Here is a 55,712-nt window from a genome sequence, read left to right on the forward strand (position 1 = left end):
GGCGAGATCGTTCATCCGGACGATTATCCAGGTGCCCGGTGTGCGCCGTACCGGCCCCGGCCGGGCAACTGCGGGCCCTGCGATACGCGTCTCATCAGGAGGTGAGCCTCACGACACCGTTCTCCACTCGCGTAGTCTGACGTCTCAACTCGCCCGTGCCGCCGGTTCGACCCGGGGCTTTTTCGTGCCCCGGTCCGCGGCCGCGAGTGCCTGACAGGGAGGTACGTGCATGACCGGGACGAGCCCGTCCGGCACGGGACGGACGGCCGGCGTTCCCCGGCTCCCCGGCGGGGGCGCGAACCGCTGGACCGTGCTCATCGTGCTCTGCGTCAGCCTGCTGTTCGTCGCGCTGGACACCACGATCCTGTACGTGGCCGTGCCCTCCGTGACCGAGGATCTGCGTCCCGGGCCGGTGGAGCTGCTGTGGATCGTCGACGTCTATCCGCTGATCGCGGCGTCGCTGCTGATCCTCTTCGGCACGCTCGGCGACCGGGTGGGACGGCGCCGGATCCTGCTGCTGGGCTACGGCCTGTTCGGCGCGGCGTCGGCGCTGGCGGCGCTGGCGCCCGATCCGCAGGTGCTGATGACGGCGCGGGCGCTGCTCGGTATCGGCGGCGCCATGATCATGCCGGCCACGCTGTCGATCCTGCGGCAGGTCTTCCCCGACCGCCGGGAGCGGGCCGTCGCCATCGGGGTGTGGAGCGCGGTCGCCGCGGTGGGCGCGGCCGTCGGGCCGGTGCTCGGCGGCTTCCTCGTCGAGAACTTCTGGTGGGGTTCGGTCTTCCTCATCAACATCCCGATGATGCTGATCATGCTGCTGATCGGCCGCTGGCTGCTGCCCGAGTCGCGGGGTGAGCGCAACGGCCCCTGGGACGTGGTCGGCGCGGTGATCGCGGCGCTCGGCGTGCTCGGCGTCGTCCTGGGCGTCAAGCGGATCGGCGGCGGCACCGCCGTGCTCGGCGTGACGACCCTCGGCCCGATCGTGCTGGGCGCCGCGCTGCTGGTCCTCTTCGTCCGGCGCCAGCGCCGCCGGGAGCACCCGCTGATCGACATGCGGCTCTTCGCCCGGTCGGCGTTCGGCACCTCCGTCGGCTGCATCGTGCTGGCGATGCTGGCGCTGGTCGGTCTCCAGTTGATAGCCGTGCAGTACCTCCAGCTCGTCCTCGGACTCTCGCCGCTGCAGACCGGGCTGCGGATGCTGCCGCTGGTCTTCGCGGCGATGGCGGCGGGCCTCACCGGCTCCCGGATCCTCCAGGTCATCGGCCCGCGCACGATGGTCTCCTGTGGCTTCGTGCTCACCGCCGGCGCGGTGCTCTGCCTGACCGCGATGAACGCCACCGACCGTTTCTGGCTGCTCTGCGCCGGTTTCGTCCTCCTCGGCTTCGGCTTCCAGTCGACGCTCTTCGGCGCGTACGAGTCGATGCTCAGCGAGGCGCCCCCGGAGCAGGCGGGCGGCGCGGCGGCGATCGGCGAGACGTCCTACCAGCTCGGTGCGGGGATCGGTGTGGCGCTCCTGGGCAGTGTCATGAACGCCGCCTACGCCCCCGGGATCGGCCATGTCGCCGGGGTGTCCGCGCGGGAGTCGGCCGCCGCGTCGCACTCGCTCGGCGAGGCGTACAAGGTGGCGGCCTCGCTCGACGGTCCGGCCGGGGCGGCGCTGCGGGTGGTGGCCCGCGACGCCTTCGTGCGCGGACTGCACATCACGCTCGTCGCCAGTGCGGTGCTGCTGCTGGCCGGTGCGGCGATCGCGCTGCGGCTGCCGCGCCGGGCGGCGGACTCCGCCGAGCGCGCCGAGGGGGACAACGCCCCCGGTCTGGACAGCGAACCGGCCGCCGCGCGGACCCACGGCTGACGGCCCGCGCTTCTGCCCTTTCCTCCGCCCCACCCCGCCGCGTCGGCTCTTGCCCGCGCGGCGGGGTGCGCCGTACCGTCGGACCGCGCTGTAACTACCACTGCTAGTTTTTCGCCGATCTGCCGGAGGCCCCGCCATGCCCGCCACGCCCTCCTCGCCGCTCCCGCCGTTCGACGCGGCTGACCCGCTGGGCCTCGACGACCTCCTCACCGACGAGGACCGCGCGGTACGCGACACCGTCCGCCGCTGGGCCGCCGACCGCGTCCTGCCGCACATCGCCGACTGGTACGAACGCGGCGAACTCCCCGGCATCCGCGACCTCGCCCGCGAACTGGGCTCCCTCGGCGCCCTCGGCATGTCCCTGACCGGCTACGGCTGCGCCGGCGCCTCCGCCGTCCAGTACGGTCTGGCCTGCCTGGAGCTGGAGGCCGCCGACTCCGGCATCCGCTCCCTCGTCTCCGTCCAGGGCTCGCTCGCCATGTACGCGATCCACCGCTTCGGCTCCGAGGAGCAGAAGCAGCACTGGCTGCCGCGGATGGCGTCCGGCGAGGCCATCGGCTGCTTCGCCCTCACCGAACCGGACCACGGCTCCGACCCCGCCGGGATGCGCACCCACGCCCGGCGCGACGGCTCCGACTGGATCCTCAACGGCCGCAAGATGTGGATCACCAACGGGTCGGTCGCGTCGGTCGCGGTCGTCTGGGCCGCCACCGACGACGGCGTCCGCGGCTTCGTGGTCCCCACCGACGCCCCCGGCTTCGCCGCCCCCGAGATCCGTCACAAGTGGTCGCTGCGTGCCTCGGTCACCAGCGAACTCGTCCTGGACGACGTCCGGCTCCCGGCCGACGCGGTGTTGCCCGAGGTCCGCGGACTGCGCGGTCCGCTGAGCTGTCTCAGCCACGCCCGCTACGGCATCGTCTGGGGCTCCATGGGCGCGGCGCGCGCCAGTTTCGAGGCGGCGCTGGAGTACGCGCGCACCCGTGAGCAGTTCGGCCGGCCCATCGGCGGTTTCCAGCTCACCCAGGCCAAGCTCGCCGACATGGCCGTCGAGCTGCACAAGGGCGTCCTGCTCGCCCACCACCTCGGGCGGCGGATGGACGCCGGGCGGCTCCGCCCCGAGCAGGTCAGCTTCGGCAAGCTCAACAACGTCCGCGAGGCCATCGAGATCTGCCGCACCTCCCGCACGATCCTGGGCGCCAACGGCATCTCCCTGGAGTACCCGGTCATGCGGCACGCCACCAATCTGGAGTCGGTGCTGACCTACGAGGGCACCGTCGAGATGCACCAACTGGTGCTGGGCAAGGCGCTCACCGGGCTCGACGCGTTCCGCTGACGGGGAGCGGGCGGCGGACGGAGAACCTGTCCGCCGCCCGTGTCCGGACAGCGAAAAGCGGAGGGTGGGGCGGTGTGTGCCGCCTTCCCCTCCGCCGGACGGAACCGGGCCCGCGCCCGGTCAGCTCTGGTTGAAGAAGCCGCCGTTGCGGTCGCGCGGCTCCCCGCTGACGACGCGGTAGTCGGCCGGGGTGAGCAGGAAGACCCGGGTGGCGACGCGCTCGATCGAGCCCCGCAGGCCGAAGGCGAGACCGGCGGCGAAGTCCACCACGCGCTTGGCGTCGGCCGATTCCATCGCCGTGAGGTTGACGATCACCGGGACGCCGCCGCGGAACAGCTCACCGATGCCGCGGGCGTCCCCGAATCCGTCCGGGGTGACCGTGGCGATGCGGGTGCTCTGGTCCTCGGCCGGGCTCTCGGCCACCCGCAGACCCGGGTCGGTCACCCAGGAGCCGGTCCCCTGGGCCCCGTGCTCAGGTCCCTCGGCATAGTCGTCGTCGTAGTAACGCTCGTCATCGTTGTCGTCGACGAGGCCAAGCCAGGCACTCGCCTTGCGCACCGATCCCATGGACGCCTCCTCTCACCCGCGGTGTCTGTATGTCCGCCCCCCTATGGTCCTTCATGAGGCGGAGGGTGTGCCAAGTGGATAGCCGCCGCACGGGGGGTTCGTGACAGTTCTGGTGCAGAGCGGGTGGCAGCTTGTCAGATTCCGTGGGCGGTACGGGAACTGACGTGGTGACGGAAATCACGATAGGGGTGGGTGGTGCGCGGTGTCGACATACGGGCCACCGGAAGCCTTTTCGACCACCGGGTAGGTTCCGGTGGGGGACCAGGGCATCTGTCCGACGTCCGGGAAAACGTCCCGGGGCGGTACGGCCGGCGGGCCGCCCCGGGAGGGGCGGGCGGCGGCGCGGGGCACGGGCCGTGCGGGGGCGGGCGGTCCGTGCCCCGGGGCGTCAGCGGACTTCCGGCGGGCTGATCCGCGAGGCGGGCAGCGCCGAGCCCGTGGTGGCCCACTTCTTGAGGACGGTGCGGTAATCCCCGCTCTTGATCAGGTGGTTGACGGCGGCGCGGAAGGCGGGCGCCAGCGGGCTGCCCTTCTTGAAGGCGAAGCCGACGTCGAGCCGGTGGTAGGTGTTGAGGTACCGCAGCCCGGGCTGGCGGCTGACGGCGTACCGCAGTCCGTTGACGGTGCTCATCACCACATCGGTGCGGCCCTGCTGGAGCGAGGCGTAGAGCGCGGACTGCTCGGCGTACGTCTTGACGTCGTACGGCTTCTTCCCGGCGGCGGCGCAGCGCGGGCGTTCCCGCTCCAAGGACGCCTCGAAGGTGGTCCCGGCGCCGCTGGCGACGGTCAGACCGCACAACTGGGTCAGCGTGGTGACCTTCTTCAGGGGGCTGTCCGCGCGGACGGCGAAGCCCTGGCCGTCGTTGATGTAGGTGACGAAGTCGATGGTCTTGCGGCGTTCGTCGGTGACGCCGAAGTTGCCGGTGCCGACGTCGTACCGGCCGCTGCCGAGGGCGGGCAGGATCGCCTCGAAGCTGGCGGGCTCCCGCTTCAGCCGCAGGCCCAGGACCTTGCCGACGGCGTCCGCGAGGTCGATGTCCTGACCGGCGACGGTCTTGCCGTCCGGCAAGTAGAAGGCGGCGGGCGGCGAACCGATGCTGGAGGCGAGCGCGAGGGTGCCGCGGGCGCGTACCTCGGCGGGGAGCAGCGCGGCGGCGGCCGGGTCCTTCGCGATGCCGGAGACGACGTCGGCGGTGGGCAGGGCGGTGCCGTGGCCGCCCGGTGTGTCCTTGCCGGTGTCCGCGGGCTCGGCGCACCCGGCGAGGGTCAGCGCGGCGGCGGCGAGGAGGGCGGCGGCGCGTACCGCGGTCCGGGCGGGGGAGGTGGGTCTGCTCATGGCCGGCGGTTCTCCAGGGACTTCTCGAACGGCAGTGAGCCGATCGACTCCGGTGGTGCGGTCAGGTCGAAGAGCGGGCGGTAGCCCGTCGCGAGGTAGAGGCCCCTGGCCTCGGGCTGGCGGGACCCCGTCGTCAGGTAGAGGCGGGTGTAGCCGTGGGCGGCGGCCTCCGCCTCCAGCGCTCGGAGGACCTGGCGGGCCAGCCCCCGGCGGCGGTGCGCGGAGTGCGTCCAGATGCGTTTCAGCTCCGCGGTGCGGGCGTCGTGGCGGCGGTAGGCGCCCCCGGCGACCGGTTCGCCGTCCTGCAGGAGCAGCAGGAACGCGCCGTGCGGCGGGGCGAACGCGGACGGCGGGTACTCCTGGGAGAGGTCGGCGGGGTGCCCGTAGCGGACGGTGTACTCGTGGGTCAGCTCGTCGAGCAGCGGGCGGGCGAGCGGGTCGGTGACGGTGGTGTGCAGCACGGTGGGGCCGCCGGCGCGGCGGACGGCGGTCACCGGACCGGCTCCGCGACGGCCGCGTCCGCCTCCGTACCGGGCGCGTACGGCCAGTCCAGCGGGTCGGGCAGGGCGTGGCGCAGTTGCGGCAGCACCTCGGCGGCGGTCAGCCGCAGGACGTCGGCGCGGCGGGCGAAGGGCAGTCCGGCGGTGTCGACGGAGAAGAACTGCAGCGCGTGGCCGTAGGCGCGGTGCTGCTCGGCGATCTTGCCGGCGATCCGGTCGGGCGAGCCGATGAACATCGGCCCGTGGTCGGCCGCCTCGTCGACGGTGCGGAAGGGCGTGTTGTTGCCGGGCACGTTCCGGGCGGCGACGGCGCTCTCGTAGTACGGCGCGAACTCCCGGCGCGCGGTGCGGTCGTCGGCCGCGGCGTACAGGGTGCCGCCGGAGCCGACGAGGGCGGCGGCCGGATCGTGGCCGTACGCCTCCCAGCGGGCGCGGTAGCGGTCGATGAGGGCGGCGTAGCGGGGCACCGGCTGGATCGCGTTGGCGGAGAAGAGCGGGTCGCCCCACAGGGCGGCCAGTTCCACGGAGCGTTCGCTGGTGGCGCTGCCGTGCCAGACGGTGGGCGGCTGCTGGTGGGGGCGGGGCAGGGTGGTCGCGTCGGTGAGCGGCGGGCGGAAGGAGCCGGACCAGGTGACCTGCTCCTCGCTCCACAGCCGCCGCAGCAGTTCGTAGTTCTCCTCCTGGAGGGCGTACTGCTCGGCGCTGTCGCGGCCGAAGAGCGCCCAGGGTTCGGGCGCGTTGCCCTTGCCGATGGTGAGTTCCAGGCGGCCGCCGGAGAGCTGGTCGACGGTGGCGTAGTCCTCGGCGACGCGGACCGGGTCGAGGGTGGAGAGCACGGTGACGGTGGTGAAGAGCCGGATGCGGTGGGTGCGCGCGGCGATGGCGCCGAGCACCGCGGGCGGCGAGCTGGACAGGAACGGCGGGCCGTGCCGCTCCCCGACGCCGAACGCGTCGAACCCCAACTCCTCGGCGAGCACCGCGAGTTGGACGACCTCACGGAACCGTTCGGCGGGTGGGACGAGATACCCGGACCGGGCGTCCGGGGTGTGATCGATGAGTGTCATGACGCCGAAGCGCATAGGTGTGCGCCCTTCTTCGAGGGTGCCGGCGGGAGGGAAGGCAGGGGTGGGGGACGCGCCGGTCCGTGCGGACCGGGCGGGCGGGGGCGGTGGTACGCCGGAGCCGGGGCGGCGGGCGCCGGGGGTCCGGGAGGTGCGAGGGGAGGTGTGCCGGCGGGCGGCACGGATGTGAAGGCGCGGTGGCGGGAAGGCGGAACCGCGGATCGGCCCGTCCGGCGAAGGCGGCGGGCCTCAGGGCAGGGCGTCAGCTCAACAGGAGGACGACCACACTCGACCGAAGTCGATGTGGTCGCGGGTGACCAGCCACTGCCATGCGTTCATGCGGCTAAGTGGAACAGGCATCCGGTTGTGCGTCAACCGGATCCCGGTGTTGTTCACAGTGCGGACAGCCTTGACAGAACAGCGTGTTGACCCCCTAGCCTCGGTCCACGGCCGTGCTGAGGGGCGCGGCCCGTTCCGCCTGTGAAGGCGCATCTCCCGTGTTCGATCACCGCATCCACGGAGCCTTCGCATGCCTTCCGGCACCCTCCGCACCTCCGCCGTTCCCCCGTCCCTCCCCACGTCCGCCGACGGACGCCCCGAGGGCGCGACGCCGCCGCGCATCGTCGCCCGCCGCCCCCTCGGCCAGTGGGCCGCCGCCGCCGTCGTCCTGGTGCTGCTGGGCCTCGTGCTCCGCTCCGTCGCCGGGAACGACGCCTTCCGGTGGGACCTCGTCGCCGCCTACTTCCTGACCGTCCCGGTCCTGAACGGTCTGCTGCTCACGCTCTGGCTGACCGCCGCCGTGATGATCCTCGGCTTCACGCTCGGCACCCTGCTCGCCACCATGCGGCTCTCCGCCAACCCCGTGCTGCGCGGCGTCAGTTCGGGCTACATCTGGCTCTTCCGGTCGATGCCGGTCCTGGTCCAGCTCCTGTTCTGGTTCAACATCGGCGCGCTCTACCCGACGATCCTCGGCGTCCGGACCGTCACCCTGCTCTCGCCGCCCGCCATCGCCGTCATCGGACTGACCCTCCACGAGGCCGCGTACGCCGCCGAGGTGGTGCGGGCCGGGATCCTCTCCGTGGATCGGGGGCAGACCGAGGCGGCCCAGTCGCTGGGGCTCGGCCGGTGGCGGCGGCTGCGGCGGATCGTGTTGCCGCAGGCCATGCGGTCGATCGTGCCGCCCGCCGGGAACATGCTGATCGGCACCCTCAAGGGCACCTCGGTCGTCTCCATGATCGCCGTCAGCGACCTGCTCTACTCCGTGCAGCTCATCTATCACCGCACCTACCAGGTCATCCCGATGCTGCTGGTCGCCACCGTCTGGTACGTGATCATCACCTCGCTGCTCTCCGTCGGCCAGCACTACGTCGAGCGGCGCTACGCCCGCGGCACGGCGGGTGCCCGGTGAGCGCCGCGCAGCGCCCCGCCGTGGTGATCGTCGGCGCCGGGCCGCGCGCCACCGGCATCATCGAACGGATCGCCGCCAACGCCCCCGAGCTGTACGGCGACGCCCCGCTCGATCTGCACCTCGTCGATCCGTACCCGCCGGGCGGCGGCCGGGTCTGGCGCAGCGACCAGTCGCCGCTGCTGTGGATGAACTCGCTGCCCGACGACGCCACCCTCTTCACCGACGACACCGTGGAGATGGCCGGGCCGGTGCGCCCCGGCCCCTCCCTCGCCCAGTGGTGCGCCGCGGTCCGCTCCGGCGGCATCCGCACCACCCCGGACGCCACCGCGGCGGCCGCCGCCCTCGGCCCGCGCGACTTCCCCGGCCGCCGGCTCCAGAGCGCCTATCTGACCTGGGCCTACGAGCGTGCGGTGGCCGTGTTGCCGCCGCGGGTCGCCGTCCATGAGCACCGGCGGCGCGCGGTCCGCGTCGCCGGGCCCGCCGACGGCCGCCAGCGGGTGTGGCTGGAGGGGAGCCCCGCGCCGCTCACCGCCGACGCCGTGCTGCTCACCCTCGGGCACCTCGACGCCGAACCCGACGCGGAGCAGCGGGAGTTGCTCCGCTTCGCCGACCGCCACGGGCTGACCTACCTGCCGCCCGGCTTCACCGCCGACATCGGCCTCGACGGGCTGCGCCCCGGCGAGCCGGTGCTGGTCCGCGGCTTCGGCCTCGCCTTCATCGACCTGATGGTGCTGCTCACCGAGGGCCGCGGCGGCCGGTACACAGAGGGCGCCGACGGGGAGCTGACGTACCACCCGTCGGGCCGCGAGCCGGTGCTGCACGTCGGCTCCCGGCGCGGCGTCCCCTACCGCTCCAAGATCGGCTACGAACCGGACGCGCCGCGCCCGCCGCTGCCGCGCTTCCTCGGCCCCGCCGAGGTCGACGCGCTGCTCGCCCGGCCCGGCGGCTTCTCCTTCGACGACGACGTCCGCCCGCTGATCGAGGCGGAGCTGGGCTTCGCCCACTACCACCGCCTCTTCACCGCCCACCCCGAACGCACCCGGCTGCCCTGGCCCGCCTTCGAGCGCCGGTACGCCGCCGGGGACGCCGCCGCCCGCCGCGCACTGGCCGAGGAAGCCGTTCCCGACCCGGCCGACCGCCTCGACCTCACCGCCCTCGACCACCCGCTGGCCGGCGTGCGCCTCCCGGACGCCGACGCCCTCCAGGACACGCTCCGCGCCCACATCCGGGCCGACCTCACCCGCCGCCACGACCCGGCGTACAGCCCCGACCAGGCCGTTTTCCTCGCCCTGCTCTCCGTCTACGGTCAACTGATCCGGATCGGCGACCGCGGTCCCTGGTGGCACGGCTTCTTCAGCTACCTGGCCTCCGGACCGCCCGGACCCCGGCTGCGGCAGCTTCTCGCCCTCTCCCGCGCCGGACTGGTCCGCTTCCTCGGGGCCGGTGCCACCGTCACCGCCGACCCGGTGACCGGACGGTTCACGGCCCGGTCGGCGACCGTGCCGGACGCCGTGACCCCGGCCCGCGCCCTGGTCGAGGCACGGCTGCCGGCACCGACCGTGGCCCGCTCCGCCGACGCGCTGCTGCGCGCCCTGCACGCCGACGGCGCCGCCGTCACCCCCGGCGGACTGCTCGCCGTGAACCCGGCCGACAGCCGCCTCCTCGACCGCGCGGGCCGCCCGCACCCGCGCCGCTTCGCCCTCGGCCCGCACACCGACGCCCGCTCCAGCGGCGCCTTCACCCGCCCCCGTACCAACGCCCCCGTCTTCCGGCAGAACGACGCCACCGCGCGGGCGCTGCTCACCTTCCTGACCGAGCGCGCGGCGCCGCCCGCCGCGCCGCTCCGCCCCGCCCGCCCCGCCACCCGCGAGGACCGCCATGCCGCTGACCGCTGAACCGCCCGCCGCCACCGCGGCGCCGCCCGCCGACGGCCCGGACGCCCTGCGGGTGGTGCCGGTACGCCACCCCTGGCGCTGGGTGGCCGTCACGGTGACCGCCGTGCTCCTCGCCCAGTTCGTCCACGGTCTGGTCACCAACCCGGCCTGGGAATGGGGGGTGTTCGCGCAGTACGTCTTCGCCCCCGCGGTGCTGCACGCCCTCGGCACCACCCTCCAGCTCACCGCCTACGGCACCGCGCTGGGCTTCGCCCTCGGCATCGTGCTGGCCTTCGCACGGCTGTCGGCGAGCCCGTTCCTGCGCGCCGTCGCGCACGGCTACGTCTGGGTGTTCCGCTCCGTCCCGCTCATCGTCCAGTTGCTGTTCTGGTTCAACCTCGCCTACCTCTACCGCCGTATCGACGTCGGCGTCCCGTTCGGCCCCGGCTTCTTCTCGTTCGCCACGATGGACCTGGTGGGCCCGATGGGCGCGGCGGTCCTCGGGCTCGCGCTGCACCAGGCCGCGTACGCCGCGGAGATCGTCCGCGGCGGTGTCCTCGCCGTGGACGCCGGGCAGCGGGAGGCGGCCGCCGCCCTCGGCATCCCGCGCCTGCGCCAACTGCGCCGGATCGTGCTGCCGCAGGCCATGCGCGCCATCGCCCCGAACGCCGCCAACGAGGTCGTCTCCCTCTTCAAGGGCACCTCGATCGTCTCCGTCATGGCGATCGGCGAACTCTTCTACCAGGTCCAGGTCATCTACGGCCGCAACGGCCGCGTCGTCCCGCTGCTGATGGTCGCCACCGTCTGGTACGCGCTGCTGACCGGCGCGCTCTCCCTCCTCCAACACCACGCCGAACGCCACTTCGCCAAGGGGGCCACCCGATGAGTACCCGGACACCGATGGTCGAGGTCCGCGCCGTCCGCAAGAGCTTCGGCTCCCTCGACGTGCTCAAGGGGGTGGATCTGGAGGTCGCCGCCGGTGAGGTCACCGTCGTCATCGGCCCGTCCGGCTCCGGCAAGTCCACCCTGCTGCGCACCCTCAACCACCTGGAGAAGGTCGACGGCGGCACGGTCGCCGTGGATGGCCGACTCGTCGGCTACCGCCGCTCCGGCGACCGGCTGTACGAGCTGCGGGAGCGGGAGATCCTGCGGCAGCGCACCGATATCGGCTTCGTCTTCCAGGACTTCCATCTCTTCCCGCATCTGACGGTGGTGGAGAACCTCACCGAGGCGCCCGTGGCCGCGCTGGGCCGCTCCCGCGCGGACGCCACCGCCACCGCGCTGGCCCTGCTGGAGCGGGTGGGCCTCGCCGACAAGGCCGACGCCTATCCGCGCCGGCTCTCCGGCGGCCAGCAGCAGCGCGTCGCCATCGCCCGCGCCCTCGCCCTGGAGCCCAAACTGCTCCTCTTCGACGAGCCGACCTCCGCGCTCGACCCGGAGCTGGTCGGCGAGGTCCTCGACGTCATCAAGGACCTCGCCCGCCGCGGCACCACGATGATCGTCGTCACCCATGAGATCGGCTTCGCCCGGGAGGTCGCCGACACCGTCGTCTTCATGGACGACGGCCGCATCGTCGAACAGGGCCCGCCCGCCCAGGTGCTCGACGCGCCCCGCGAGGCCCGCACCAAGTCCTTCCTCTCCAAGGTCCTGTGACATGCCCGGACCCCGCGACCCCGCCCCGAGGAGCCCCGCCGTGAACCGCCGCCGAGTCCTGACCGCCGCCCTCGCCCTCGCCGCCACGCCACCGCTGCTGGCCGCGTGCGGCTCCGGCGCGGCCGTCGACGACACGGCACCTGTCGGCGCCGCCGGCGGACCGAAGATCAACATCGGCCCGGACCAGCACCGCGTCCGCGCCGCGAAGAACGCGAAGGCGGCGGCGCTGGTGCCCGCACGCGTGCGCGCCGCCGGCGAACTGCGCGTCGGCGTCTCCGCCGGCAGCTCCCCGCCGCTGACCTTCTACGCCACCGACGACCGCACCCTCATCGGCGTCGAGACCGACCTCGCCACGCTGGTCGCCGACGCCCTCGGCCTCCGGCTGCGCCTGGAGGCGCTGTCCTGGGAGAACCTCTTCGTCGGCCTGGACAGCGGCAAGCTCGACGCCGTCCTCTCCAACGTCACGGTGACCGAGGAGCGCAAGGAGAAGTACGACTTCGCCACCTACCGCCGCGACGAACTCGCGATGGAGGCGCCCAAGGGCACCCGCTGGCACGTCCGCGGCGCCGCGGACGTCTCGGGGAAGACCATCGCCGTCGGCACCGCCACCAACCAGGAGAAGATCCTCCTGGAGTGGAGCGAGGAGAACGAACGGGCCGGCCGCGCGCCCGTGGCCATCCGCTACTTCCAGAAGAACTCCGACACCTACCTGGCCCTCGAATCGGGCCGTATCGACGGCTACTTCGGCCCCAACCCGTCCGTCGTGTACCACGTCGAGACCGCCGGGCGGACGCGGAGCGCCGGGCAGTTCTCCGGGGGCGGTGACACCGTCCAGGGCAAGATCGCCGCCACCACGAAGAAGGGCAGCGGACTGGTCGGCGCGTACGCCGCCGCGCTGCGCGCCGTCATGGCCGACGGCACCTACCGCACCGTCCTCGACCGCTGGGGGCTGGGCGCCGAAGCCCTCACCACCTCGCAGATCAACCCGCCCGGACTGCCCCGCACGTTCTGACCGCGCCCGGCATCCCTATCGGAAGGCACCCCCCATGGCCTCACCCGCACCGCGCCCGATCCCGTTGGCCGTCGCCCTCGACGCCCCGCCGGACCCCGGCCGCCCGGCCGCACCGGAACGCTTCGACGCGGCCGGCTACCTCCGGCTGGTCCGCCTCGCCGAGCGCGGCACCCTCGACTTCGTCACCCTCGGCGACGCCTTCGGACGCCCCGGCCCCGACGCGCTCGCCGTCCTGTCCCGGGTCGCCCCGGCCACCACCCGTATCGGCCTCGTCCCGACCGTCACCACCACCCACACCGAGCCCTTCCACGTCGCCACCTCGATCGCCACCCTCGACTGGGTCAGCGGCGGCCGGGCGGGCTGGCGGCCCGATGTCTCGCTCACCGCCGCGGAGGCGGCGCTCTTCGGCCGCCGCCCGGCGCCCGCGCCCGACGCGGCATGGCGGGAGGCGGGCGAGGCGGCGGAGGTCGCCGCCCGGCTCTGGGACAGTTGGGAGGACGACGCCGAGATCCGCGACCGGGCCACCGGCCGCTTCGTCGACCGCGACAAGCTCCACTACGCCGACTTCGCGGGGGAGTTCTTCTCGGTCCGCGGCCCGTCCACCGTGCCCCGGCCGCCGCAGGGCCGCCCGCCCGTCGTCATCGACGCCACCGGCACCGGGCCCGGCGGCACGGACGCCCGGCGGACGGCCGCCGCCCACGCCGATGTCGCGCTGGTCCGCGCGGACGATCCGCTCACCGCCTCCGCCGCCCGCGACGACCTGCGCGCCCGCGCCCGCGCGCTGGGCCGCGACCCGGACCGGCTGCTGGTCCTGGCCTCGGTGGAGATCGAGCTGTACGCCTCCGGGGACGCCGTCGCCCTCGCCGAGCTGATCGGCGACTGGTACGCGGACGGCGCGGCCGACGGCTTCCATCTGCGCCCCGCCGACCCCGGCCGTGACCTGCGGTTGCTGGTCGACGGCACCGTTCCGGTCCTCCAGCACCGCTGCCTGCTCCGCCGCTTCTACCCGGGTGCCACGCTCCGCGAGCACCTGGGTCTGCCCCGCCCCGCCAACCGCTACGCCCGCACCCGGGAGGTCTCGCGATGACCGACGCCCCGCACCCGTCCGACCCGTCCGCGCCCCGGCAGATCCATCTCGCCGCGCACTTCCCGGGCGTCAACAACACCACCGTCTGGGACGCGGCCCCGTCCGCCGCCGGCGCGGCCCGCCATGCCTCGCTCGGCAGCCAGATCCGCTTCGACTCCTTCGTCCACCTCGCCCGGACCGCCGAACGCGGACTCTTCGACTTCTTCTTCCTCGCCGAAGGACTGCGGCTGCGCGAGCACAAGGGCCGCATCCACGACCTCGACGTCCTCGGCCGCCCCGAGTCGCTGACCGTGCTGACCGCGCTGGCCGCCGTCACCGACCGGCTGGGCCTGGCCGGCACCGTCAACGCGACCTTCAACGAACCGTACGAACTGGCCCGCCGGTTCTCCTCGCTCGACCATCTCAGCGGCGGCCGGGCCGCCTGGAACGTCGTCACCACCTCCGACGCCTTCACCGGCGAGAACTTCCGCCGCGGCGGCTACCTCGACCGGGCCGACCGCTACACCCGCGCCGCCGAGTTCGTCGCCGCCGCCCGGAAGCTGTGGGACTCCTGGGACGGCCCGGCGCCCGAGCCGGTACGCCACCGGGGTGCGCAGTTCGACCTCGCCGGACCGTTCACCCTGCCGCGCTCCCCGCAGGGCCACCCGGTGATCATCCAGGCCGGGGACTCGCCCGAGGGCCGGGACTTCGCCGCCGCCACCGCCGACGTGATCTTCACCCGGCACAGCAGGCTGGAGGCGGGCCAGGCGTTCTACGCCGACGTCAAGGGGCGCCTGGCGGCCCACGGGCGGCGGCCGGACGACCTCAAGATCATGCCGGGGGCGACCTTCGCCCTCGGCGACACCGCCGCCGAGGCCCAGGAGTACGCCGCCGAGGTCCGCCGCCGCCAGGTCTCCCCGCAGAACGCCCTGCTCGCCGCCGAGCAGGTCTGGGGCGTCGACCTCTCCGCGTACGACCCGGACGGACCGCTGCCGGACATCGACCCGGACCCGCACTCGGAGCTGGCCCAGGGCCGCGTCAAGATCACCGACCCGGCGGCGGTGGTCGCCAAGTGGCGGGCGCTGTCGCAGGCCAAGGGGTTGTCGCTGCGCGAGACGGTGATCGAGACCACCGGGCGGCAGTCGTTCATCGGCACGCCGGAGGCGGTCGCCGCGGAGATGGACGCGTTCGTCCGCGCCCGGGCGGCCGACGGCTTCATCCTCGTCCCGCATCTCACGCCCGACGGCCTCGACCCGTTCGTCGACCGGGTCGTCCCGCTGCTCCAGGAGCGCGGGGTGTTCCGCACCGAGTACACCGGCAGCACCCTCCGCTCCCACCTCGGCCTTCCGGAGGCGACCACTCCGGTATGGCAGGGTGAGGCGTCATGAGCACCGACGCCCGCGCGGCATGGCTGACCTGGCACGAGCGGCGCACCGCCGACATCTCCCGCCCGTACGGGCCGCTGGCCCTGACCGGCACGTACTGGCTCGCCGACCACCCCGACGGCCGCGTCCCGGCACTGCCCGGCCGCTGGCTGGAGGACGGCGACGCGGTCGTCCTGCACGCCACCGCCGCCGACGGGCTCACCGCCGACGGCGCCCCGCTCGACGGGGAGATCCGCCTCGGCCCCGACGCCGGGCCCGAATCCGCCCGCATCGCCCACGGCGAGCGGCGGCTGCCGGTGCTGCGCCGCGAGGGCCTGTGGGCGGTCCGCGACTTCGACCCCGCGTCCGACGCCCGCCGCGCCTTCACCGGTATCGACGTCTACGACCACGACCCGCGCTGGACGGTGCCGGGCCGCTTCCGCCCGTACGGCGAGGACCGCGCCGTACGGGTGCCCAACGCCGACGGTGTCCGGCGGGAGCTGGGACTCGCCGGGGAGCTGGCCTTCACCGTGGACGGCACCGAGCACACGCTCCAGGTCGCCGTCGAGGGCGACGGGTCGCTGTGGGCGGTCCTCGCGGACGCCACCAGCGGCTTCGAGAGCTACCGTTTCCGCTTCCTGCGGCCTCCGGCGCCCGCCGCGGACGGCACCGTCACCGTCGACCTCAACCGCACGCTGCTGCCGCCGTGCGCCTTCGCCGACCACTTCATCTGCCCGTTCCCGCCGCCCGGCAACACGCTGCCGTTCGCGCTGCGGGCGGGGGAGCGGAACCGTTCCGGCGGCTGATCCGTCCCACCGCCGACCGAGGGGGTCAACCGCCGTCCCGGCGCACCCGAGAGGGCCTGCCGGGGCGGCGAACTCCGCTCCGCCCCGCGAGGGTTGACGCCACCTCGGACACCCCCGTGTACCCCCGCCCTCTTGCGCGGCGGCCCGATCCGTCCGAAACTCCCGTCAGCGCTTGTCAGGGGCACGTAAAAATGATCGTGCGGATCGCGGGTTCCTCACCGCGGTGCCCCTCGGCTGCGCCTCACGGGCCGCCGCAGAGCGCGGCCCACCGATCCCCTCGGAGGAATCACGTGAGGAACGAGCGCACCATTTCCCGCAACGGCGTCCCCAGACGCACCCGACTGCTCGCCGTGACGGCCGGGCTGCTGGCCGTGGGGGCCCTCGCGGTCCCCGCCGCCAACGCCCAGAACCCCGCCGCGACCCCGAAGTACAGCGCCGCTCAGCTCGCCGCCGCCGGCTCCGCCGTGCGCGCCGCGAACGTCCCGGGCACCGCCTGGGCCGTCGACCCGGCCACCCGTGAACTGGTCGTCACCGCGGACAGCACCGTCTCCCGGGCCGACCTCGCCAAGATCGAGCGCGCGGCGGGGAGCAACGCCGGCGCGGTACGCGTCGAGCGGACCTCCGGCACACTGCGCAAGCTGATCTCCGGCGGCGACGCCATCTACGCGCCGAGCTGGCGCTGCTCGCTCGGCTTCAACGTCCGCAGCGGCAGCACGTACTACTTCCTGACGGCGGGTCACTGCACCGACGGCAACCCGCCCTGGTACAGCAACTCCTCGCACACCACGAGCATCGGTCCGACCGCCGGATCCAGCTTCCCCGGCAACGACTACGGCATCGTGAAATACACCGGATCGGTCAGCCACGAGGGCACCGTCGGCGGCCAGGACATCACCAGCGCCGCGACCCCGGGCGTCGGCCAGACCGTCACCCGGCGCGGCTCCACCACCGGCACCCACAGCGGCAAGGTCACCGCCTTGAACGCCACGGTGAACTACGGCAACGGCGACATCGTCTCCGGCCTCATCCAGACCACCGTCTGCGCCGAACCCGGCGACAGCGGCGGCCCGCTCTACTCCGGGACCACGGCCCTGGGCCTGACCTCCGGCGGCAGCGGCGACTGCACCTCGGGCGGTACGACGTTCTTCCAGCCCGTCACCGAGGCGCTCAGCGCCTACGGTGTCAGCGTCTACTGATCCCCTCGGCGCCCACGGTGTGAGCGTCTGCTGATCCCCCTCGGGGGCGGTCCGGCCGGCCGCTCCTGACCTGCTGATATCGGCATGGCACCGGACGACGGTCCGGTACGGGCCGGGTCCCTGTCCGCCGGCGGACAGGGACCCGGCCTCCCGCGTTCCGGCCACGTACGGCGTCCCGCCACTCCGGGCATACCATAGTAAAGAGCGCAAACCGGTCGGAGTGCTGGATGTCGGTCTGGGGGTCGTGATGCTGGAAGAGCTGGTGACCGGCGGGGTCGCCCTCGCCTCGGCGGGCGCCGTCTATCTCCTCGCGGCGGCGCGCGTGGTCAAGCAGTACGAACGCGGTGTGGTCCTGCGGCTGGGCCGGCTGTCCTCGGCGGTCCGCGGCCCCGGCTTCACCATGATCGTTCCGGTGGTCGACCGGATGCGTAAGGTCAACATGCAGATCGTGACGATGCCGGTGCCCGCCCAGGAGGGCATCACCCGCGACAACGTCACCGTCCGCGTCGACGCCGTCGTCTACTTCAAGGTCGTGGACGCCGCCGACGCCGTCATCGCCGTCGAGGACTACCGCTTCGCGGTCTCCCAGGTCGCCCAGACCTCGCTCCGCTCCATCATCGGCAAGAGCGATCTGGACGATCTGCTCTCCAACCGCGAGAAGCTCAACCAGGGCCTCGCCGTGATGATCGACAGCCCCGCACTCGGCTGGGGCGTCCAGATCGACCGGGTGGAGATCAAGGACGTGTCGCTGCCGGAGACCATGAAGCGGTCGATGGCGCGCCAGGCGGAGGCCACCCGTGACCGGCGTGCCCGCGTCATCAACGCCGACGCCGAGTTCCAGGCGTCGAAGAAGCTGGCCGAGGCGGCGCAGGCGATGTCCGACCAGCCCGCCGCTCTCCAACTGCGGCTGCTCCAGACCGTGGTGGCCGTCGCCGCCGAGAAGAACTCCACGCTGGTGCTGCCCTTCCCGGTGGAGCTGCTGCGCTTCCTGGAGCGCTCCGGTCTCCAGGCCCAGGCCGAAACGGCCCGCGCCGAGGCCGGCAGCCGCACCCCGCCCCCGCCGTCCGGCGCGAGCGCCGACGCGGCCCACCCCGATCTCGGCCCGGACCCGGCGCACCGGCCCGGCCACTACCTCGGCGAGCCCGGGGAAGCGGCGACCGGGGAGGAGTGGGGGCCCCTCCCACCGGTCGAGGACGTGGCGGGCATCGAGGACATCCACGACACCGTCGAGGACGTGGCGGACGCCGGACCGGTCGAGGACGGCGGGGCGGACGGCACCACGGGCGCCCGGCCACGCGATATCCAGGAGTAGTTGACCGACCCTGCAGAAGGTGACGCCCTGAAAGGCGGGCCCCGCGGCGGACATGCCGCGGGGCCCGCCTCGCGTCTCGCCGCGTGACCCGTACGCGTAACCGGCGCGTGCCCCGTACGCGTTCCCGCCCCGTGCCCCGTACGCCTTCCCGACGCGCGGCCCGTTCGCGTTCCCGGAGCGCGGCCGGCTCGGCGCCGGAGACCGGCGCCCCCGGGGCGGACCCCGTACACGACCGCGCGCACATCCGCGTACGAGCACCCGCGCGAACCCTCCTGCGCAGGCGCCTCCGGGTGGCGTTCTCCGCCCGCGTACCGAAGGGTTTCGGCCAGGGGGTGGCGCGGCGCGGGGGGTGGGTGCCGGGGGCGGAGGTGTCCGTACTCGGGACAAACGTGCGCGCATATCGGTGTGACCGCGGGGTGGGGGAGCGGTGAACTCCCGGCGGCGAGACCGGAACTCGGTCTTGTGCACGGGTGAGACGGGTGGGAATACTCGGCGGCGCACGTTGGCATGGACGCGACTTCCCGGTGCGCGGTGGGAAGGCGTCCGTCCGTGACCTGTTCCCCCACACTCTCGGGTCCGTGTCCCCCTAGCGGGCCCTTCCCCCCACGGGAGGTACCGAGTTGAAGCACCGTCGCACACCCCAGCGCCGTACGGTCCTGGCGGGCGTGGGAGCCCTGGCTCTCGCCGCCACCGCCACGCTCACTCTGAACAGCGCCAACGCGGCAACCGTCCCCGCCCCGGCCAAGCTCTCCCCGGCGGCGGCGACCACCCTCGCCTCGCAGGTGAACACGGCGGGCACCGCCGGTTCGTACTACGACGCCCAGGCCAAGAAGCTCGTGGTCAACGTCGTGAACGACACGGCGGCCCGGTCCGTCCGGGCCAAGGGCGCCGAGGCCAGAATGGTCAAGTACTCGATGGCCCAGCTCGACTCGGCGCGCAGGACGCTGAAGGCCGACGCCACCATCCCCGGCACCTCCTGGGGCGTCGACCCGCGGACCAACAAGGTCGTCGTCACCGCCGACCGCACGGTCAAGGGTGACGCGCTCGCCAAGTTGACCAAGGTCACCAAGGGCCTGGGCGACAAGGTGGCGTTCCGTCAGATCAAGGGCGAGCTGCGTCCGCTGGTCGCCGGTGGCGACGCGATCTGGGGGAGCGGCGCCCGCTGCTCCCTCGGCTTCAACGTCGTCAAGGACGGTCAGCCGTACTTCCTGACCGCCGGGCACTGCGGTAACGCGGTCCAGAGCTGGTCCGACCAGCAGGGCGGCCAGGAGATCGCCACCACCGAGGACTCGACGTTCCCGGGCAACGACTTCGCGATCGCCAAGTACACCGGGGACACCGACCACCCCAGCGAGGTGGACCTCTACAACGGCAGCACCCAGAAGATCACCCAGGCCGCGGACGCGACCGTCGGTGAGAAGGTACAGCGCAGCGGCAGCACCACCCAGGTGCACGACGGCACGGTCAAGGCGCTCGACGCCACCGTCAACTACCAGGAGGGTTCGGTCGAAGGGCTGATCCAGACCGACGTCTGCGCCGAGCCCGGCGACAGCGGCGGCGCCCTCTTCGACGGTGAGTCGGCCCTCGGCCTCACCTCCGGCGGCAGCGGCGACTGCTCGCAGGGCGGTGAGACCTTCTTCCAGCCGGTCCCCGCGGCCCTGCAGAAGTTCGGCGCCGAGATCGGCTGACGCGCCATCAGGCCGCCTGACCGCCGGCCCCCCGGCGCGGTGCGGCGGTGGCCCCGGCCCCCGGACGTGTACGGCGTCCGGGGGCCGGGGCGCGTCCGGACCCGCTAGAAGGAGAAGACGCCGTTCGCGCCGGCGCGCAGCTCACAGGAGTTGGCGAAGGTGTGCGTGTACGACACGCGCCTGCCCTGCCAGACACCGTCCGCCGTGACGACGACCGGGTCCCACTCCCGGGTGCACACCACCCCCGCGCCGTCCGCGCGGGTCACCTTGTCGAACTCGCCGCCCACCGCCCGCAGCCGGTTACAGGCCGCGCCGGGGGAGGGGTGGGTGCCGGACGCCTTCGGCATACAGCTCAGCGTCACGGCGCGCTGCACCGCCGCGTCCGCGCGGTGCTCACCGTGGCCGACCGTCAGGACGAGGGCGGACGGGGCGTAGAGCCCGCCGGACCGGGCCGGGGCGCGGTCCGCGGCCGGCGTGGTGGCCGCGGCCGGTGCGACGACTGCGACCGGGGCGGCGGTGGTGACCGGCGGGGTGGTGGCCTGCGCGGTGGAGGCGAGCGCGCCGGTGACCAGTGCCGTGCCGAGCGCGACGCCCCCAACGATGTACCGCATTGCGAACACTCCTTTGTCCGTAGGTGCAGATACCGGACGGGAGTCTGGCCCAGCCGCCGGGCGTCCGCATCTCCGTCGCTCACTTCGAGTCGATGGATGAACGCTGTACGTAGTGGCGCGAAGGGTGTGGTGACAGTGTGGAGATTTCGAGCGTAATCGGTGCCTTCGCTGTTGGCGCGGGGTGCGCTGCCGCCACCGTCCGGCCCGTCCGCGCGGCGGGGGAGCGGATCCGGCCGTGGCCCCCGGGGTGCGCCCGGCGCCCGGCGCTCCCCGAATGGCCCGAAGCCGGTGCGTACGGGGCGGCGGGGCGGCCCGGACCCGGTGGTTCCGGGGCCCCGGGCGCGCTGTCGGTGCGCGTAGGCGGCGGCCCCGGCCCGTCCGCTCAGGGGCGCGGTGTCACCGGCGCCAGGCTGTTGTTGCGGCGGTCGCGGTCGCGGAGCGCCGCGAGGACGACGCTGACCAGCACCCCGCCGAGGGCCCAGGCGCCGAGCACCAGCAGCGCCGCGGTCATGCCGTTGCCGCCGAAGTAGGCGACGGAGCGGGACGCCCAGGTCCCCGCGCCCGGGGGCAGCGCTGGACCGATCGCCCGCCAGAAGGGCGGCAGCAGCGGATACGGGTACGCGCCGCCCGCGCTCGGGTTGCCGAACACCACGATCACCAGGATCGCCAGCCCGATGCCCACGACGCCCAGCAGGGTCTGGAACGCCAGAGTGGTCGCCCCCACCGCGAAGACGATCAGCGCGCCCAGCCCCCACAGCCCGAAGAGGCTGCCGGGCAGCGCGTTCAGCACCGGGCCGATCACCACCGCACCGGCCAGCCCGGCGATGATCGAGTAGAGGGCGAGGGCGGCCAGCCGGATCAGCGCGCGGTGGGTGTTCGCCGGGCGGGCGCCCGAGCTGATCGCGAGGATCGCGGCACACAGATAGCCGCCCACGCACCACCCCACGACCAGGTAGAACGACGACAGGCTGCGCGAGTCGCCGCCCGCCGCCGGCCGGACGTCCTCGGTCCGTACGGTGCGGCCCTGCGCCTTGTCCGCCGCGGTGACGACCGCCTCCGTCGCCTGGGACAGCGCCGCCCCGCCGCCGCTCGTGACCAGCAGCCGGTCGGTGGTGGAGCGCGGGTCGACGACCAGCGCCGCGTCGATCTTCCGGTCCCGCAGTTGCCGGAGCGCCGCGTCGCGGGAGGGCAGTGCGCGCGGGTCCAGCGGCGAGCCGGGCAGCTTGCCGAGCTTGGCCACCAGCTCACCGCGGGCCTGCGCGGGCGCGACCACGCCGAGCGCGATATCGGTCGGCTTCGGCGCGTGGAAGGCACCGGCGTAGGAGGCGATGAACGCGATCATCAGGCCCAGCACGCCGGTGACGAGCAGCGCGGCGCGGGTGGTCACCGCGCTGCGCACCTCTTGGCGGAAGGTCGTCCGGGTGCCGTCGTCGGTCGTGGCCATGGGCCGCTCCTCGCCGTGTCGCGCCGGTGCTCGTACCCGGCTGTGCTCCCACATCCTCCGGTCGGCGCAGCCATCGCGCAGAGCGGACGGGGCCGAATGACGGAGGGACCGGGCCCGGCGGGCGGCCGCGGTCCGGCGTGTCCGGCCCGCTCGGGGGCCGTCCGCCGGGCCCGGTCAGGCGATGGCGTAGTGGGCGAGGGCGGGTTCGAGCGTGCCGAAGGCGGTGTCCGCCTCCGCGGTGACGATCGCGGTGATCTCGCCGTCGGGCCTCCCTGCCAGGGTGAGTTCCTGGATGCGGGTGAACAGGACGCGGTGGACGGCGCCGAGCAACCCGGCCGCGGTGCGCACCGCGATGTCGTCCGGCGAGGCGCCGGTGGCGGTGGCGAGGGCCTGGGCCAGGGCGTGTTCGCGCTGGTCGTGCAGGCCGCGCAGACAGGCGGAGAGGGTGGGGCTGTCGGCGACCATACGGGCGAAGGCGGGGCCGGAGAATCCGGCGACGGGGTTCGCGGTCGCGGCGTCGTCGGCGAAGGCGCGGTGCAGCGCCGCGAGGGCGGATTCGCCGGTCCGCCGGGTGGCCACGGTGTGCGCCAGGGAGGCGGTGAACGCGTCCTGGTGGTCCAGGGCCAGATCCTCCTTGCGCGCGAAGTAGTTGGTCACGGTCTTCTTGGCGACCCGCGCGGCGTCGGCGATCTCGGCGATGGTGGTCCGCTCGAAGCCCTGGTCGACGAAGAGGCGGGTGGCGTGGTCGGAGATGAGCTGCCGGGTCTCCTGCTTCTTGGATTCGCGCAGGCCGGTGGGGCGCGCGGGCGGGGCGGTGTCGTTACCCATGGGCCAATCTTACTCTCGTGGCATTTTTATATTGACGGCGAGAATGCGCCAGGCTAACTTTACGCCCGTCGTAAGTTTGCCATCGAAGAAGGGGGCGGGCGAGCCGTGGCCGGGGTGACCGGACCGCGCTCCGTCCGTCGAGGAGAACCGTCTTGCAGATCACCGCGTCCACCCTCTCGCTCACCGTCGACGACGTCGCCGCGTCCCGGCGGTTCTTCACCGCCCACCTCGGCTACACCGAGCGGGCCGCCGCCGAGGGATTCGCCGCCCTGTCGCGCGACGACGCCGCGGTGGACCTCGTCCTGCTCGCCCGCGGTACCGAGGTGCTCCCGGCCGATCAGCGCGACCGGCGCGCCTCCGGTCTGATCCTCGCTCTCACCTGCGCCGGTATCGCGGACGAGGAGCGGCGGCTGCGCGCCGAGGGCGTCGAGATCACCCTGCCGCTGCGCGAGGAGCCCTGGGGCGAACGCCTCTTCCAGGTCACCGACCCCAACGGCGTGATCGTCCAGTTCGTCGAGTGGGTGGCGGCCGGGGACGGCGTCTGACCGCCCCGCTCGTACCCACCCACCCGTACGGCCCAAAAGCCGGGCCGCCGACCTCGAAGGACCGCACGTTGTCCCCTGATCCCCAGGCCGTTCACCCGCTGCCCGCACATGAGCGCGTGGTGTTCCTCAGGCCGCTGATCACCTCGCCGAAGATCGTCGTGGGTGAGTACACCTACTACGACGACCCGGACGGCGCGACCGCGTTCGAGGACCGCAACGTCCTGTACGCGTACGGCCCCGAGCGGCTGGTCATCGGCCGGTACTGCGCCCTCGCGACGGGCGTCCGCTTCCTCATGGCGGGCGCGGACCACCCGACGATGGGGGTGTCCACCTTCCCGTTCACCATGTTCGGCGGCGACTGGGCCGAGCGGACCCTGGAGATCGTCACCGCCATGCCCAGCCGCGGTGACACGGTCGTCGGCAACGACGTCTGGTTCGGCCACCACGTGACCGTCATGCCCGGTGTCCGTATCGGCGACGGCGCGATCATCGCCGCCGGTGCCGTCGTCACCGCCGACGTCCCGCCGTACACGATCGTCGGCGGCAACCCGGCCCGGCCGATCCGGCAGCGGTTCGACGACGAAGGAGTGGCGCAGCTCCTGCGCGCCGCGTGGTGGGACTGGCCCGCCGACCTCGTCGCCGCGCACGCCCACACCCTCATGGCCGGCACCCCGGCCGACATCGCCCGCGTCGCCGCCGAGCACGGTACGGAGAAGCCTCTGTGACGACCCCCGCGACCCACGTATCCATCGAGGAACACCCGGTGGCCGATGCCGGGGCCGGGCCGTACGCCCTCACCACCGGGCCCGACGGCGCGCTGTGGTTCACCCTCGTGCACGGCGGACGGATCGGCCGGCTGGTCCCGGGCGAAGAGCCGGCCTCGTACCCGCTCGATCCCGGCAGCGGGCCGACCGTCATCACCCCCGGGCCGGACGGCGCGCTGTGGTTCACCGAGTACCGGGCGGACCGGATCGGGCGGATCACCACCGGCGGGAGCGTCGACGGGTTCGCCCTGCCCGCCCCGGGCAGCGGACCGTTCGGTATCGCGGCGGGCCCCGACGGCGCGCTCTGGTTCACCGAGACCGCCGCCGACCGGATCGGGCGGATCACCACCGACGGGCACCTCACCGAGTTCCCGCTCCCGGTCACGGGCGCGTTCCCCTCCGCGATCGCCGCCGGGGGCGACGGCGGGATGTGGTTCACGCTCAACCAGGCGAACGCCATCGGCCGGATCGGCATGGACGGCGCGATCACCCACCACCCGCTGCCGACGGAGGCGGCCGGACCGGTGGGGATCGCCGCGGCTCCTGACGGCGCGCTCTGGTTCGTCGAGATCGCCGCCGGTCAGCTCGGGCGGATCACCACCGACGGGCACATCACGGAATTCCCGCTGCCGGATCGCGCCGCCCGGCCGCACGGCGTCACCGTCGATTCCGGCGGCACCGTGTGGTTCACCGAATGGGGCGGCAACCGCGTCGGCGCGCTCACCCCCGGCGGCGCCCTCACCGTCCACGACCTGCCCACGCCCGGCTCCGAGCCGCACGGCATCGCGGTGGGCCCCGACGGCGCCCTGTGGACGGCGCTGGAGACCGGAGCGCTCGCCCGCGTCGCCCCGGCGGACGGCGCCGTCCGACCAGGCCGCCCGCTTTCTTCGCACCCCTAGCGCCCCTCGTACAGCACCCCCTCGTACCCATCGCCACCAGCGGCCGCCCGTCCGGCGGCCGGAGAGGAACACCGATGAAATACGCACTCGTGATCTTCGAGACGGACGCGTCACGCCGCCGGATCCGGACCGACCGGGAGGCCCACCGCAAGGAGTACGAAAGCTGGATCGGCGCGCTCGCCGCGGCCGGGAAGCTGGTCGGCGGCGAGGCCCTGGAGACCGAGCACACCGGTCCGGTGACCGTGCGCGCCGCGGCCGACGGGACGTCGACGGTGACCGAGGGGCCCGCGCACACCGGTGCGGAGACCCTGGGCGGCTGGTTCCTCGTCGAGGTGGCCGATCGCGCGGAGGCCGTCGAACTGGCCAGGAGCCTGCCCACCCCGGAGACGATCGAGATCCGCCCGGTCCTCGAATCGGCCTGACCGGATCCGTCCCGGTGGCGCGGTGAGCCGGCGCCGCGCCACCGGGACGGCCCGGGCGCACGGCCCGCACGGCAGGTCCGCGCCACCGGGCCGGTGGCCCGCCCACGCGGGACGCCACCGGCCCGTACGCCCCGCCCCGCCGGGCGCCGCGCCTCACACCGTCAGGACGATCTTCCCCGCGGTGCGCCCGGTCTCGCCCAGCTCATGGGCCTTGGCCGCGTCGGACAGCGGGAACGTCGCGGCGATCTCCGCCCGCAGCCGGCCGGCCGCCGCCAGCTCCGCGAGCGCCCGCATGCCCTGCTGGTCGTGCTCGACGACGATGCCCTTCGCCCGCACCCCGAGCCGTTCGGCCTCGGCGCGCACCGCCTCGTCGGTGCCGAGGATGCTCACATAGCTCCCGCCCGGCCGCAGCGTGCGCAGCGACCGCGGGCCGTACTCCCCGGCGATGGTGTCCAGGACCACGTCCGCGTCGCGCACCGCCTCGGCGAAGTCCACCGCGTGGTAGTCGATCATCTCGTCGGCGCCCAGCCCGCGGACGAACGCGTGCTTCGGCGCGCTCGCGGTGCCGATGACGTACGCGCCGCGCGCCTTGGCGATCTGCACCGCCAGATGGCCGACGCCGCCCGCCGCCGCGTGGATCAGCACCCGCTGCCCCTCGCGCACCCCGGCGGTGTCCACCAGCGCCTGCCAGGCGGTGAGCGCCGCCAGCGGCAGCGCGCCGGCCTGGACGTGGTCGATCTCCGCGGGCTTGGGCACCAGCGCCCGCGCGGGGGCGAGGACGTACTCGGCGAAGGCGCCGACGCCGTCCGGGTAGGGCAGCATCCCGAAGACCTCGTCGCCCACCTCGTGCAGCGCCGCGCCCCAGCCGAGTTCTTCGACCACGCCGGACACGTCCCAGCCGAGCACCAGCGGCAGCGGGCGGGAGACGGTGGTGCGGCGCTGCCGGTTCTTCCAGTCGGTCGGGTTGAGCCCGGCGGCCCGCACCCGTACCAGGACCTGGCCGACGCCCGGCACCGGCCGCTCGCGTTCGGTCTCCGTCAGCACCTCGGGGCCGCCGAAGGTGTCCTGGCTGATCACTCGCATCGTGTTCGTCATGGCTCCACCGTGCCCGACCGGGGCGGCCGGGAAAATGGCAGGATTGCCATCCTCCGCTAGGATCCTGCCATGCCCGCTCCCGCATCCGCCCCGGTGGCCGCCCCGCACCGCGTCGTCGTCCTCGCGCTCGACGGCGTCTACCCCTTCGAACTGGGCATCCCCGCCCGGATCTTCGGCGCCCTGCCCGACCGGTACACCGTCCTCACCTGCAGCGCGGACGGCCGCCCGGTCCGCACCCGCGCCGATTTCACGATCACCGCGGACCACGGACCCGAAGTCCTCGAATCGGCCGATACGGTGATCATTCCCCCGTCCGGGGCCACCGAGGCACCGTCCGCCCTGGCCCGCGTCCGCCCCGGCGCCCGCCTCGTCTCCATCTGCACCGGCGCCCGCGTCCTGGCCGCCGCCGGACTGCTCGACGGCCGCCCGGCCACCACGCACTGGTACGAGGCGCCGGAGTTCGCCCGCCGCCACCCGCGCGTCCGCGTCGACCCGGACGTGCTCTTCGTCGACGACGGCGACGTACTGACCTCGGCGGGCGCCGCCTCGGGCGTCGACCTCTGCCTGCACCTCGTCCGCAGGGACCACGGCAGTGAGATCGCCAACCGGGTGGCCCGGGCGTGCGTCGTCCCCGCCTGGCGCGACGGCGGGCAGGCGCAGTACATCGAACGCCCGGTGCCGCCGCCCGCCGCGGAGAGCACCGCCCCGGCCCGCGCCTGGGCGCTCGACCACCTCCACCTGCCGCTGACCCTGGCCGACCTGGCCGGCCGGGCGCGGATGAGCGGACGGACCTTCGCTCGCCGCTTCCAGCAGGAGCTGGGCATGAGCCCCGGCCGCTGGCTGATCCAGCAGCGCGTGGACCGCGCCCGCCACCTGCTGGAATCCAGCGACCTCTCCGTGGACCGGATCGCCGGCGAGGTCGGCTTCGCCACCGCCGCCTCCCTCCGTCAGCATCTCCAGGCGGCGGTCGGCGTCTCCCCGCTGGCCTACCGCCGCACCTTCCGCGGCGGCGCGGCGGGCGTGGCGGGACCGTCCCGCGCGGGCGCGTCCGGCGCGGCCGGGGACCGGCGGGTGCCCGCGGGCACCTGAGCCGCCGGGATGCGGGGCCGCTGCCGCGCCGGGTCACGGGGCTGCCGTCGCCGCCGGGCCGCCGGAGGCTCACACCGCGGCGCGCCGCACCAGCCGCGCGCCGCACCAGCCGCGCGGCGCATCAGTCGCATCAGCCGCGTGCCGCGCCCGCCGCGTGCCGCGCCCGCCGCGTGCCGCGCCCGCCGCGTGCCGCGCCCGCCGCACCCGCCGACCCCCGTACCGCCGCTCCCCGTACGCCGACTCCCGGGGCCCGGACCTCGGGTCACCGCGCCCCCGCACCGCCGGGCGCGCAGACTGGCACCGTGGCCGTGAGACGCAGCGCCGGACTGCTGCTGTTCCGCCGCGCCGGCGGCGGTGCGCAGGTGCTGCTGGCGCACATGGGCGGGCCGTTGTGGGCCCGGCGCGAGGCGGGTGCCTGGACGGTGCCCAAGGGGGAGTACGTGCCGCCGGAGGAGCCCCGGGACGCGGCCGTGCGGGAGTTCACCGAGGAATTGGGGCTGCCCGCGCCGCCAGGCCCGTACCTCCCGCTGGGCGAGGTCCGGCAGACCGGCGGCAAGACCGTGACGGTCTGGGCGGTCGAGGCGGATCTCGACCCGGACGCGATCGTGCCCGGCACCTTCGAGATGTTCTGGCCGCCCCGCTCCGGCACGGTCCGCGCCTTCCCGGAGGTCGACCGCGTCGCCTGGTGCACCCCCGACGAGGCCCGCGCCCGCCTGGTGACGGCCCAGCGCGCCTTCCTCGACCGGCTCGCCGCACACCTCGCGGCGGGGGAGTGAAGCCCCGGCCACGCGGCGGCTCCCCGCTGCGGTGACCCCGTGGCTCCCGGTGCGGCTCCCCGGACAGCTCGTGGTGCGGCTCGGCTCCCGTACGCGCGTGTCCGCGCCGGTCCCTCAGCTTCGGCCGCGTACCGCCCGGTGGTGCTGGCGGGCGAAGAGGTAGGCGGCGCCGGTGGCCAGCAGCGCCATACCGCCGAGGGCCGGCGGCCCCGCCTCCCCCTCGCCGCTCGTCCCGCGCCCGGCCTCCTGCCCGCCGCGCTCCGGCCGGTCCCGGTGTGCCGCGCCATGGGGGAGCGCGGCATTCCGTACGACGGCGGGGTACGGGCCCGGGGCGTCCCGTACGACGGCGGGGCGCGGCTGCGGGGCGCGGGCGGCGGCGGGGGTGGTGCAGGCGAGGGTCCCGGTGAGCGCGGCCAGTGCGGCGAGCGCGAGCGGGACCGGACGGACGGGGACCACCGGCGTGCGGGAGGCCGTGCGGAGTACGGGCATCGGGATCTCCTTGTCGCGCCGGTGCCGGAGCGGGTGCGGTGGGGGGCCGGGCGGCGAACGGCAGTACCCTCCCCGGCATGCCGGGCGCCGACCCGCGCACCCGCCCCGGCACCGGAGACGCTAGCCAACCCGCGCCGCCGATCGGGCGCCCGACCGGCCTCCGGGGTGATCCATAAGGCTCTCTTAAGGTCCGGCTAAGCGCCGGCTCAGGTTCCCGCCGTCCGGCCGGATTCCGGCAGCTCGCGGGGCCGGAGAGGGCTTGAGGGGAAACCGCTTCCAGGGTCCTGTCGAGAAGGGGCCCGCCACGAGATATCTTGATGTCAAGCAATGTTGCAGACGTGGAGCGGAGCACCGGTGACTGACTCGACCATCATCTACACCCACACCGACGAGGCGCCGGCACTGGCGACCTACTCGTTCCTGCCGGTCATCGAGGCGTACGCCTCGACCGCGGGCGTCGCCGTGGAGACCCGCGACATCTCGCTCGCGGGCCGGATCATCGCGAGCTTCCCCGAGCGCCTGCGGGAGGACCAGCGCATCGACGACGCCCTCGCCGAGCTGGGCGAGCTGGCGAAGACGCCGGGCGCCAACATCATCAAGCTGCCGAACATCTCGGCGTCGATCCCGCAGCTCAAGGCGGCCATCGCCGAGCTGCAGGAGCAGGGCTACGCGCTGCCGGACTACCCGGACGACCCGAAGACCGACGAGGACAAGGACGTCCGCGCCCGGTACGACAAGGTCAAGGGCAGCGCCGTCAACCCGGTCCTGCGCGAGGGCAACTCCGACCGCCGCGCCCCCGCGTCGGTCAAGAACTACGCCAAGGCCCACCCGCACCGCATGGGCAAGTGGACCGCCGACTCCAAGACCAACGTCGCCACCATGGGCGTGGACGACTTCCGCTCCACCGAGAAGTCCGCGGTCATCGCCGCGGACGGTGCGCTGCGCATCGAGCTGACCGGTGACGACGGCTCCACCACCGTGCTGCGCGAGTCGGTGCCGGTCCTCAAGGGCGAGGTCGTCGACGCCTCCGTCATGCGCGTCGCCGCGCTGCGCGAGTTCTTCACCGCGCAGATCGCCCGCGCCAAGGCCGAGGGCGTCCTCTTCTCGCTGCACCTCAAGGCCACGATGATGAAGGTCTCCGACCCGATCATCTTCGGGCACGCGGTGCGCGCCTTCTTCCCGAAGACCTTCGCCGAGTACGGCGACGTCCTGGCCGCCGCGGGCCTGACCCCGAACGACGGTCTCGGCGGCATCCTCAAGGGCGCCGAGGCGCTGCCCGAGGGCGCGGCCATCAAGGCGTCCTTCGAGGCGGAGCTGGCCGAGGGCCCCGAGATGGCGATGGTCGACTCCGACCGCGGCATCACCAACCTGCACGTCCCGTCCGACGTCATCGTCGACGCGTCCATGCCGGCCATGATCCGCACCTCCGGCCACATGTGGGGCCCCGACGGCCAGGAGCACGACACCCTCGCCGTCCTCCCCGACAGCAGCTACGCCGGTGTCTACCAGGTCGTCCTCGACGACTGCCGTGCCAACGGCGCCTTCGACCCGGCCACCATGGGCTCGGTGCCCAACGTCGGTCTGATGGCGCAGAAGGCCGAGGAGTACGGCAGCCACGACAAGACCTTCGAGATCCCCGCCACCGGCACGGTGCGCGTCCTCGACGGCAACGGCGACACCGTCCTGGAGCAGGCCGTCGGCGCCGGCGACATCTTCCGCATGTGCCAGACCAAGGACCTGCCGATCCAGGACTGGGTCAAGCTGGCCGTCACCCGCGCCCGCGCCACCGGCGCCCCGGCCGTCTTCTGGCTCGACGAGGACCGCGCCCACGACGCGCGGCTGATCGCCAAGGTCAAGACGTACCTCGCCGACCACGACACCGACGGTCTGCGGATCGAGATCATGTCGCCGGAGGCGGCCACGGCCTTCTCCCTGGAGCGCATCCGCCGCGGTGAGGACACCATCTCCGTCACCGGCAACGTCCTGCGTGACTACCTGACGGACCTCTTCCCCATCCTGGAGCTGGGCACCAGCGCCAAGATGCTCTCCGTCGTCCCGCTGATGAGCGGCGGTGGCCTCTTCGAGACCGGCGCCGGCGGCTCCGCGCCCAAGCACGTCCAGCAGCTCGTCAAGGAGAACTACCTGCGCTGGGACAGCCTGGGCGAGTTCCTCGCGCTGGCCGTCAGCTTCGAGCACCTGGCGTCGACCACCGGCAACGCCCGCGCCCAGGTCCTGGCCGACACCCTCGACCGCGCGACCGGCACCTTCCTCAACGAGGACAAGTCCCCCAGCCGCAAGCTCGGCGGCATCGACAACCGCGGCAGCCACTTCTACCTGGCCCTGTACTGGGCCCAGGAGCTGGCCAAGCAGACCGACGACGCGCAGCTCGCCGAGGCGTTCGCGGCGCTCGCCAAGACGCTGACCGAGCAGGAGGCGACCATCGTCGACGAGCTGATCGCCGTCCAGGGCTCCCCGGTCGACCTCGGCGGCTACTACCAGCCCGCCGCCGCCAAGGCCGCCGCCGTCATGCGTCCGTCGGCCACCTTCAACCAGGCGCTGGCCACCCTGAGCTGATCCGGCCCGCGGGGTGCCTCCCGCGCCCCGTCCTCCGCCCCGTCCGGCACCCGCCGGGCGGGGCGGAGGTGTGTCCGGGGCCTGCCGGGCGGGGCGCGGGAGTCTCCGGAGCCCGCCCGCCCCGGCTCCCGTACCCGGCTCCGTACGGGCGGCGGACCGGAGCCCGTACGGCCGGCGGGCGCCGGGTTACGGCCATGCCGTGGCCGGTGGACGCCCAGGAGCCCGGCGGCTGCCCTGGCTCGTTCGGCACAGTCCGGAACCTGCATAGGTGGTTGCTACAGCTACCCCGGCGTACCGTGATCAACGTGGTCGGCTGCCGCAAATGCGGCGGCCCGCTTCCTCTTAAGGAGCCGCGAGATGTGTGGAATCACCGGATGGATCTCCTACGACCGTGACCTCACCGCCGAGCGTCCCACCCTTGAAGCCATGACCGAGACGATGGCCTGCCGCGGACCGGACGCCGCCGGGATCTGGCTCGGTACCCATGCCGCGTTCGGCCACCGCCGCCTCGCCGTCATCGACATCGACGGCGGCAAGCAGCCGATGTCCGTCGAGCACGACGGCCGTACCCTGCTCGTCACCACGTACAGCGGCGAGGTCTACAACTACCGTGAACTGAAAGCCGAGTTGGAGGGCCTTGGGCACTCCTTCCGGACGCAGAGCGACACCGAGGTCGTGCTCCACGCCTACCTGGAGTGGGGCGAGGCGTTCACCGAGCGCCTCAACGGGATGTACGCCTTCGCGCTCTGGGACCCGCGGACCGAGGAACTCCTCCTGGTCCGTGACCGTATGGGCATCAAGCCCCTCTATTACCGGCCCACGCCGCACGGTGTGCTCTTCGGTTCCGAGCCCAAGGCGATCAACGCCCACCCCGAGGTGCGGCCCGCCGTCGATGCCGAGGGTCTCGCCGAACTGATCACTTTCACCAAGACCCCCGGCCACGGCGTCTTCAAGGGCATGTACGAGGTCCGCCCCGGCCACACCGTCCGCGTCACCCGCGACGGTCTGACCACCCGCTGCTACTGGGCCCTTCAGGCGCGAGAGCACACCGACGACCTCGACACCACCGTCGCGCACATCCGCGGTCTGCTGGACGACATCGTCGCCCGCCAGCTCATCGCCGACGTCCCGCTGTGCTCCCTGCTCTCCGGCGGCCTCGACTCGTCGGCGATCACCGCGCTCGCCGCCGGCGCGCTGGCCGAGCAGGGCAACGGCCCGGTCCGCTCCTTCGCCGTCGACTTCGCCGGCTACACCGAGAACTTCACCCCCGACGACCTGCGCGGCACCCCCGACGGCCCGTACGCCCACGCCCTCGCCGAACACGTCGCCTCCGACCACCACGACATCGTGCTGGACACCGCCGCGCTGATGGACCCGGGCCACCGCGCCGCCGTCCTCGCCGCCCGCGACCTGCCCAACGGCTTCGGCGACGGCGACACCTCCCTCTACCTCCTCTTCAAGGCGGTACGCGAACAGTCGACGGTCGCGCTCTCCGGCGAATCGGCCGATGAGATCTTCGGCGGCTACCGCTGGTTCCACGACCCCGAGGCCGTCAACGCCGACACCTTCCCCTGGATCGCCGCCGGCGTCTCGGGCCGCTTCGCCGGCGGCAACGCCGTCCGTGAGGCGCTCATCGACCGCGGGCTCCTGGAACGTCTCGACCTCAAGGGCTACGAGGACCGCCGCTACCGCGAGGCGCTGGCCGAGGTTCCCTACCTCGACAGCGACACCGGGCTCCAGCGGCGGATGCGCGAGGTCAGCTACCTGCACCTGACCCGTTTCGTGCAGATCCTCCTCGACCGCAAGGACCGCGCCTCGATGGCCGTCGGCCTGGAGGTCCGCGTCCCGTTCTGCGACCACCGCCTCGTCGAGTACGTCTTCAACACCCCCTGGTCGATGAAGACGTTCGACGGCCGCGAGAAGTCGCTGCTGCGCGCCGCCGTCCGCGATGTGCTGCCCGCCTCCGTCGCCGACCGGGTCAAGAGCCCGTACCCCAGCATCCAGGACCCGGGGTACAACGAGGCGCTCCGCAACGAACTGCGGGACGTCACCGCCGACCGGAACGCCCCGGTCAAGCCGCTGCTGGACTCCGCGATCGTCAAGGAGGTCACCGCCGAGGGCGCCACCGAGGACATCCGTCCCGGCGCCGAACTGGTCCTCGGCCTCAACGCCTGGCTCCGCACCACGGGCACCACGCTGGACCTGTGAGCCGGACCGCCCCGGGGAGCACCACCGCTCCCCGGGGCGGACCTCCGGCCGCGCCGCCCGGAGTGCCGGGCCCGGGCGGCGCCCCGGCGAGGCCGCCGGGCGAGGCCGCCGCCGCGGACCGCCCCGGCCCCCGCCCCGCCCTGCCGCACAATGGTGCGACACACGCGTCCCGGCCCGCACCGGGCCGTCCCCCGCACCCCAGGAGCGCCCGCCGTGTCCTCGCCGCAGCACCTCCGGATCAGCCTCGACCCCCGGTCCGCCGACGCCCCGTTCGAGCAGGTCCGCGCCACCATCGCCGACCGGGCCAGGTCCGGGGCGCTGCCCGTGGGCTTCCGCCTCCCCACCGTCCGCGGTCTCGCCGGTGAACTGGGCCTCGCCGCCAACACCGTCGCCAAGGCGTACCGCGCCCTGGAGGCCGACGGGGTGATCGAGACCCGCGGCCGCAACGGCAGCTTCATCGCCGCGGCGGGCGACGCCGCCGGGAAGGAGGCCGCCACCGCCGCCGCCGACTACGCCCGCCGCGCCCACCGCCTCGGCCTGGACCACGACGCCGCCCTCGCCGCCGTCCGTGACGCGCTCCGCGCCGCGTACGGCACCGGCGGCTGACCCGGGGCACCGCGCGCCCGGACATGCCCGCCCGTACGGCTGCCCGAATCCCGCGGCGGGCCCGGCCTATCGTGACGGCATGAGCAACCTCGATCTCAAACCCGTCACCAAACGCTGCGGGGGCAACGGCCGCACCGGGCCGGTCCGCGACGTCCAGCCCGGCAAGCAGGTGCCGCTCGGCGAATCCACGCTGGTACGGCGGCTGCTGCCCAACCTCGGCCGCCGGATGGTCGGCGCCTGGTGCTTCGTCGACCACTACGGTCCCGACGACATCGCCGGTGAGCCCGGTATGCAGGTGGCGCCGCATCCGCACATGGGCCTGCAGACCGTGAGCTGGCTGCACGACGGGGAGGTGCTGCACCGCGACAGCCTGGGCAGCCTCCAGACCGTCCGCCCGCGCGAACTGGGCCTGATGACCTCGGGCCGGGCCATCGCGCACTCCGAGGAATCACCGCGCGAGCACTCCCGGCTGCTGCACGGCGCGCAGTTGTGGGTCGCGCTGCCCGGCGAACACCGCCACACCGAGCCGTCGTTCGAGCACCACGGCGAGCTGCCCGTCATCACCGGCGCCGGCGGCCTGACCGCCACCGTCATCCTCGGCGAACTGGCCGGCGCCGCCTCGCCCGGCACCACGTACTCGCCGCTCGTCGGCGCCGACCTCGCCCTCACCGCCGGGACCGGCGCCCGGCTGCCGGTCGACCCGGACTTCGAGTACGCCGCCTTGACCATCTCCGGCGAGAGCGAGGTCGACGGGGTCCGCCTCGCCCCCGGCTCCCTCCTCTACCTCGGCTGCGGCCGCACCGAACTCCCGCTCCGCGCCCCCACCGACTGCGCCCTGCTCCTCCTCGGCGGCGAACCCTTCGAGGAGAACCTCGTCATGTGGTGGAACTTCGTCGGCCGCAGCCAGGAGGACATCGAGCAGGCCCGCGCCGACTGGGTGAACGGCGACCGCTTCGGCACCGTCCACGGCTACGACGGCCCGCCGCTGCCCGCCCCGACCCTCCCGGGCGTACCGCTGAAGCCGCGGGGGCGGGTGCGGTGAGCTGGGGGGACGGCGCGGGCGAGCCGTGAGCGGCGGCCCGCGGGCCGGAGAGCGGCCTGAGCCGCGGTGCCGGGCGATACCTGTACGCGGCGTCGCCGACCCTGGCGGCGGCTCCGTGTCCGGCAGCGGTGCCGGCGCGCCGCCGACCGGTACGCCGCGCTCCCGGCCGGTCCGGTGGCGCGCTGACCGCACATCGCCGACGTCCGTTCGCGGTGCCCCGGACGGCCCGGCCACTGTCAGTGCCCGGCCGTAGAGTTCGGCGTGTGACAGCCCTCAACTGGTGCCAATTCGCGGCGACATGCCTCGTCATCGTGGTCGCTTCCGCAGTGTTCAGCAGAATGCTGAACTCCGTCGTCACGGTGTTCTCGCGATCCTGGCGGTACGCGGGCGGGCCGACGTTCCCTTTCACGTTCGGTCTCCCGTACCTGCTGTCGGCCGGCCTCGCCTCCCGTGTGCGGCTCAGTTGCCGGAGCTTCGGTGTGCGGTTCTCGATCTCCGGCCCGGTGCTGACCTGGAAGATCAAGGACAGCTCCCGGGCTTTCACCAACATCCCGCTCTTCGGGGTGGTCAGCGCCGTCCACCTCCCGGCGTTCGCCTTCCTCGCGGCGGTCGTGCTCGCCACCCCGCTCGTCCGCCGGGCGTACGAGTCGCAATTCGGCACGCTCGGTGAGCGGGACCACTTCTATCTCGCCCTCGCGCTGTTCGTCTTCGCCGTCCTCTGGTGGCCCATGGAGGTGCGCAGGGTCCGGGACATCGTCCGCGAGGAGAGCGCCCGCACGGCCTTCTACCACTGCTGCCGGTGTCTGGCGGACTGCCGCCGCGCCCGGGAAGGGAAGATATCCCTCCTCCAGTTCGACGCGCAGATCCACCGTTTCGGCCGGGTGCTGGTCCGCTTCGGGCGGCCCGGCCCGGAGTGGGTGAGCCCGGAGCGCAGGCGCCAACTGGCCGAGCACACCGCCCGGCTGGCCGCCGCCCTCGACGCCGGCTCCGCGCGGGTTCTCGAAGAGGGCGATGAGGCCCTGTCCGAGTTGGCGAGGCTCCTGGCGAGAGTCCTGGAACGCCTCGCGCAGGAGCGGTGGCTGGCGCTCCTGGACGAGAGTGAACTCCCGGCCTATCAACCGCCTTCCGCGGAGGACGAGGAGGCGGAGATCCGTCAGGCGGACAGCCGTGTCGTCCTGGTGGGCGCCACCGCGGCGGCTGTCCTCGTCGGTGTCATGATCAGCCTGGGGGTGCCCGCCGGAGCGGTCGTTCCCGCGGCCCTGATATTCCTGCTCGGCCCGGCGACCATCTGGGGCAGCAAGAAGCTCGGGAGCCCCCGGCAACTCCTCGACGCCATGCGCGGCGGTGTGACGCAGCCGCCGGAGGCCCCGCAGCCGAACGGCGCCCCGGCGGCGGCCCCCGCTGTGCCGTCACCGGCCGCGCCGGCGTCCGGAGGTGCCTCCCGGCCGGCCGGGTGAGGTCCACCGGCCCCGCGGGCGGCGAGGGGGATCCGCCGGGGCGGGGTGCTTCTCCCCGAGCGCACCGCCCGTACCGGTGCGCTTCAGGTGAGGCGGAGGCGCTTCCTCCGCTCTCTCCCGGATGTCCCCACGAGGGGCTCACCGAAGGGCAGGCCGTAGGACGTTCGCGCCGACGGCGCCCGGGCGACCGCTCCTGCCGTGCGCTTCACCCGTTCCGCTCCAGCCACTCACCGGCCTGCCGGGCGTACTGCGGGGCCCGCGGTGGCCGGCGGGGGAGCGGGGACCGGGTGCGAGGATGGCGGGATGGGATCTGAGGACGGCTATCTGCTCGACAACGCCCGGCGCGAGGCGGGGCGCCGCTTCGATACGTTCGCGGAGCTCTTCGACCCGTGGACCTTCGCCCACCTCGACCGGCTGGGGCTCGGCGCGGGGTGGCGCTGCTGGGAGGTGGGCGCGGGCGGCCCGTCGGTGCCCGCCGGGCTCGCCGCGCGCGTCGGGCCGGCCGGCCAGGTCTGGGCGACGGACCTCGACACCTCGTGGCTGACCGGCCCCGGCGACGCCGTGACCGAGGTGCTGCGGCACGACGTGACCCGGGACGCGCCGCCCGCCACCGGCCTCGATCTGGTCCACGCGCGGTTGGTGCTGGTGCATCTGCCGGACCGGGTGGCGGTCCTCGAACGGCTCGCCTCGGCGCTGCGGCCCGGCGGCTGGCTGGTGGTGGAGGACGCCGACCCGGCGCTCCAGCCCCTCGCCTGCCCCGCCGAGGAGGGACCGGCGGCGGAGCGGGCCGAACGTATCCGCCGCGGCTTCCGCGCGCTGCTCGCCGGGCGCGGCGCGGATCTCTCCTTCGGCCGCTCCCTGCCGAGGCTGCTGCGCGGCGCGGGGCTGGAGGACGTCCGGGCCGAGGGGTACTTCCCGGTGACCGCGCCCGCCTGCCGGGAGTTGGAGGCGGCGACGGTACGGCATGTCCGCGGGCCGCTGACGGAGTCCGGGGCGGCGACGGACGCGGAGGTCGACGCGCACCTGGTCTGGCTCGCCGAGGAGGACGCCGCCGTCACCCCCGCGCCCCTGATCACCTGCTGGGGCCGTCGCGGCGGAGGGTGACCGTCCGGCCGTCCGGAGCCGGCGGCGGGCCGGGGCGGCCGGGACGCTTTCCGGCGCGCGGCGCCCGGGCCGGTCCGCCGACGGGGCGGGACGGTGCGCGAGGCCGCGCACCCCGCCGTCTCCGATGTGACCCACCTCACTCGAACTCCCGTGGATCTCCGGGAAACCAGCGGCAACCGGGGTGCCCGCCGCACGTCTCACGCTATGGAGGCCCCAACAGGGAGCCGGTGTCCGTACGGGGGAAACGGTGCGGACGCCGGTCCTCCGTACACCGTGAGAGAGCGAAGGTTTCCATGTCCGCACGCCCCGCCCCGAAGTCCGCCCGCCGCTCCGGACGGCTGCGCATCCTGCTGGGCGCGTCCGTCATCAGCGCCGTCCTGGGCGGTGGCGCGGCCGTGACCGCCCACGCCGCCGACGGTGGCCAGGGGCCGCGCCCCGTCCCCGCCCCGGCCGCGGTCCCGGCGAAGTCCGGTCCGGGCCCCGTCCGCGACTCCGAGGTGGCCGAGCCCGTCCCGGCGGAGAAGGGCCGTCCCGCGCACCCGGCGGCGGAGCCCGTCCCCGCCGGGAAGGGCCGCCCCGCGCACGCCGCCCCGGCCCGCGGCTCCGCCGCGAAGCCCGTCCCGGCGGAGAAGGGCCGTCCCGCCCACGCCGCCCCGGCCCGCGGCTCCGCCGCGGAGCCCGTCCCGGCGGAGAAGGGCCGTCCCGCCCACCCGGCGGCGGAGCCCGTCCCCGCGGGGAAGGGCCGCCCGGCCCGCCACGAGACCGGTATCCCGGCGGCGAACCCGGCCTCCGGCGGCAAGGCGGCCCGCCCCGTCCCCGCCCCTGCCGCGCTCCCCGGCAAGGCGGGCGACGGCGTCCCCGCCCCGGTGGCGCCCAGGGGCTGACGCCTCCGCCCGGTGCCGGGCCGTCCGCAGTTGCGGAGCGGGTGGTCCGGCCCGGAGCGGGCCGGGGCGGGCCCATGCCTGAGCGGGGCCGGAGCGGCCCGGATCGGTGCGGTGGGCCGGCTGAGCGGTACGTGCCGGGGGCCGGTTGACGAGGCCCGGTCCGATCCGGCGCGGACCGGCGGTGGCCCGCGCCGGACCGGTGTCCGACGCGGCACGGCACGACGGCCGGGGAACGCACCCGGCCCTGCCCATGGGGAACTCGCCCGGCCTTGCCCATGGGGAACTCGCCCGGCCTTGCCCTGTGGGGAACGCACCCGATCCTGACGCCCGACAGGGACGCATCCGGCCCGCACCGCATCGCGCCCCGCCCCCCCCCACGCGGTGTCCGCCCCGCGCGGCACGCCCGGCCCCCGCGCCCGCCCGGCGCGCCCCGACCAGGGCACGCGCCCGCTCCACCTGCCCGATCCCGTACCACCCCGCCGGAACCGGCCCCGTACGCCCCACCGCACTCCACCCCCGTACGCGTCCGCCGTGCCCCAGGCGTGCCCCAGGGGGGCGGCCGGCCCGTACCCCGCACACCCACGGAAGAAGGAACCATGCGCGATACCCATGCCCGTACCGGCGCACCTCTGGCGGCGCGCGCCGCCGTACGTATCTCCGCGTCCGGGCGCGGAGGCTTCGCGCGGCGGGCGGCGGTGACGGCGGCCGTCACGTTCGGGCTCGCCGCGGCGGGTGCGCCGGGGGTGCTGGCGGCGCCGGCGCCGGGCGGCTCGCCGGCCGAGGGGAAGGTGCTGGCGCACGCGGCGGCGGCCACCGCCGAGGACGAACAGCGGGTGCGTGCCTACTGGACGCCCGAGCGCGTCGCCGCGCTGAACACACCGGTCAAGGACGTCCCGCCGCGCTCCGGGAAGGACGGCGCGCCCTGGAAGAAGGGCGGCGACGTCACCGCCACCGTGGGGCGGCTCTTCTTCACCGACCACGGGGAGGACGCCAGTTGCACGGCGACGGCGGTGAGGAGCGCGAACGGCAGCACCGTCGTGACCGCGGGCCACTGCCTCAACGGCACCGACCTCGCCGGTGAGCACAACCAGTGGCAGCGCAACGTCCTGTACGTCCCCGGGTACCACGACGGCAAGGCCCCCCGGGGCACGTTCGTGGTCCGCTGGTCGGTGGTCAACTCCGTCTGGCTGGAGAACGATCAGATCCACGCCCGGTTCGACGCCCACGACCAGGGCTTCGCCGTCGTCGGCCGCAACGAGCGCGGCCAGAGCCTCGCGCAGGCCACCGGCGCCGCCCAGGGCATCTCCTACGACGCGCCCGGTGACCGTACGGCCGTCCAGTTCGGCTACCCCCGGGCCGCCGCCGATCCGGCCCGCGAGGGGCTGCCCGAGTACACCGGCCGGGAGTTGGCCTACTGCGAGGGCGGGCCCCGGCAGTACCCGGGCACCCCGGACCACACCGAGCCCGCCGGCCTCTGGGGCACGGCGTGCGTGATGGGCGGCGGCGCCAGCGGCGGGCCCCGGCTGAGCGGCTTCTCCGCCGCCACCGGGCGGGGCGACGTCACCGGCGTGAACACCCAGTCCGCCTTCATGGACGCCGAGGGGAAGGCGTGCGAGGAGGCGGCCGGTCCCGGATGCGTAAGGCACCTCGTCGGACCGCAGTTCACCACCGCGCTCACCAAGCCGCTCCATGACAAGGCCGAGCGGCTGAGCTGACCGCCCGCCCGGCGGCGCCACCGTACGCGCTGCCGCCGCTCCGGGCCGCTCCCGCGCCGGGCCCCGGACCGTCCCGGTCCCGCGCACCCGGGAACCCGGCCGCCCCCACCCGTAGACCACAACGATCAGGATCAGGACCTCATGAAGAAATCCACCGTCCGCCGCGGGCTGTTCCTGACGGCGCTGGGCTGCGCCCTCGGCGCCGCCGCCGTCGCCGTGCCGGTGCACGCCGTCCCCGCGCCGCCCGCCACGTCCCCCGCGTCCGCCGTACGGGAGGCCCGCTACGACCTCGGCGACCTGGCGTTCACCCCGCCCGCCGCGCTCGGCTACCAGGGCCGCGGCGAACTCGCGGGCACCGTGTACTACCCGGCGCGGCTCACCGGAGGCCCGCACCCCGTGGTCCTGATGCAGCACGGCCACTGGGAGACCTGCGCCGACACCGGGGCGCAGGCCCGGCACACCGCCGCCGCGAAGGCCCGCGAACAGGCCCTGAAGCGGGGCGACAAGGCCGAGGCCGCCCGCCAGGAAGCCCTCATGGCGAAGGCCGCCGAGGCGCTCTGGGCCTGGCCCTGCGCCCGGGGCACCGCACCGATCCCCAGCAGCACCGGCTACGACTACCTCGGCCGCGCCCTGGCGGCCCGCGGCTTCGTCGTCGTCTCGGTCGGCACCAACGGCATCAACGCCACCGACTCCGGACAGGCCGACTCCGTCTACCGGGTGCGCGCCGCCCTCATCGAGCGCCATCTGCGGCTCTGGCAGCGCCTGAGCGCCTCGGGCGACGGGCCGCTGCGCGGCGCCCTCACCGACGCGCGCGACGGCTCCCCCGTACGGGCCGACTTCCGCGGCCGACTCGACCTGGGGCGGGTCGGGCTCCTCGGTCACTCCATGGGCGGCGGCGGGGTCATGCAGGAGATCGCCGACGCCCACCGCGCGGAGCTGCCCGCCGGGATCGGCATCAAGGCCGCCTTCGCCCTCGCGCCCACCGCCACCTGGGACGGCGAGCCGGTGACCCGGACGCCGTTCGCCGTCATGTGGGGCACCTGCGACGCCGTCAACACCGGCGACTACTTCGAGCAGAACCGCGCCGCGACCCGGGCGCCGCTCTACAAGTACACGCTGACCGGCGGCAACCACGACTTCTACAACCGCCAGTGGTCGCCCTCCAGCGGCCAGGTCGCGGCCCGCGACGACGCCGAGCCGGGCAAGCGCCCCGGCACCTGCCGCACCCAGTACCTCGACCGCGACACCCCGCGCCAGGACCACCGGCGGCTGTCGGAGGAACGCCAGCGGCGGATCACCGGCGACCGGGTGACCGCCTTCTTCGAGCGCTACCTCCAGGGCCGCACGGACCGCCTGCCCTACCTGAAGGGCGAACGCCCCTTCCCCGGCGAGCCGGCCGGGACCGTCACGACGTCCGTCGCCGGGAAGTGACCGGGCCCGCCACGGCGCGGCGGGCACCAGGCCCCTCCCGCGGGTCGCGCCCGACCCTTTAACCTGATCCGGGTCGAGGGGCGGGCGCCGTCCGCCCCGCGCCCGTCCGTAGCGCCGAAGAGGCGACGGCGGAGCCGAGTTGAGGTGGGGATCAGACATATGGCGAGATTCAGGATGAGCCGTCGCGGCCGGGTGGCCGCGTACACGATGGCGGGCACGGTGCTCGCCCCGCTGCTGGCCGGGCTCGGCGCCGCGCCCGCCCAGGCCGCGTCCGGCTCCTGGTGCGGTGGCGCACAGGGCCCGTACCAGAAGCAGGCCGAGAAGTTCCTGGGCCGCAAGGCCGACGGCAAGCAGTCCCAGGGCGACTGCCGGGCGATCCGCGCGTTCCAGGTCAGCCACGCGATCCACCCGCAGTACGGCTACGCGGGCCCCGTCACCTGGAAGATGATGAAGGTCGTCAAGCGGCAGCAGGACGCCCGCTCCAACCCCAACCGCGCCGGCCGCTGCCCCGTCAACCGGGGCCGGATCGCCTGCGTCGACCTGACCCGGCAGATCAGTTGGATCCAGGACGGCCGGCACCTCGTCAAGCGCCCGGTGCCGGTCCGCACCGGCCGTAATGGCAACGAGACCCGCACCGGCCTGCACAAGGTCTACTGGCGGCACAAGAACCACGTGTCGTCGCTGTACCACGTCGCGATGCCGTACTCGCAGTTCTTCGACGGCGGCCAGGCGTTCCACGCGATCAGCGGCAGCGTCTGGTCCGCCCCGGGCTCGCACGGCTGCGTCAACATGCGCACCGCCGACGCCAAGGCGTACTGGAAGCTGCTGTCCACCGGCGACGACGTCTTCGTCTACGGACGCAAGCCCGGCACCTGATCCGCCGCACCGCACACGACGGCGCCCGGGACCGCGACGGTCCCGGGCGCCTGTGTGTGAGAGGCGGTCAGCGCCGCGCGGCCGCGGTGACCTCCGAGGCGTCCACCAGGACGTACCGGTGGTTGAACTGCACGGTGTAGTACCGCTTCGCGCCGTGCACCACCTTGCCGTTGGACGGCGAGAAGTCCGCGGCGGCCTCCGGCTCACCGCTGGTGACATACGCCTGACCCGCGCGGATGCCGTAGTTCCTGGCCGTCAGCGGCGTCTGCTTCGACGGCTTCACATCCGCCGGGTACTCGGACTCCTGCGGGTAGGCCGTGCCGTACACGTGCGCCGCGCCCGTACCGGCGGGCGTCACGATCCGCACATTCTTCGCCGGAGTGGTGTTCCGGCCGCCAGGGTTGTGGATCCAGCCCTTCTGACCGTCGAACCAGAGGGCGGTCCAGTCGCCCTCCTGACCGGCCACCACGAACTGCTGCCCCGCCTGGACGGTGGTGCTCCAGTCCGCGACGGCGTCCGTACCGGCCTTGTCGTCCTTACCGGCGTGCACGACCGGGTCGAGCAGCAGCGGCGCGTCCTCGGCGGGCGCGCTGCGCACGAACAGGGCGCTGGACGGCCCGCGCCGCGGCCCGCACTCCGTCACCTTGCCGGACGGATCGTCGGCCGGGCAGACGGTGTAGGTCTGCTGGTTCTCCTCGAAGCCCGGGGTGATGGTGACCGCCGAGCCGACCGGGCCGACACCCCGCGCGCCCTCGTCGACGGGCGCGCCGAGCAACCGCATGAAGCGCGTCCAGTCCCAGGCGTTGCCCGGGTCCCAGTGCATGCCGGCGAGCGTGTCGTCCGAGGGGCCGGGGACGTTGTCGTGCCCGAGTATGTGGCGCCGGTCCAGCGGGATGCCGTACTTGGCCGCCAGCCACTTCACCAGCTCCGCGGTCTTCTCGTACACGGTGGGCGTGTACCAGTCCGCGCCGTGCGCCGAGAAGCCCTCGTGCTCGATCTGGACGGCGTGCAGGTTGCTGGCGTAGTTGCCGTCCCCGAACGCGATGTCCTTGTCCGGCACCATCTGCGTGACCTCGCCGTCGGAGGCCCGCATGACGTACTGCGCCGAGGAGCCGCCCGCCTTCTGGAACGTCTCGATGGCGTTGTCGTACGAGCCCTCCGTGGTGTGGAGGACGATCTGCGAGATCTTGACGCCGTTCGCCGGACGGTCGGAGACCTGCCCGTTGGAGGGCGCGGCCGGAACGAACTTGCAGGTCAGCGTCGCGGGGCACTCGGCCTGCGGCGCCGGTGCGTCGGTGAGGCGCAGCTTGGCGAACTGCCGGGCGACCGGCTTGGCCGACGGCACGGCCCGGAGGGAGAGCGCCTTGCCGTCCGCCGCCCGCTGCCGCGCGCCGGAGGTGATCGCCGCGAAGACCGAGTCGACGTACGAGGTGGCGGCCTTCTTGTCCGTCAGCCGGCTGTACCTGGCCACCGCCGCGGTCCACTGCGACGGATCGGCGGACGTCTTGCCCGTCAACCGCTTCTGGTACGAGGCGAGCAGCGCGGCACCGCCGCGGATGTTGTCCGCGGAGCGGTGCCGCAGCTTGTCGGCCGGGAGCCCGGTCAGCTCGGCGGCGGCCCGCAGGGTGTGCAGCTCGGGGTGGCCGGCGAACGAGGTGAGGTCGGAGCGGCCGGCGGCACCGGCGGGACCCCCGGAGACCATCTGCGGCGTCACATCGGTGAGGTTCATCAGCCCCCAGCCGCCGGTCTGGCTGTAGCCGGAGTGCTGCTGCCAGCCGGACTCCTGACGGGCCACGCCCAGCAGCACCGGCAGCGGTACGTGGAACTCCTTGGCGGCCGCGGTGAATTCGGCCTGCAGCGAGGGCGTCGGCGCCTCGTCGTTCTGTGCCTGCGCGAGCGAGGGCAGGAAGGCGAAGGCACCGGCGGCGAGTGTCCCGCCGAGGACCGCCGCGGGAAGCCAGCGCTTCTTCTTGCGCTTGTGCAAAATATTCCCTTCGAAGCGACGGCGCGCCGGGTGACGAGGGCGGGAGGACCGTGAGGTCACACACGGGCGCCGGGTGGGGGGCGGCGCCCAACCGCGCGGACACACCTCGGGCGGATCGGATCTGATCGCCTCGGCGGGGGCGGTTTCGGCACCGCAGGCCATGAGATCAGAAAACCTGTGCGGTTCCCAGGCCGGCAGCCGATCGTGACCTCACCTTCAGCGAGGCTTTATCCGTCGTTGGCCGGGGGAGCGGGGCGCCGCGGCCGGTGCCCGGGGGCGGGTGACGCCCCATCGGCTCTTCCGCGGCGGGCCCCAGGGCGGCGCACCGCTCCACCGCTCCCGCACGGCGGGGCGCCGCACGCCGCCGTCCGGTCGCCCCGGGCCCGGACGTACGGCGGGAGCGACGGCAGCCCTCGCCCCGCCTTCGTCGGGCGGGGCGAGGGCGGGCGCGCCGGTGCGGCTAGCGGGACGCGTACGGCAGCAGCGCCATCTCCCGGGCGTTCTTGATCGCGCGGGTCAACTGCCGCTGCTGCTGTGCGGTGACGCGGGTGATCCGGCGGCTGCGGATCTTGCCGCGGTCCGAGAGGAACGTCCGCAGCAGCGCGGTGTCCTTGTAGTCGACGTAGGTGATGCCCGCCCGGTCGAGCGGATTGGGACGGGGCCGGGACGCCTTACGGGGCGCGGGACGGCGGGGCATGGCAGAACCTTTCGGGGAATTGGAGTCGGAGTCGGACGGGGGAGGCGGGGGTGGGCAGGGGCGGAAGAGGCCGTGGCGGGCGCCCCCTCAGGACGCCGGTTCCAGCAGGGCGTCGAAGGCGGCCGGGAGGCGCTTCCACGCCTCGCGGCCCGCGGCGCACTCGGCGTCCGTCAGCAGACACGAATCGAGCAGCCGCGCCAGACCGTCCCGGTCGAGGCCGGGGGCGGTGAAGACCAGGTGCTGGCAGCAGTCGCCGTACTCGGGGTGCCAGTCCAGGGCTGCGGCCGCGCGGCGTACCGGCGGCACCAGCTCCCAGGCCGCGTCCGGCAGCGAGGCGAGCCACGGCCCGGCGTTCTCCACGCACAGGGCGCCCCCGGCGGCGTCCCAGGACAGCAGGGTGTCCGGGCGGTCGGCGAGCCAGAACCGGCCGCGGCTGCGGGCCGCCGCACACGCCAGATCCTCCAGCGCGTCGTACAACCGCTCCGGGTGGAAGGGTCGGTGGCGGCGCCAGACCAGGGTCGTGACGCCGGACTCGTCCGCCTCCTGCGGCAGCAGCGCGCACGCCGGATGCTGGGCCGCCGCCGCGGCCTCCACGTCGAACCCGCTGTCCTCGCCGAGCGCGGCCCGCACCAGCAGCCCGGACGCCGCGGGGATGCGGCGCGCCGTCGGATGCAACTGGGCCAGCAGCGCGTGATCGGCGTCATCGGCGTCCGGACTGCCGACGACGGCGAGGACCGGCGCGTACTCCAACTGCCGGGCCCAGGTGTCGCCGACGGTGCGCTGATCGGCGGCGGCCGCGGCGAGCCCCGCCTCGGCGAGGTCGTCACCGTTGGCCAGGACCGGCAGGACGAGCGCCGGATCGACGGCGGTGACGACCGTGGTGAGGCGCAGCCCGTCCCCGGCGTGCGCCGCGACGACCTCGGCCATCGCGCGCGGCTCCACCGAGTCCCACAGCTCCACGACGGCCAGCCGGTGCGGTCCGCTGTCGGCCAGCCGCCGGAGTTCGGGGACCAGATCCTCCCGCAGCGCACAGCAGGCACAGTCGTTGACCAGCGGTGTTTCGCCGCGTGACAGTTCGCCTCCGGCGTCGCGGAGGGTCCGCAGCACGGTGCCGCCGGACGCGGCGGTCAGGTCGTGGTGGAGGGCGACGGCGTCCGGTACGGCGGTCAGCAGCCGCCGGACGACCTCCCGCCGGGCCTCCGCGTGCAGCCCGCCGACGAGGACGACGGGCAGCGGGCGTCCGGTGCCGCTCATCGGCCGCCTCGCCGTTCGTCCCGCAGTCCGTAGCGGCGCTCGAAGCGTTCGACGCGTCCGGCGGTGTCCAGGACGCGGGTCTGCCCTGTGTAGAAGGGGTGGCTGTGCGAGGAGATCTCCACGTCGATGACGGGGTAGGTGCGGCCGTCCTCCCATTCGACGGTGGTGTCGGAGGTGGCGGTGGAGCGGGTGAGGAAGGCGAATCCCGCGGCCTTGTCGCGGAAGACGACGGGGCCGTAGGCGGGGTGGATTCCGGGCTTCATGGCGGGTCTTTCCTGTCTGTTCCGGTTGCTTCGCGGATGCGGGGTCTTCGGCGTGTACGGGGGGCCGTGCCGTCCGTCACGGCGGTACGGGCCGCTCAGCGTTCCTCGCGGAAATCGACGTGCCGGCCGGCGACCGGGTCGTACTTGCGCAGGACGAGGCGGTCGGGGTCGTTCCGGCGGTTCTTGCGGGTGACGTAGGTGTAGCCGGTCCCGGCGGTGGAGCGGAGTTTCACGACCGGGCGGAGTTCGTTGCGAGCCATACCGCTACTATATGGGAATGGTTTTCATTACCGACAATGTGTCCAGGGAAAGGTGACCCGTCTCATGTCCGCCCACTGCCAACTGACCGGAGCCAGGCCCGGCTTCGGCAACGCGATCTCCCACTCGCACCGCCGCACCTCCCGCCGCTTCGACCCGAACATCCAGCGCAAGCGCTACTGGCTGCCGAGCGAGGGGCGCCACGTCCGCCTCACACTCAGCGCCCGTGCGATCAGGACGGTGGACGCCATCGGCATCGAAGCGGCGGTCGCGCGGATCCGTGCGCGGGGAGGGAAGGTCTGATGGCCAAGCAGAGCAAGATCGCGAAGAACGAACGGCGCAAGGCGGTCGTCGCCCGCTACGCGGCCCGGCGCGCCGAACTGAAGGAGATCATCCGGCGCCCCTCGTCCGGCGACGCCGAACGCGCCGCCGCCCTCGCCGAGTTGCGCCGCCAGCCGCGCGACGCCAGCGCGACACGGGTGCGCAACCGTGACAGCGTCGACGGCCGCCCCCGCGGCCATCTGCGGAAGTTCGGGATGTCCCGCGTACGGATGCGCGAGCAGGCGCACGCCGGATTCCTCCCGGGGGTCACCAAGTCGTCCTGGTGACCCTCCGGCGCCGGGCCGCGCGCCCGGCGCCCGTGGTGCCGCGCCCCGCCCGGGCGCGGCACCACGCACGCCGGTGCGGGGCGCGCCGGAGCCTCCGGGAGCGGGCGCGGTGGCCGCATTCCGCCGGGCGCCGGGTTGTCCGGTACGGGTGAGGCGGACGGGGTTGAAGTCATGTCCTCTGGCGGACAACTCCCCCAATAAACCGGGGCACTTGCCGTGAACTCTCCACGACTTTTGACATGAGCACTTCCGGTTACTCGTCAGTGCTGCTACTAACGAGTCGGCAGAGATCCTGCCTCAGGGAGGTTCCATGAGACTGTCCCGCGTCGCCAAGGCGACGTCCGCCCTCTTCGCCGCCATGGCACTCGTGCTCACCGGCGCGAGCGCCGCCACCGCCGCCACCGCCGCCGAACGGCCCCTGGCCGCGACCGGCTACGTGGCGCTCGGCGACTCCTACTCCGCCGGCGTCGGCGCCGGCAGCTACGACAGCGCCAGCGGCTCCTGCAAACGCAGCACGAAGGCGTACGCCGCACTGTGGGCGGCCGCCAACTCCCCCTCGTCCTTCGACTTCACCGCCTGCTCCGGCGCGAAGACCGGCGACGTGCTGAACGGCCAGCTCGCCCCGCTCAGCTCCTCGACCGGCCTGGTCAGCATCAGCGTCGGCGGCAACGACGCCGGGTTCACGGACACCATGACCACCTGCGCGCTCCAGGGTGAGAGCGCCTGCCTGGCGGCCGTCTCGAAGGCCGTCGGCTACATAGACGACACGCTCCCCGGCCAGCTCGACGGCGTCTACGGCGCGATATCCGAGAAGGCGCCCTCCGCCCATGTGGTGGTCCTGGGCTACCCGCACTTCTACAAGCTCGACGGCAGTTGCTCCGTGGGCCTGTCCGAGAAGTCCCGCGCGGCCATCAACGGCGCCGCCGACGAGATCAACGGCGTCATCGCCCAGCGCGCCGCCGACCACGGCTTCACCTTCGCCGACGTCAACTCCACCTTCGCCGGCCACGAGCTGTGCTCCGGAAGCCCCTGGCTGCACAGCGTCACCGTGCCGATCGACGAGTCGTACCACCCCACGGCCGCCGGTCAGTCCGACGGCTACCTGCCGGTCTTCCGCTCCGCCGCCTGACCCGGACCCACTCGGCTGTACGGGAGGGTTCCCCGATCGGGGGCCCTCCCGCGGCGCGTCCCCCGCCCGGCCCCGCCCTGCCGGGGGATCAACTCGCCCTCCGCGCGCCCCCGTACGCGATCTTCCGTAGGGTGTCGGACAACACCACGGCGAGGCAGGTGAAACCGATGGCCGGTCTGCACGTGTGTCCTCGGGGAGAGATAGGGTTACCCTGCCCGGGGCCGGGTGCCCTCGTACGGGTGGGGAGAGTCATGGAACAGATAACAGTGCGCAGCAGGGCGCGAGTCCCTGCCATCACCTGCAAGAGCGGCGCGTCCAGTGCGCGCCTCGACCGTCACCTCGCGGTGCTGGGCGGCCCTGCCATCCCGCAGCGTGAGGCGCAGGGCGCCACGTCACTGATGCAGGAATTGACGGCTCGTGATCACATGCGTACGCGGCGCAGCCGCGGCGCACGGGTGTCGTTGTTCGCGCCGCTGCGCAGGCTGCGGCGTTCGCTTTTCGGCGGCCACGGCTAACCCGCGGCTGACCTCGGCACCCCGGCGGCCACGCCGTCCCGGTGCGGGACGGCGGCCCCCCGCCCACCCGGCCCGGGACGGCACCGCCACCCACCACCCGGCACCCGTGACGGGTGGTTCTCCCTTTTCCGGGCCCGATTTTCCGGGCCCGCCGTCCGGCGGGTTCACAGCAGCGCGAACTGCCCGCCCGGCCCCTCCTCCTGATGGTCGAGCACGGACGCCGGGCGCCGGGCCCGCGCCGGTACCGGCAGTACTCCGGCCGCCCGCAACTGGTCCGTCCCGATGCCCGGCGCCCGCACCGCCTCCTCCCGCAGCGCCGCGCGCTCCGGTTCCAGCTCGGCCAGCAGCGCCAGGACGGTGACCAGCTCCAGCAGCTCCGTCGTCCACTCCGGCGGCCAGCGGTCCGTACCGAGCGCCGCCAGCGGCTCCTGGCTGTCCGCCCCGGCCCCCGCCGACCGCGCCGCGCACCATTCGTGAAGGACCCGCACCCCGTCCACGTGGTACGCCCAGGCGCCCGCCGGTACGGGGGCGATCCGCCCGGCGCCGAGCAGCAGCGCCTCCTCGTCCGCGTCGTACGCGCAGCTCGCGGGCAGTCCGCGGGGCGGCAGCGGGGCCCGGACGTACGGGCGGCGGCCGCCCGGCATACGGGGGCGGGTGCCCGCGGGGCCGCCGCGGTCGTGCGCCCCGCGGGTCTGGAGCCACAGCAGGCGCTCGCCGAGCGCCACCCCGCGCTCCCACAGTCCGGCGTCCGCGGGCAGCGGCACCGCGCAGCCGCCGGTGGCGGGGAGCGCCGCCGCCATCGCCCACGCCAGGACGTCGGCGGGCGCCACCGGGCGGGCCAGCCGCTCGGTGAGCAGGGCGGTCAGGCCCGGGGCGAGGTTCGGCTCGCCGCCGCCGGGACGTTTGTGGAGCGGGCGGATCCGCCCGGCCCGGCCGGCCGGTGACCGTCCGTCGGGCAACGCCGCCGTGCACAGCAGCGGCGGTTTTGTACCGCGCGGCTGCGGGGCCCACTCCACGACGAAGAGCTGCCGGGCGTCGGCGACCCGCCACAGCTCCGGCCGGGCCACGTCGAGCAGCCGGTGGTCGGGGAGCAGCCACCGCAGGTCGTGGCCGCCGTGGGCGTACCGCACCGGCTCCGGGCAGCTCCCCGGCGCGTCGGCCAGCGCCCCGGTCGCGGTGGCCTGGCCGGGCAGTTGCCCGACGGCGGTGTGCGGGGTGCGGGCGCGCGAGGGGTGGAGCAGCCGGGCGCGTTCGGCGGTGTCACCGGCGGCGGCCAGCGCGTCCCAGCGGCGGCGCAACGCCGCCGGATCGGGGCCGGTGACCCAGGTGCGGCCGGGCCGCAGCGGCGGCACCGACCAGGGCAGCAGATCGGACAGCAGTGGCGCGTCCCGCTTCGCCGTCACAGGCAAGTCCCTCCCGGACCGTTCGGCCGACCCCGGCATCGTAGGACGCGTGGGCGCCGTCCTGCCCGCGGGGCGGACGCGGGCCTTTCGTGCTCAGGGGGTGAACACGGGGTTCCGCTCAGTGATCTTGGCGGGTACGGTCCTGGCCCGACGCCCCGGTGGCCGAGCGGGGAGCGCCGCGCCCGGCCGGGGCACGGAGGGAGAACGCCCATGACGGAGACCGCCGTCGCCGGTGCGCGGACCGCGGCCCGGCTCGACCGGCTGCCGCCGACGCGCCGCCACCGCAGGATGACGCTGATCGTCGGCGTCGGTGCCTTCTTCGACCTGTACGAGATCTTCCTCGGCGGGGTGCTCGCCGCCGTCCTCGCCGAGAAGTGGGGGCTGGGGCACACCGCGAAGTCCTGGGTGATCGCCGCCGGTTTCCTCGGGATGTTCGCCGGCGCCAATGTGCTGTCGGTCCTCGCCGACCGGCTCGGGCGGCGCCGGATGTTCCTCGTCAACCTCGGCGCCTACTCCCTCTTCTCACTGCTCTCCGCCTTCGCCCCGGACCTGGGCACCCTGCTCGCGCTGCGCTTCCTCGCCGGGCTCGGGCTCGGCGCCGAACTGGTCCTGGTCGACACCTACCTCGCGGAGTTCCTGCCCCGCGCGGTCCGCGGCCGTTATGTGGCGTACGCGTACACCGTCGGCTTCCTGGGCGTCCCGGTCGCGGCGCTGCTCGGCGCCCGGCTGGTCGCCGGGGAGCGGGTGCTGGGCATCGACGGCTGGCGCTGGCTGCTGATCGCGGGCGCGCTGGGCGCCGCCTTCATCCAGGTGATGCGGCGCGGGCTGCCCGAATCGCCGCGCTGGCTCGCCGTCCAGGGCCGCGAGGCGGAGGCGGAGGCGATCGTCCGGCAGTTGGAGGACGAGGCGGCGGCGGAGAGCGGCGGGACGCTGCCGTCGGTGCCGGAGACGGAGAGCGCGCCGGAGCGCCGGGTGCCGCTGGGGGAGCTGCTCCGCGGCGCCTACCGGCGGCGGACCGTCATGTGGTGGATCTTCCAGGTGCTCCAGACCGTCGGCTACTACGGTTTCGGTTCCCTGGCGCCGGTCGTGCTGACCGCCAAGGGCCACACCGTCACCGACTCCCTGCTCTACGCGGCGCTCAGCTACTGCGGCTATCCGCTGGGCTCCGCGCTCTCCGTCCCGCTGATCGACCGGATCGAACGCCGGACGCTGATCATCGCCGCCGCGCTCGGGATAGCCGCCTGCGGCCTCGCCTTCGGCTTCGCCGCCGCGCCCTGGGCGATCGTCACCTTCGGCTTCCTGCTGACGGTGTGCAGCAACGTCTTCTCCAACGCCTTCCACATCTACCAGACCGAGATCTTCCCGACCGGGGTGCGGGCCGGCGCCATCGGCATCGCGTACTCGCTCTCCCGTCTGACGTCGGTGGTGTTGCCGTTCGTCGCGCTGGGCGTCCTCACCGCGCTGGGCCCGGTGGGCGTCTTCACCGGCTCGGCGGCGCTGATGGTGCTGCTCTGCCTGGACGTGGCGCTGCTCGGGCCGCGGACCACCGGCCGCAGCCTGGAACGCATCTGACGGGGAGCGGCCCGCGGCTCAGTCGGCGTCCAGGGTGACGGTGAAGGAGAACCGGTCGCCGCGGTAGTGGATGTGCGTGACGTCGACCGCCCGGCCCGACTCGTCGTAGGTGACGCCGGTGTAGTGCAGGATCGGGCTGAGCAGCGGCACCCGCAGCAGCCGGGCGGTCGCCGGGTCGGCGAGCCGCGCCTCGACGGTGTCGGTGATCCGGCTGATCCGGACGCCGACGGTGTCCCGCAGCACCTTCGTCATCGGCCGGTGTTCCAGATCGGCCGGATCGATACGGGCGGCGACCTCGGGGTGGACGTAGTTGCGGGCGTGGTTGGTCGGCTCGCCGCTCGCCTCGTCGCTGCGCAGCCGGACGTACCCGGCGACCTCCCGCAGTCCGGGGAAGAACTCCGCGACGTCCGGAGGCACCGGCACCGGGCCGTGCTCCAGCAGCCGGGCGGTCATCCCGGACTGCTGGGCCACGATCGCGTCCACCGAACCGAGCAGCCGCACCGGGGCGCCGCGCCGGGCGTGCGGCTCGATGAACGTGCCGCGCCGCCGGTGCCGGCTGATCAGCCCCTCCGTCTCCAGCTCCTTGAGTGCCTGACGCATCGTCAGCACGCTGACGCCGTAGTGCGCGGCGAGGGCGTCCTCGGTCGGCAGCCGCAGCGGCGCGTCCGGGGAGCGGCCCAGTATGGAGGCGCGCAGCGACTGCGAAACCTGGTACCACAGGGGCAGTTTGCGGTTCAGCGCGAGCGAGTCGGGTGCGAAGGTCGTCACAGGGCGTCCCCCGGTGTCACGGGCGGAAATGGCGCTGGAGACCCTGCCACACGTCGTCGTAGCCGCGCTGCAGGTGGTCGGCCTCGGCGGCCTGATCGGTCAGCGTCAGCGGCCAGCGGGTCTCGAACATGAAGGCGAGGCCGTCGTCGATCTTCTGCGGCGCCAGCTCCGCGGCGCTCGCCCGCTCGAACGTCTCCCGGTCCGGGCCGTGCGCCGACATCATGTTGTGCAGCGAGCCGCCGCCGGGCACGAACCCGCCGCGCCCGCCGGTCTTGGCGTCGTACGCGCCCTCGATCAGGCCCATGTACTCCGTCATCACATTGCGGTGGAAGTACGGCGGCCGGAAGGTGTCCTCGCCGACCAGCCAGCGCGGCGCGAAGACCACGAAGTCCACCCCGGCCAGCCCCGGGGTGTCGGACGGCGAGGTGAGCACGGTGAAGATCGACGGGTCCGGGTGGTCGTAGCTGATCGACCCGATGACGTTGAAACGGCGCAGGTCGTAGACGTACGGGACGTGGTTGCCGTGCCAGGCGACGACATCGAGCGGGGAGTGGTCGTACGTCGCGCTCCAGAGGTTGCCGCAGAACTTGTTGAGCACCTCGACGGGCCGCTCGGTGTCCTCGTACGCGGCGACGGGGGCGCGGAAGTCCCGGGCGTTCGCGAGGCCGTTGGCGCCGATCGGGCCGAGGTCGGGGAGTTGGAAGGGGCGGCCGTAGTTCTCGCAGACGTAGCCGCGGGCGTGGTCGCCGGTGAGCACGGCGCGGAAGCGGACGCCGCGCGGGATCAGCGCGACCTCGCCCGGTGCGGCGCGCAGCACGCCGAACTCCGTGTGCAGCAGCAGCGCGCCGCTCTCCGGGACGATCAGCAGTTCGCCGTCGGCGTCGCCGAACACCCGGTCCGTCATGGAGGAGTTGGCGTGATAGAGGTGCACCGCCATACCGGTGCGCCGCGTCGCGTCGCCGTTGCCGCCGACCGTCCACAGGCCGTCGACGAAGTCGGTCGGCTCCTGCGGCGCGGGCAGCGGGTCCCAGCGCAGCCGGTTGGGGTCGGGCACGCAGTCCGTGAACGGCGCCGAGCGTACCCCGCGCCGCGCGACGCGGGTGTACGGCGGGTGGGCGGCCGACGGGCGGATGCGGTAGAGCCACGACCGGTGGTTGCGGTCGCGCGGCTCGGTGAACGCGGAGCCGCTGAGCTGCTCGGCGTAGAGGCCGAGGGGGGCGCGCTGGGGGGAGTTGCGGCCCTCGGGCAGTGCGCCGGGCACCGCCTCGGAGCTGTGTTCGTTGCCGAATCCGGTGAGGTACGTGAGGTCCGGCTCCCCGGCCGCCGCGTCCGTCCGCTCCGTGCCCGTACCCGTCATCGTGCGCTCCCGCCGATCGAGGAAACCTGGAATCCTATGGGAAACCCTAGGATTGGCGGGGAGGGGCGTCAACGGAGACTCCCGGACGCCCTGGCCGGATCTCGACGGCCCGCCGCTCCGGAGGGCCCCGGCGGCTCCGGAGGGCCCGGCCGCTCCGGAAGAACCGGCGCGGCTCCCGGCGGCTCCGTCGGGGCCCCGCCCGGCGGGCCCGGCCCGCCGCGCCGCGCTCCCCGTCCGGGTGACGTCCGGTCACCCCGCCGATCGCCGGGCAGGATGGAGGGGTGCAGCAGCCCACCCCGCTCCGCCGCGTCCCCGTCCAGCGCCGCAGCGCCCAGCGTCTGGCCCGCATCCTCGACGCCTGCTCCGTCGAACTCCAGGAGGGCGGCTACGAGAGTCTGAGCACCCGCGCCGTCGCCGAGCGCGCCGGGGTGCCGATCGGCTCCGTCTACCGCTTCTTCCCGCACAAGCGCGCCATGGCCGAGGCGCTCGCCGGGCGCAACCTCGACGCGTACGCCGACCGCATCACGGCCCGGCTGACCGCCCCGGACGCACCGGACGGCTGGCGCGGCGCGATGGACGTGGTCGTCGACGAGTACCTCGCCATGAAGCGGACGGTGCCGGGCTTCGCGCTCGTGGAGTTCACCGTTCCGGCGCCGCGCGACGCCCGCGGGGCCAACCACGCGGTCGCCGACCGCCTCCTCGGGCTGCTCGCCGCCCCCCTCGCGCTGGACGCCTCCGGCGAAGGGCTGCGCACCGCCTTCCTGGTCGGCGTCGAGGCGGCCGACTCCCTCCTCCAGCTCGCCTTCCGGGTGGCCCCGGAGGGCGACCCCGGCATCGTCACCGAGACGAAGCGGCTGCTGCGCGGCTATCTGGCCCGCTACCTCGACGCGTGAGCCGGGGCGGCGCACGGCCGTGACGGGGCCGGACGCGCCGCCGCGGGAGGGCCCGGCCCGGCGCCCGCGGCGGACGGCTCACGGGGCCGCCGGTGACGCCCGCCCGGCCCATATATCCGTTTCA

At 74.1% G+C, this 55,712-nt stretch carries 53 protein-coding genes (1 of these 53 running past the window's edge); 35 read left to right on the forward strand and 18 right to left on the reverse strand.

Translation table 11 applies throughout. The features are described from left to right. Positions 1 to 15, reverse strand: partial view of a hypothetical protein gene (locus tag ACGH2B_RS23045; protein ID WP_399093075.1) — the beginning only. Its footprint begins 1,176 nt before the window's first position; only the first 15 of its 1,191 coding nucleotides appear in the window; its start codon is at positions 13 to 15; its stop codon lies beyond the left edge, outside the window. A gap of 214 nt (positions 16 to 229) precedes the next feature. Here ACGH2B_RS23045 and ACGH2B_RS23050 point away from each other — a divergent pair, with 214 nt between their 5' ends. Together ACGH2B_RS23050 and ACGH2B_RS23055 are read left to right on the forward strand one after the other, a co-directional pair. Beyond that, complete coding sequence (locus tag ACGH2B_RS23050) at positions 230 to 1,852, forward strand: MFS transporter (RefSeq protein ID WP_399093078.1); 1,623 nt, start codon at positions 230 to 232, stop codon at positions 1,850 to 1,852. A 136-nt stretch (positions 1,853 to 1,988) separates the two neighbouring features. After that, positions 1,989 to 3,185, forward strand: coding sequence for an acyl-CoA dehydrogenase family protein (locus ACGH2B_RS23055; protein ID WP_399093081.1), 1,197 nt, complete (start codon positions 1,989 to 1,991; stop codon positions 3,183 to 3,185). A 120-nt stretch (positions 3,186 to 3,305) separates the two neighbouring features. On the opposite strand, the gene ACGH2B_RS23060 is transcribed toward ACGH2B_RS23055, so the two are convergent. The 4 genes from ACGH2B_RS23060 to ACGH2B_RS23075 form a co-directional block, all read right to left on the reverse strand. Further along, positions 3,306 to 3,752 (reverse strand): cell division protein SepF, encoded by a 447-nt coding sequence (locus tag ACGH2B_RS23060; RefSeq protein ID WP_399093084.1) that lies wholly within the window; start codon positions 3,750 to 3,752, stop codon positions 3,306 to 3,308. Between the two features lie 388 nt (positions 3,753 to 4,140). Beyond that, complete coding sequence (locus ACGH2B_RS23065) at positions 4,141 to 5,088, reverse strand: ABC transporter substrate-binding protein (RefSeq protein ID WP_399093087.1); 948 nt, start codon at positions 5,086 to 5,088, stop codon at positions 4,141 to 4,143. Next, positions 5,085 to 5,582, reverse strand: coding sequence for a GNAT family N-acetyltransferase (locus tag ACGH2B_RS23070; protein WP_399093090.1), 498 nt, complete (start codon positions 5,580 to 5,582; stop codon positions 5,085 to 5,087). The genes ACGH2B_RS23065 and ACGH2B_RS23070 overlap by 4 nt, the downstream gene beginning before the upstream one ends. Continuing rightward, positions 5,579 to 6,667: an LLM class flavin-dependent oxidoreductase gene (locus ACGH2B_RS23075; protein ID WP_399093093.1), complete on the reverse strand. Its 1,089-nt coding sequence runs from the start codon at positions 6,665 to 6,667 to the stop codon at positions 5,579 to 5,581. The genes ACGH2B_RS23070 and ACGH2B_RS23075 overlap by 4 nt, the downstream gene beginning before the upstream one ends. Positions 6,668 to 7,178: 511 nt before the next feature. On the opposite strand from ACGH2B_RS23075, the gene ACGH2B_RS23080 reads away from it, so the two are divergent. From ACGH2B_RS23080 to ACGH2B_RS23130, 11 genes are all read left to right on the forward strand, one after another. After that, the gene (locus ACGH2B_RS23080; protein WP_399093096.1) at positions 7,179 to 8,057 is read left to right on the forward strand and encodes an amino acid ABC transporter permease; all 879 of its coding nucleotides are present in this window, start codon (positions 7,179 to 7,181) and stop codon (positions 8,055 to 8,057) included. Next, the gene (locus ACGH2B_RS23085) at positions 8,054 to 9,952 is read left to right on the forward strand and encodes an FAD/NAD(P)-binding protein (RefSeq protein WP_399093099.1); all 1,899 of its coding nucleotides are present in this window, start codon (positions 8,054 to 8,056) and stop codon (positions 9,950 to 9,952) included. The genes ACGH2B_RS23080 and ACGH2B_RS23085 overlap by 4 nt, the downstream gene beginning before the upstream one ends. Beyond that, on the forward strand, positions 9,936 to 10,817 hold the full coding sequence (locus tag ACGH2B_RS23090; RefSeq protein WP_399093102.1) for an amino acid ABC transporter permease: 882 nt from the start codon (positions 9,936 to 9,938) through the stop codon (positions 10,815 to 10,817). Before ACGH2B_RS23085 ends, ACGH2B_RS23090 begins: the two co-directional genes overlap by 17 nt. Beyond that, positions 10,814 to 11,584, forward strand: a complete 771-nt coding sequence (locus tag ACGH2B_RS23095; RefSeq protein ID WP_399093105.1) for an amino acid ABC transporter ATP-binding protein — start codon at positions 10,814 to 10,816, stop codon at positions 11,582 to 11,584. The genes ACGH2B_RS23090 and ACGH2B_RS23095 overlap by 4 nt, the downstream gene beginning before the upstream one ends. 40 nt (positions 11,585 to 11,624) lie before the next feature. Further along, the gene (locus ACGH2B_RS23100) at positions 11,625 to 12,596 is read left to right on the forward strand and encodes an ABC transporter substrate-binding protein (protein ID WP_399093108.1); all 972 of its coding nucleotides are present in this window, start codon (positions 11,625 to 11,627) and stop codon (positions 12,594 to 12,596) included. Positions 12,597 to 12,630: 34 nt separating this feature from the next. After that, positions 12,631 to 13,683: an LLM class flavin-dependent oxidoreductase gene (locus tag ACGH2B_RS23105; RefSeq protein ID WP_399093111.1), complete on the forward strand. Its 1,053-nt coding sequence runs from the start codon at positions 12,631 to 12,633 to the stop codon at positions 13,681 to 13,683. Then, complete coding sequence (locus ACGH2B_RS23110) at positions 13,680 to 15,050, forward strand: NtaA/DmoA family FMN-dependent monooxygenase (RefSeq protein ID WP_399093114.1); 1,371 nt, start codon at positions 13,680 to 13,682, stop codon at positions 15,048 to 15,050. The genes ACGH2B_RS23105 and ACGH2B_RS23110 overlap by 4 nt, the downstream gene beginning before the upstream one ends. Continuing rightward, positions 15,047 to 15,832, forward strand: coding sequence for a DUF1684 domain-containing protein (locus ACGH2B_RS23115; RefSeq protein WP_399093117.1), 786 nt, complete (start codon positions 15,047 to 15,049; stop codon positions 15,830 to 15,832). Before ACGH2B_RS23110 ends, ACGH2B_RS23115 begins: the two co-directional genes overlap by 4 nt. Positions 15,833 to 16,122: 290 nt before the next feature. Continuing rightward, positions 16,123 to 17,028 carry a S1 family peptidase gene (locus ACGH2B_RS23120; protein WP_399093120.1) on the forward strand — a complete coding sequence of 302 codons (906 nt, stop codon included), beginning with the start codon at positions 16,123 to 16,125 and terminating at the stop codon, positions 17,026 to 17,028. A 247-nt stretch (positions 17,029 to 17,275) separates the two neighbouring features. Beyond that, the gene (locus tag ACGH2B_RS23125; protein ID WP_399097251.1) at positions 17,276 to 18,340 is read left to right on the forward strand and encodes a slipin family protein; all 1,065 of its coding nucleotides are present in this window, start codon (positions 17,276 to 17,278) and stop codon (positions 18,338 to 18,340) included. Positions 18,341 to 18,960: 620 nt separating this feature from the next. Beyond that, entirely contained in the window at positions 18,961 to 20,028 is a 1,068-nt protein-coding gene (locus ACGH2B_RS23130; RefSeq protein WP_399093123.1) for a S1 family peptidase, read from the forward strand. 104 nt (positions 20,029 to 20,132) lie between these two features. Here the strand turns inward: ACGH2B_RS23130 and ACGH2B_RS23135 are convergent, their stop codons facing one another. The 3 genes from ACGH2B_RS23135 to ACGH2B_RS23145 all read right to left on the reverse strand — a co-directional run bounded on the left by ACGH2B_RS23135 (position 20,133) and on the right by ACGH2B_RS23145 (position 22,911). Continuing rightward, positions 20,133 to 20,639 carry a subtilase-type protease inhibitor gene (locus ACGH2B_RS23135; RefSeq protein WP_399093126.1) on the reverse strand — a complete coding sequence of 169 codons (507 nt, stop codon included), beginning with the start codon at positions 20,637 to 20,639 and terminating at the stop codon, positions 20,133 to 20,135. A gap of 382 nt (positions 20,640 to 21,021) precedes the next feature. Next, a complete protein-coding gene (locus ACGH2B_RS23140) occupies positions 21,022 to 22,083 on the reverse strand; it encodes a DUF3533 domain-containing protein (RefSeq protein WP_399093129.1) in 1,062 nt (353 codons plus the stop codon). Positions 22,084 to 22,257: 174 nt separating this feature from the next. Continuing rightward, entirely contained in the window at positions 22,258 to 22,911 is a 654-nt protein-coding gene (locus tag ACGH2B_RS23145) for a TetR/AcrR family transcriptional regulator (protein WP_399093132.1), read from the reverse strand. A 152-nt stretch (positions 22,912 to 23,063) separates the two neighbouring features. On the opposite strand from ACGH2B_RS23145, the gene ACGH2B_RS23150 reads away from it, so the two are divergent. From ACGH2B_RS23150 to ACGH2B_RS23165, 4 genes are all read left to right on the forward strand, one after another. Next, positions 23,064 to 23,456, forward strand: a complete 393-nt coding sequence (locus tag ACGH2B_RS23150; RefSeq protein WP_399093135.1) for a VOC family protein — start codon at positions 23,064 to 23,066, stop codon at positions 23,454 to 23,456. A gap of 68 nt (positions 23,457 to 23,524) precedes the next feature. Then, positions 23,525 to 24,181: a CatB-related O-acetyltransferase gene (locus ACGH2B_RS23155; protein WP_399093138.1), complete on the forward strand. Its 657-nt coding sequence runs from the start codon at positions 23,525 to 23,527 to the stop codon at positions 24,179 to 24,181. Then, positions 24,178 to 25,119 carry a virginiamycin B lyase gene (locus ACGH2B_RS23160; RefSeq protein ID WP_399093141.1) on the forward strand — a complete coding sequence of 314 codons (942 nt, stop codon included), beginning with the start codon at positions 24,178 to 24,180 and terminating at the stop codon, positions 25,117 to 25,119. The genes ACGH2B_RS23155 and ACGH2B_RS23160 overlap by 4 nt, the downstream gene beginning before the upstream one ends. 74 nt (positions 25,120 to 25,193) lie before the next feature. Next, a complete protein-coding gene (locus ACGH2B_RS23165; RefSeq protein ID WP_399093144.1) occupies positions 25,194 to 25,541 on the forward strand; it encodes a YciI family protein in 348 nt (115 codons plus the stop codon). A gap of 153 nt (positions 25,542 to 25,694) precedes the next feature. Here ACGH2B_RS23165 and ACGH2B_RS23170 read toward each other — a convergent pair whose 3' ends face one another. Next, positions 25,695 to 26,636, reverse strand: a complete 942-nt coding sequence (locus tag ACGH2B_RS23170) for an NADP-dependent oxidoreductase (protein ID WP_399093147.1) — start codon at positions 26,634 to 26,636, stop codon at positions 25,695 to 25,697. 69 nt (positions 26,637 to 26,705) lie between these two features. Between ACGH2B_RS23170 and ACGH2B_RS23175 the strand changes: the two genes are divergently transcribed. Together ACGH2B_RS23175 and ACGH2B_RS23180 are read left to right on the forward strand one after the other, a co-directional pair. Then, positions 26,706 to 27,725, forward strand: a complete 1,020-nt coding sequence (locus ACGH2B_RS23175) for a GlxA family transcriptional regulator (protein ID WP_399093150.1) — start codon at positions 26,706 to 26,708, stop codon at positions 27,723 to 27,725. A 302-nt stretch (positions 27,726 to 28,027) separates the two neighbouring features. Then, positions 28,028 to 28,501: an NUDIX domain-containing protein gene (locus ACGH2B_RS23180; RefSeq protein WP_399093153.1), complete on the forward strand. Its 474-nt coding sequence runs from the start codon at positions 28,028 to 28,030 to the stop codon at positions 28,499 to 28,501. Positions 28,502 to 28,615: 114 nt separating this feature from the next. On the opposite strand, the gene ACGH2B_RS23185 is transcribed toward ACGH2B_RS23180, so the two are convergent. Next, entirely contained in the window at positions 28,616 to 28,990 is a 375-nt protein-coding gene (locus ACGH2B_RS23185) for a hypothetical protein (protein WP_399093156.1), read from the reverse strand. A gap of 354 nt (positions 28,991 to 29,344) precedes the next feature. On the opposite strand from ACGH2B_RS23185, the gene ACGH2B_RS23190 reads away from it, so the two are divergent. From ACGH2B_RS23190 to ACGH2B_RS23235, 10 genes are all read left to right on the forward strand, one after another. After that, positions 29,345 to 31,564 carry an NADP-dependent isocitrate dehydrogenase gene (locus ACGH2B_RS23190; RefSeq protein ID WP_399093159.1) on the forward strand — a complete coding sequence of 740 codons (2,220 nt, stop codon included), beginning with the start codon at positions 29,345 to 29,347 and terminating at the stop codon, positions 31,562 to 31,564. A gap of 357 nt (positions 31,565 to 31,921) precedes the next feature. Then, positions 31,922 to 33,772, forward strand: a complete 1,851-nt coding sequence (asnB, locus tag ACGH2B_RS23195; protein ID WP_399093162.1) for an asparagine synthase (glutamine-hydrolyzing) — start codon at positions 31,922 to 31,924, stop codon at positions 33,770 to 33,772. A 213-nt stretch (positions 33,773 to 33,985) separates the two neighbouring features. Next, positions 33,986 to 34,378, forward strand: a complete 393-nt coding sequence (locus ACGH2B_RS23200; RefSeq protein ID WP_399093165.1) for a GntR family transcriptional regulator — start codon at positions 33,986 to 33,988, stop codon at positions 34,376 to 34,378. A 79-nt stretch (positions 34,379 to 34,457) separates the two neighbouring features. Beyond that, the gene (locus tag ACGH2B_RS23205; RefSeq protein ID WP_399093168.1) at positions 34,458 to 35,420 is read left to right on the forward strand and encodes a pirin family protein; all 963 of its coding nucleotides are present in this window, start codon (positions 34,458 to 34,460) and stop codon (positions 35,418 to 35,420) included. 326 nt (positions 35,421 to 35,746) lie between these two features. Beyond that, positions 35,747 to 36,877 (forward strand): hypothetical protein, encoded by a 1,131-nt coding sequence (locus ACGH2B_RS23210; protein ID WP_399093171.1) that lies wholly within the window; start codon positions 35,747 to 35,749, stop codon positions 36,875 to 36,877. Between the two features lie 303 nt (positions 36,878 to 37,180). Continuing rightward, complete coding sequence (locus ACGH2B_RS23215) at positions 37,181 to 37,981, forward strand: class I SAM-dependent methyltransferase (protein ID WP_399093174.1); 801 nt, start codon at positions 37,181 to 37,183, stop codon at positions 37,979 to 37,981. Between the two features lie 293 nt (positions 37,982 to 38,274). Continuing rightward, positions 38,275 to 38,865 carry a hypothetical protein gene (locus ACGH2B_RS23220; protein WP_399093177.1) on the forward strand — a complete coding sequence of 197 codons (591 nt, stop codon included), beginning with the start codon at positions 38,275 to 38,277 and terminating at the stop codon, positions 38,863 to 38,865. A gap of 596 nt (positions 38,866 to 39,461) precedes the next feature. After that, entirely contained in the window at positions 39,462 to 40,580 is a 1,119-nt protein-coding gene (locus ACGH2B_RS23225) for a trypsin-like serine peptidase (protein ID WP_399093180.1), read from the forward strand. Between the two features lie 141 nt (positions 40,581 to 40,721). After that, positions 40,722 to 42,011 (forward strand): alpha/beta hydrolase, encoded by a 1,290-nt coding sequence (locus ACGH2B_RS23230; RefSeq protein WP_399093183.1) that lies wholly within the window; start codon positions 40,722 to 40,724, stop codon positions 42,009 to 42,011. A 159-nt stretch (positions 42,012 to 42,170) separates the two neighbouring features. Then, on the forward strand, positions 42,171 to 42,887 hold the full coding sequence (locus ACGH2B_RS23235) for a L,D-transpeptidase (protein ID WP_399093186.1): 717 nt from the start codon (positions 42,171 to 42,173) through the stop codon (positions 42,885 to 42,887). A gap of 67 nt (positions 42,888 to 42,954) precedes the next feature. Here ACGH2B_RS23235 and ACGH2B_RS23240 read toward each other — a convergent pair whose 3' ends face one another. The 5 genes from ACGH2B_RS23240 to rpmG all read right to left on the reverse strand — a co-directional run bounded on the left by ACGH2B_RS23240 (position 42,955) and on the right by rpmG (position 47,345). Continuing rightward, positions 42,955 to 44,871 carry an N-acetylmuramoyl-L-alanine amidase gene (locus ACGH2B_RS23240; protein WP_399093188.1) on the reverse strand — a complete coding sequence of 639 codons (1,917 nt, stop codon included), beginning with the start codon at positions 44,869 to 44,871 and terminating at the stop codon, positions 42,955 to 42,957. Between the two features lie 460 nt (positions 44,872 to 45,331). Then, positions 45,332 to 45,568 carry a 30S ribosomal protein S18 gene (rpsR, locus tag ACGH2B_RS23245; protein ID WP_399093190.1) on the reverse strand — a complete coding sequence of 79 codons (237 nt, stop codon included), beginning with the start codon at positions 45,566 to 45,568 and terminating at the stop codon, positions 45,332 to 45,334. An 87-nt stretch (positions 45,569 to 45,655) separates the two neighbouring features. After that, on the reverse strand, positions 45,656 to 46,822 hold the full coding sequence (locus ACGH2B_RS23250) for a CobW family GTP-binding protein (RefSeq protein WP_399093193.1): 1,167 nt from the start codon (positions 46,820 to 46,822) through the stop codon (positions 45,656 to 45,658). After that, positions 46,819 to 47,085, reverse strand: coding sequence for a type B 50S ribosomal protein L31 (locus tag ACGH2B_RS23255; RefSeq protein WP_399093196.1), 267 nt, complete (start codon positions 47,083 to 47,085; stop codon positions 46,819 to 46,821). Before ACGH2B_RS23255 ends, ACGH2B_RS23250 begins: the two co-directional genes overlap by 4 nt. A gap of 95 nt (positions 47,086 to 47,180) precedes the next feature. Beyond that, a complete protein-coding gene (gene rpmG / locus ACGH2B_RS23260; RefSeq protein WP_030284084.1) occupies positions 47,181 to 47,345 on the reverse strand; it encodes a 50S ribosomal protein L33 in 165 nt (54 codons plus the stop codon). A 64-nt stretch (positions 47,346 to 47,409) separates the two neighbouring features. Here rpmG and rpmB point away from each other — a divergent pair, with 64 nt between their 5' ends. From rpmB to ACGH2B_RS23280, 4 genes are all read left to right on the forward strand, one after another. Continuing rightward, on the forward strand, positions 47,410 to 47,646 hold the full coding sequence (rpmB, locus tag ACGH2B_RS23265; protein ID WP_399093199.1) for a 50S ribosomal protein L28: 237 nt from the start codon (positions 47,410 to 47,412) through the stop codon (positions 47,644 to 47,646). Continuing rightward, on the forward strand, positions 47,646 to 47,951 hold the full coding sequence (rpsN, locus tag ACGH2B_RS23270; RefSeq protein ID WP_399093202.1) for a 30S ribosomal protein S14: 306 nt from the start codon (positions 47,646 to 47,648) through the stop codon (positions 47,949 to 47,951). Before rpmB ends, rpsN begins: the two co-directional genes overlap by 1 nt. A 310-nt stretch (positions 47,952 to 48,261) precedes the next feature. Continuing rightward, entirely contained in the window at positions 48,262 to 49,080 is an 819-nt protein-coding gene (locus ACGH2B_RS23275; protein ID WP_399093205.1) for an SGNH/GDSL hydrolase family protein, read from the forward strand. A gap of 251 nt (positions 49,081 to 49,331) precedes the next feature. Next, positions 49,332 to 49,595 carry a hypothetical protein gene (locus ACGH2B_RS23280; protein WP_078654008.1) on the forward strand — a complete coding sequence of 88 codons (264 nt, stop codon included), beginning with the start codon at positions 49,332 to 49,334 and terminating at the stop codon, positions 49,593 to 49,595. A gap of 164 nt (positions 49,596 to 49,759) precedes the next feature. Here ACGH2B_RS23280 and ACGH2B_RS23285 read toward each other — a convergent pair whose 3' ends face one another. After that, the gene (locus ACGH2B_RS23285; protein ID WP_399093208.1) at positions 49,760 to 51,037 is read right to left on the reverse strand and encodes a type ISP restriction/modification enzyme; all 1,278 of its coding nucleotides are present in this window, start codon (positions 51,035 to 51,037) and stop codon (positions 49,760 to 49,762) included. A 171-nt stretch (positions 51,038 to 51,208) separates the two neighbouring features. On the opposite strand from ACGH2B_RS23285, the gene ACGH2B_RS23290 reads away from it, so the two are divergent. Next, positions 51,209 to 52,570 carry an MFS transporter gene (locus ACGH2B_RS23290; RefSeq protein WP_399093211.1) on the forward strand — a complete coding sequence of 454 codons (1,362 nt, stop codon included), beginning with the start codon at positions 51,209 to 51,211 and terminating at the stop codon, positions 52,568 to 52,570. A gap of 18 nt (positions 52,571 to 52,588) precedes the next feature. On the opposite strand, the gene ACGH2B_RS23295 is transcribed toward ACGH2B_RS23290, so the two are convergent. Further along, positions 52,589 to 53,338, reverse strand: coding sequence for a GntR family transcriptional regulator (locus ACGH2B_RS23295; protein ID WP_399093214.1), 750 nt, complete (start codon positions 53,336 to 53,338; stop codon positions 52,589 to 52,591). Between the two features lie 16 nt (positions 53,339 to 53,354). Next, positions 53,355 to 54,695, reverse strand: a complete 1,341-nt coding sequence (gene hmgA, locus ACGH2B_RS23300) for a homogentisate 1,2-dioxygenase (protein ID WP_399093217.1) — start codon at positions 54,693 to 54,695, stop codon at positions 53,355 to 53,357. Positions 54,696 to 54,976: 281 nt separating this feature from the next. Between hmgA and ACGH2B_RS23305 the strand changes: the two genes are divergently transcribed. Beyond that, entirely contained in the window at positions 54,977 to 55,588 is a 612-nt protein-coding gene (locus tag ACGH2B_RS23305) for a TetR family transcriptional regulator (protein ID WP_399093220.1), read from the forward strand. Positions 55,589 to 55,712 lie beyond the last annotated feature (124 nt).

The organism is Streptomyces sp. BBFR2 (assembly GCF_044497305.1).
GTDB lineage: Bacteria > Actinomycetota > Actinomycetes > Streptomycetales > Streptomycetaceae > Streptomyces.

Excerpts from the sequence above, each read along its gene's own strand:
- ACGH2B_RS23095 (WP_399093105.1), top strand. The coding sequence starts at position 10,814 with ATGAGTACCCGGACACCGATGGTCGAGGTCCGCGCCGTCCGCAAGAGC.
- ACGH2B_RS23230 (WP_399093183.1), top strand. The coding sequence starts at position 40,722 with ATGAAGAAATCCACCGTCCGCCGCGGGCTGTTCCTGACGGCGCTGGGC.
- ACGH2B_RS23105 (WP_399093111.1), top strand. The coding sequence starts at position 12,631 with ATGGCCTCACCCGCACCGCGCCCGATCCCGTTGGCCGTCGCCCTCGAC.
- rpmG (WP_030284084.1), bottom strand. The coding sequence starts at position 47,345 with ATGGCTCGCAACGAACTCCGCCCGGTCGTGAAACTCCGCTCCACCGCC.
- ACGH2B_RS23165 (WP_399093144.1), top strand. The coding sequence starts at position 25,194 with ATGAAATACGCACTCGTGATCTTCGAGACGGACGCGTCACGCCGCCGG.
- rpmB (WP_399093199.1), top strand. The coding sequence starts at position 47,410 with ATGTCCGCCCACTGCCAACTGACCGGAGCCAGGCCCGGCTTCGGCAAC.
- ACGH2B_RS23080 (WP_399093096.1), top strand. The coding sequence starts at position 7,179 with ATGCCTTCCGGCACCCTCCGCACCTCCGCCGTTCCCCCGTCCCTCCCC.
- ACGH2B_RS23065 (WP_399093087.1), bottom strand. The coding sequence starts at position 5,088 with ATGAGCAGACCCACCTCCCCCGCCCGGACCGCGGTACGCGCCGCCGCC.
- hmgA (WP_399093217.1), bottom strand. The coding sequence starts at position 54,695 with ATGACGGGTACGGGCACGGAGCGGACGGACGCGGCGGCCGGGGAGCCG.
- ACGH2B_RS23290 (WP_399093211.1), top strand. The coding sequence starts at position 51,209 with ATGACGGAGACCGCCGTCGCCGGTGCGCGGACCGCGGCCCGGCTCGAC.
- ACGH2B_RS23285 (WP_399093208.1), bottom strand. The coding sequence starts at position 51,037 with ATGCCGGGGTCGGCCGAACGGTCCGGGAGGGACTTGCCTGTGACGGCG.
- asnB (WP_399093162.1), top strand. The coding sequence starts at position 31,922 with ATGTGTGGAATCACCGGATGGATCTCCTACGACCGTGACCTCACCGCC.
- ACGH2B_RS23185 (WP_399093156.1), bottom strand. The coding sequence starts at position 28,990 with ATGCCCGTACTCCGCACGGCCTCCCGCACGCCGGTGGTCCCCGTCCGT.
- ACGH2B_RS23140 (WP_399093129.1), bottom strand. The coding sequence starts at position 22,083 with ATGGCCACGACCGACGACGGCACCCGGACGACCTTCCGCCAAGAGGTG.
- rpsN (WP_399093202.1), top strand. The coding sequence starts at position 47,646 with ATGGCCAAGCAGAGCAAGATCGCGAAGAACGAACGGCGCAAGGCGGTC.
- ACGH2B_RS23225 (WP_399093180.1), top strand. The coding sequence starts at position 39,462 with ATGCGCGATACCCATGCCCGTACCGGCGCACCTCTGGCGGCGCGCGCC.
- ACGH2B_RS23275 (WP_399093205.1), top strand. The coding sequence starts at position 48,262 with ATGAGACTGTCCCGCGTCGCCAAGGCGACGTCCGCCCTCTTCGCCGCC.
- ACGH2B_RS23205 (WP_399093168.1), top strand. The coding sequence starts at position 34,458 with ATGAGCAACCTCGATCTCAAACCCGTCACCAAACGCTGCGGGGGCAAC.
- ACGH2B_RS23050 (WP_399093078.1), top strand. The coding sequence starts at position 230 with ATGACCGGGACGAGCCCGTCCGGCACGGGACGGACGGCCGGCGTTCCC.
- ACGH2B_RS23170 (WP_399093147.1), bottom strand. The coding sequence starts at position 26,636 with ATGACGAACACGATGCGAGTGATCAGCCAGGACACCTTCGGCGGCCCC.
- ACGH2B_RS23215 (WP_399093174.1), top strand. The coding sequence starts at position 37,181 with ATGGGATCTGAGGACGGCTATCTGCTCGACAACGCCCGGCGCGAGGCG.
- ACGH2B_RS23135 (WP_399093126.1), bottom strand. The coding sequence starts at position 20,639 with ATGCGGTACATCGTTGGGGGCGTCGCGCTCGGCACGGCACTGGTCACC.
- ACGH2B_RS23280 (WP_078654008.1), top strand. The coding sequence starts at position 49,332 with ATGGAACAGATAACAGTGCGCAGCAGGGCGCGAGTCCCTGCCATCACC.
- ACGH2B_RS23235 (WP_399093186.1), top strand. The coding sequence starts at position 42,171 with ATGGCGAGATTCAGGATGAGCCGTCGCGGCCGGGTGGCCGCGTACACG.
- ACGH2B_RS23060 (WP_399093084.1), bottom strand. The coding sequence starts at position 3,752 with ATGGGATCGGTGCGCAAGGCGAGTGCCTGGCTTGGCCTCGTCGACGAC.
- ACGH2B_RS23255 (WP_399093196.1), bottom strand. The coding sequence starts at position 47,085 with ATGAAGCCCGGAATCCACCCCGCCTACGGCCCCGTCGTCTTCCGCGAC.
- ACGH2B_RS23250 (WP_399093193.1), bottom strand. The coding sequence starts at position 46,822 with ATGAGCGGCACCGGACGCCCGCTGCCCGTCGTCCTCGTCGGCGGGCTG.
- rpsR (WP_399093190.1), bottom strand. The coding sequence starts at position 45,568 with ATGCCCCGCCGTCCCGCGCCCCGTAAGGCGTCCCGGCCCCGTCCCAAT.
- ACGH2B_RS23145 (WP_399093132.1), bottom strand. The coding sequence starts at position 22,911 with ATGGGTAACGACACCGCCCCGCCCGCGCGCCCCACCGGCCTGCGCGAA.
- ACGH2B_RS23115 (WP_399093117.1), top strand. The coding sequence starts at position 15,047 with ATGAGCACCGACGCCCGCGCGGCATGGCTGACCTGGCACGAGCGGCGC.
- ACGH2B_RS23175 (WP_399093150.1), top strand. The coding sequence starts at position 26,706 with ATGCCCGCTCCCGCATCCGCCCCGGTGGCCGCCCCGCACCGCGTCGTC.
- ACGH2B_RS23220 (WP_399093177.1), top strand. The coding sequence starts at position 38,275 with ATGTCCGCACGCCCCGCCCCGAAGTCCGCCCGCCGCTCCGGACGGCTG.
- ACGH2B_RS23125 (WP_399097251.1), top strand. The coding sequence starts at position 17,276 with ATGCTGGAAGAGCTGGTGACCGGCGGGGTCGCCCTCGCCTCGGCGGGC.
- ACGH2B_RS23075 (WP_399093093.1), bottom strand. The coding sequence starts at position 6,667 with ATGCGCTTCGGCGTCATGACACTCATCGATCACACCCCGGACGCCCGG.
- ACGH2B_RS23090 (WP_399093102.1), top strand. The coding sequence starts at position 9,936 with ATGCCGCTGACCGCTGAACCGCCCGCCGCCACCGCGGCGCCGCCCGCC.
- ACGH2B_RS23055 (WP_399093081.1), top strand. The coding sequence starts at position 1,989 with ATGCCCGCCACGCCCTCCTCGCCGCTCCCGCCGTTCGACGCGGCTGAC.
- ACGH2B_RS23110 (WP_399093114.1), top strand. The coding sequence starts at position 13,680 with ATGACCGACGCCCCGCACCCGTCCGACCCGTCCGCGCCCCGGCAGATC.